At 69.1% G+C, this 55,499-nt stretch carries 52 protein-coding genes and 1 tRNA gene (1 of these 53 running past the window's edge); 33 read left to right on the top strand and 20 right to left on the bottom strand.

All coding sequences use genetic code 11. The annotated features are described in order from the left end of the window. The 5 genes from secD to BR39_RS0122815 all read left to right on the top strand — a co-directional run. A protein-coding gene (gene secD, locus BR39_RS0122835; RefSeq protein ID WP_029916524.1) for a protein translocase subunit SecD crosses the window boundary here: on the top strand, positions 1 to 1,555 show its 3' portion. It extends 47 nt beyond the left edge of the window; 1,555 of the gene's 1,602 nt are visible here — the last part of the coding sequence; the start codon falls outside the window, past its left edge; it ends in the stop codon at positions 1,553 to 1,555. A 9-nt stretch (positions 1,556 to 1,564) separates the two neighbouring features. Further along, positions 1,565 to 2,512, top strand: a complete 948-nt coding sequence (gene secF, locus BR39_RS0122830) for a protein translocase subunit SecF (protein ID WP_029916522.1) — start codon at positions 1,565 to 1,567, stop codon at positions 2,510 to 2,512. Positions 2,513 to 2,514: 2 nt separating this feature from the next. Beyond that, positions 2,515 to 2,868, top strand: a complete 354-nt coding sequence (locus BR39_RS0122825) for an Mth938-like domain-containing protein (RefSeq protein WP_035019000.1) — start codon at positions 2,515 to 2,517, stop codon at positions 2,866 to 2,868. Positions 2,869 to 2,949: 81 nt separating this feature from the next. Then, positions 2,950 to 3,564 (top strand): urate hydroxylase PuuD, encoded by a 615-nt coding sequence (locus BR39_RS0122820; RefSeq protein ID WP_029916518.1) that lies wholly within the window; start codon positions 2,950 to 2,952, stop codon positions 3,562 to 3,564. Positions 3,565 to 3,670: 106 nt separating this feature from the next. Next, positions 3,671 to 4,414, top strand: coding sequence for a squalene/phytoene synthase family protein (locus BR39_RS0122815; RefSeq protein ID WP_051696073.1), 744 nt, complete (start codon positions 3,671 to 3,673; stop codon positions 4,412 to 4,414). Between the two features lie 87 nt (positions 4,415 to 4,501). Here the strand turns inward: BR39_RS0122815 and BR39_RS0122810 are convergent, their stop codons facing one another. Further along, entirely contained in the window at positions 4,502 to 5,566 is a 1,065-nt protein-coding gene (locus tag BR39_RS0122810; RefSeq protein WP_029916515.1) for a hypothetical protein, read from the bottom strand. 60 nt (positions 5,567 to 5,626) lie between these two features. Beyond that, positions 5,627 to 7,735, bottom strand: coding sequence for a S9 family peptidase (locus tag BR39_RS0122805; protein ID WP_029916513.1), 2,109 nt, complete (start codon positions 7,733 to 7,735; stop codon positions 5,627 to 5,629). 298 nt (positions 7,736 to 8,033) lie between these two features. Between BR39_RS0122805 and lpxC the strand changes: the two genes are divergently transcribed. From lpxC to recN, 3 genes are all read left to right on the top strand, one after another. Further along, the gene (gene lpxC / locus BR39_RS0122800) at positions 8,034 to 8,930 is read left to right on the top strand and encodes a UDP-3-O-acyl-N-acetylglucosamine deacetylase (RefSeq protein WP_029916511.1); all 897 of its coding nucleotides are present in this window, start codon (positions 8,034 to 8,036) and stop codon (positions 8,928 to 8,930) included. Between the two features lie 232 nt (positions 8,931 to 9,162). Then, positions 9,163 to 10,137, top strand: a complete 975-nt coding sequence (locus tag BR39_RS0122795) for an outer membrane protein assembly factor BamD (RefSeq protein ID WP_369795672.1) — start codon at positions 9,163 to 9,165, stop codon at positions 10,135 to 10,137. 127 nt (positions 10,138 to 10,264) lie between these two features. Continuing rightward, entirely contained in the window at positions 10,265 to 11,959 is a 1,695-nt protein-coding gene (recN, locus tag BR39_RS0122790; RefSeq protein ID WP_029916507.1) for a DNA repair protein RecN, read from the top strand. Between the two features lie 96 nt (positions 11,960 to 12,055). On the opposite strand, the gene BR39_RS0122785 is transcribed toward recN, so the two are convergent. Further along, positions 12,056 to 13,177, bottom strand: a complete 1,122-nt coding sequence (locus BR39_RS0122785) for an acyltransferase (RefSeq protein ID WP_051696048.1) — start codon at positions 13,175 to 13,177, stop codon at positions 12,056 to 12,058. A gap of 937 nt (positions 13,178 to 14,114) precedes the next feature. Here BR39_RS0122785 and ligA point away from each other — a divergent pair. The 3 genes from ligA (at position 14,115) to BR39_RS0122770 (ending at position 17,585) form a co-directional block, all read left to right on the top strand. Beyond that, complete coding sequence (gene ligA, locus BR39_RS0122780) at positions 14,115 to 16,469, top strand: NAD-dependent DNA ligase LigA (RefSeq protein WP_029916503.1); 2,355 nt, start codon at positions 14,115 to 14,117, stop codon at positions 16,467 to 16,469. After that, positions 16,466 to 17,071 (top strand): 3'-5' exonuclease, encoded by a 606-nt coding sequence (locus BR39_RS0122775; RefSeq protein ID WP_029916501.1) that lies wholly within the window; start codon positions 16,466 to 16,468, stop codon positions 17,069 to 17,071. Before ligA ends, BR39_RS0122775 begins: the two co-directional genes overlap by 4 nt. Before the next feature lie 97 nt (positions 17,072 to 17,168). Beyond that, the gene (locus BR39_RS0122770) at positions 17,169 to 17,585 is read left to right on the top strand and encodes a DUF2147 domain-containing protein (RefSeq protein WP_029916499.1); all 417 of its coding nucleotides are present in this window, start codon (positions 17,169 to 17,171) and stop codon (positions 17,583 to 17,585) included. 139 nt (positions 17,586 to 17,724) lie between these two features. Here the strand turns inward: BR39_RS0122770 and BR39_RS0122765 are convergent, their stop codons facing one another. The 3 genes from BR39_RS0122765 to BR39_RS0122755 are packed head-to-tail and all read right to left on the bottom strand — an operon-like array spanning position 17,725 to position 20,927. After that, entirely contained in the window at positions 17,725 to 18,528 is an 804-nt protein-coding gene (locus tag BR39_RS0122765) for an RNA methyltransferase (RefSeq protein WP_029916497.1), read from the bottom strand. Positions 18,529 to 18,533: 5 nt separating this feature from the next. Beyond that, entirely contained in the window at positions 18,534 to 19,445 is a 912-nt protein-coding gene (locus BR39_RS0122760; RefSeq protein ID WP_029916494.1) for a class I SAM-dependent methyltransferase, read from the bottom strand. A gap of 18 nt (positions 19,446 to 19,463) precedes the next feature. Continuing rightward, entirely contained in the window at positions 19,464 to 20,927 is a 1,464-nt protein-coding gene (locus BR39_RS0122755; protein WP_035018938.1) for a glycosyltransferase, read from the bottom strand. 165 nt (positions 20,928 to 21,092) lie between these two features. On the opposite strand from BR39_RS0122755, the gene BR39_RS0122750 reads away from it, so the two are divergent. Genes BR39_RS0122750 through BR39_RS0122735 form a run of 4 tightly spaced genes read left to right on the top strand, consistent with a single transcriptional unit; the run spans position 21,093 to position 24,281 of the window. After that, a complete protein-coding gene (locus BR39_RS0122750; RefSeq protein ID WP_029916490.1) occupies positions 21,093 to 21,728 on the top strand; it encodes a TetR/AcrR family transcriptional regulator in 636 nt (211 codons plus the stop codon). A 5-nt stretch (positions 21,729 to 21,733) separates the two neighbouring features. Beyond that, positions 21,734 to 22,546 carry an ABC transporter substrate-binding protein gene (locus BR39_RS0122745; protein ID WP_029916487.1) on the top strand — a complete coding sequence of 271 codons (813 nt, stop codon included), beginning with the start codon at positions 21,734 to 21,736 and terminating at the stop codon, positions 22,544 to 22,546. Beyond that, positions 22,489 to 23,529: an iron ABC transporter permease gene (locus BR39_RS0122740; RefSeq protein ID WP_035018993.1), complete on the top strand. Its 1,041-nt coding sequence runs from the start codon at positions 22,489 to 22,491 to the stop codon at positions 23,527 to 23,529. The genes BR39_RS0122745 and BR39_RS0122740 overlap by 58 nt, the downstream gene beginning before the upstream one ends. Continuing rightward, entirely contained in the window at positions 23,526 to 24,281 is a 756-nt protein-coding gene (locus tag BR39_RS0122735; protein WP_029916483.1) for an ABC transporter ATP-binding protein, read from the top strand. Before BR39_RS0122740 ends, BR39_RS0122735 begins: the two co-directional genes overlap by 4 nt. Positions 24,282 to 24,285: 4 nt before the next feature. Here the strand turns inward: BR39_RS0122735 and BR39_RS0122730 are convergent, their stop codons facing one another. After that, entirely contained in the window at positions 24,286 to 26,448 is a 2,163-nt protein-coding gene (locus BR39_RS0122730; RefSeq protein WP_029916481.1) for a lytic transglycosylase domain-containing protein, read from the bottom strand. Positions 26,449 to 26,710: 262 nt separating this feature from the next. Here BR39_RS0122730 and dapA point away from each other — a divergent pair, with 262 nt between their 5' ends. Both dapA and smpB read left to right on the top strand, forming a co-directional pair. Further along, positions 26,711 to 27,595 (top strand): 4-hydroxy-tetrahydrodipicolinate synthase, encoded by an 885-nt coding sequence (gene dapA, locus BR39_RS0122725; RefSeq protein WP_029916479.1) that lies wholly within the window; start codon positions 26,711 to 26,713, stop codon positions 27,593 to 27,595. Further along, complete coding sequence (smpB, locus tag BR39_RS0122720) at positions 27,595 to 28,053, top strand: SsrA-binding protein SmpB (protein ID WP_029916477.1); 459 nt, start codon at positions 27,595 to 27,597, stop codon at positions 28,051 to 28,053. Before dapA ends, smpB begins: the two co-directional genes overlap by 1 nt. 7 nt (positions 28,054 to 28,060) lie before the next feature. Here smpB and BR39_RS0122715 read toward each other — a convergent pair whose 3' ends face one another. After that, positions 28,061 to 28,528, bottom strand: coding sequence for a RidA family protein (locus tag BR39_RS0122715; protein WP_051696046.1), 468 nt, complete (start codon positions 28,526 to 28,528; stop codon positions 28,061 to 28,063). Positions 28,529 to 28,545: 17 nt separating this feature from the next. Continuing rightward, complete coding sequence (locus BR39_RS0122710; RefSeq protein ID WP_029916473.1) at positions 28,546 to 29,217, bottom strand: spermidine synthase; 672 nt, start codon at positions 29,215 to 29,217, stop codon at positions 28,546 to 28,548. 129 nt (positions 29,218 to 29,346) lie between these two features. On the opposite strand from BR39_RS0122710, the gene BR39_RS0122705 reads away from it, so the two are divergent. The 5 genes from BR39_RS0122705 (at position 29,347) to BR39_RS0122685 (ending at position 37,684) form a co-directional block, all read left to right on the top strand. Continuing rightward, entirely contained in the window at positions 29,347 to 30,123 is a 777-nt protein-coding gene (locus BR39_RS0122705) for a class II aldolase/adducin family protein (RefSeq protein WP_029916472.1), read from the top strand. A 107-nt stretch (positions 30,124 to 30,230) separates the two neighbouring features. Next, positions 30,231 to 30,920 (top strand): hypothetical protein, encoded by a 690-nt coding sequence (locus BR39_RS0122700; RefSeq protein ID WP_029916470.1) that lies wholly within the window; start codon positions 30,231 to 30,233, stop codon positions 30,918 to 30,920. A gap of 117 nt (positions 30,921 to 31,037) precedes the next feature. Beyond that, positions 31,038 to 32,171 (top strand): efflux RND transporter periplasmic adaptor subunit, encoded by a 1,134-nt coding sequence (locus tag BR39_RS0122695; RefSeq protein ID WP_029916469.1) that lies wholly within the window; start codon positions 31,038 to 31,040, stop codon positions 32,169 to 32,171. After that, positions 32,171 to 35,314 carry an efflux RND transporter permease subunit gene (locus BR39_RS0122690; protein WP_029916467.1) on the top strand — a complete coding sequence of 1,048 codons (3,144 nt, stop codon included), beginning with the start codon at positions 32,171 to 32,173 and terminating at the stop codon, positions 35,312 to 35,314. The genes BR39_RS0122695 and BR39_RS0122690 overlap by 1 nt, the downstream gene beginning before the upstream one ends. 15 nt (positions 35,315 to 35,329) lie before the next feature. Further along, complete coding sequence (locus tag BR39_RS0122685; RefSeq protein WP_029916465.1) at positions 35,330 to 37,684, top strand: transketolase; 2,355 nt, start codon at positions 35,330 to 35,332, stop codon at positions 37,682 to 37,684. Between the two features lie 16 nt (positions 37,685 to 37,700). Here the strand turns inward: BR39_RS0122685 and BR39_RS0122680 are convergent, their stop codons facing one another. From BR39_RS0122680 to BR39_RS0122670, 3 genes are read right to left on the bottom strand one after another with little or no spacing between them, the layout of a single operon-like run. Then, a complete protein-coding gene (locus tag BR39_RS0122680) occupies positions 37,701 to 38,054 on the bottom strand; it encodes a nuclear transport factor 2 family protein (protein ID WP_029916464.1) in 354 nt (117 codons plus the stop codon). Continuing rightward, positions 38,051 to 38,419, bottom strand: a complete 369-nt coding sequence (locus BR39_RS0122675; protein WP_029916463.1) for a nuclear transport factor 2 family protein — start codon at positions 38,417 to 38,419, stop codon at positions 38,051 to 38,053. Before BR39_RS0122675 ends, BR39_RS0122680 begins: the two co-directional genes overlap by 4 nt. 8 nt (positions 38,420 to 38,427) lie before the next feature. Beyond that, on the bottom strand, positions 38,428 to 38,934 hold the full coding sequence (locus tag BR39_RS0122670; RefSeq protein WP_029916462.1) for a cytochrome c family protein: 507 nt from the start codon (positions 38,932 to 38,934) through the stop codon (positions 38,428 to 38,430). Between the two features lie 290 nt (positions 38,935 to 39,224). On the opposite strand from BR39_RS0122670, the gene BR39_RS0122665 reads away from it, so the two are divergent. The 3 genes from BR39_RS0122665 (at position 39,225) to BR39_RS0122655 (ending at position 40,773) form a co-directional block, all read left to right on the top strand. Then, positions 39,225 to 39,713 carry a GcrA family cell cycle regulator gene (locus tag BR39_RS0122665; protein ID WP_029916461.1) on the top strand — a complete coding sequence of 163 codons (489 nt, stop codon included), beginning with the start codon at positions 39,225 to 39,227 and terminating at the stop codon, positions 39,711 to 39,713. 40 nt (positions 39,714 to 39,753) lie between these two features. Continuing rightward, positions 39,754 to 39,987 (top strand): hypothetical protein, encoded by a 234-nt coding sequence (locus tag BR39_RS0122660; RefSeq protein ID WP_029916460.1) that lies wholly within the window; start codon positions 39,754 to 39,756, stop codon positions 39,985 to 39,987. A 261-nt stretch (positions 39,988 to 40,248) separates the two neighbouring features. Next, positions 40,249 to 40,773, top strand: coding sequence for a MarR family winged helix-turn-helix transcriptional regulator (locus BR39_RS0122655; RefSeq protein ID WP_029916459.1), 525 nt, complete (start codon positions 40,249 to 40,251; stop codon positions 40,771 to 40,773). Here the strand turns inward: BR39_RS0122655 and BR39_RS0122650 are convergent. The 4 genes from BR39_RS0122650 to BR39_RS0122635 form a co-directional block, all read right to left on the bottom strand. Beyond that, a complete protein-coding gene (locus BR39_RS0122650; protein WP_029916458.1) occupies positions 40,770 to 41,300 on the bottom strand; it encodes a GNAT family N-acetyltransferase in 531 nt (176 codons plus the stop codon). The genes BR39_RS0122655 and BR39_RS0122650 overlap by 4 nt on opposite strands. 121 nt (positions 41,301 to 41,421) lie before the next feature. Further along, positions 41,422 to 41,844, bottom strand: a complete 423-nt coding sequence (arfB, locus tag BR39_RS0122645; RefSeq protein WP_029916457.1) for an alternative ribosome rescue aminoacyl-tRNA hydrolase ArfB — start codon at positions 41,842 to 41,844, stop codon at positions 41,422 to 41,424. Next, positions 41,841 to 42,296, bottom strand: coding sequence for a YaiI/YqxD family protein (locus tag BR39_RS0122640; RefSeq protein ID WP_029916455.1), 456 nt, complete (start codon positions 42,294 to 42,296; stop codon positions 41,841 to 41,843). Before BR39_RS0122640 ends, arfB begins: the two co-directional genes overlap by 4 nt. Further along, a complete protein-coding gene (locus tag BR39_RS0122635) occupies positions 42,293 to 43,201 on the bottom strand; it encodes an alpha/beta hydrolase (RefSeq protein ID WP_029916453.1) in 909 nt (302 codons plus the stop codon). Before BR39_RS0122635 ends, BR39_RS0122640 begins: the two co-directional genes overlap by 4 nt. Positions 43,202 to 43,705: 504 nt before the next feature. On the opposite strand from BR39_RS0122635, the gene BR39_RS26850 reads away from it, so the two are divergent. Beyond that, positions 43,706 to 43,879, top strand: coding sequence for a hypothetical protein (locus BR39_RS26850; RefSeq protein WP_197026750.1), 174 nt, complete (start codon positions 43,706 to 43,708; stop codon positions 43,877 to 43,879). A gap of 143 nt (positions 43,880 to 44,022) precedes the next feature. Beyond that, on the top strand, positions 44,023 to 44,247 hold the full coding sequence (locus BR39_RS0122625; protein WP_029916451.1) for a hypothetical protein: 225 nt from the start codon (positions 44,023 to 44,025) through the stop codon (positions 44,245 to 44,247). A 12-nt stretch (positions 44,248 to 44,259) separates the two neighbouring features. On the opposite strand, the gene BR39_RS0122620 is transcribed toward BR39_RS0122625, so the two are convergent. Further along, positions 44,260 to 44,904, bottom strand: a complete 645-nt coding sequence (locus BR39_RS0122620; protein ID WP_029916449.1) for a TetR/AcrR family transcriptional regulator — start codon at positions 44,902 to 44,904, stop codon at positions 44,260 to 44,262. A 391-nt stretch (positions 44,905 to 45,295) separates the two neighbouring features. Between BR39_RS0122620 and BR39_RS0122615 the strand changes: the two genes are divergently transcribed. Then, entirely contained in the window at positions 45,296 to 47,815 is a 2,520-nt protein-coding gene (locus BR39_RS0122615; protein ID WP_029916447.1) for a TonB-dependent receptor, read from the top strand. Positions 47,816 to 47,899: 84 nt separating this feature from the next. On the opposite strand, the gene BR39_RS0122610 is transcribed toward BR39_RS0122615, so the two are convergent. Beyond that, a tRNA-Thr gene (locus BR39_RS0122610) sits at positions 47,900 to 47,974 on the bottom strand. Positions 47,975 to 48,106: 132 nt separating this feature from the next. On the opposite strand from BR39_RS0122610, the gene BR39_RS0122605 reads away from it, so the two are divergent. The 4 genes from BR39_RS0122605 to BR39_RS0122590 are packed head-to-tail and all read left to right on the top strand — an operon-like array spanning position 48,107 to position 52,148. Beyond that, entirely contained in the window at positions 48,107 to 49,426 is a 1,320-nt protein-coding gene (locus tag BR39_RS0122605) for a serine hydrolase (protein ID WP_029916444.1), read from the top strand. A gap of 44 nt (positions 49,427 to 49,470) precedes the next feature. Then, positions 49,471 to 50,433, top strand: coding sequence for a zinc-binding alcohol dehydrogenase family protein (locus tag BR39_RS0122600; protein WP_029916442.1), 963 nt, complete (start codon positions 49,471 to 49,473; stop codon positions 50,431 to 50,433). Further along, positions 50,430 to 51,365 (top strand): nitronate monooxygenase family protein, encoded by a 936-nt coding sequence (locus BR39_RS0122595; RefSeq protein ID WP_029916440.1) that lies wholly within the window; start codon positions 50,430 to 50,432, stop codon positions 51,363 to 51,365. Before BR39_RS0122600 ends, BR39_RS0122595 begins: the two co-directional genes overlap by 4 nt. A 15-nt stretch (positions 51,366 to 51,380) precedes the next feature. Then, the gene (locus BR39_RS0122590) at positions 51,381 to 52,148 is read left to right on the top strand and encodes an SDR family oxidoreductase (protein ID WP_035018987.1); all 768 of its coding nucleotides are present in this window, start codon (positions 51,381 to 51,383) and stop codon (positions 52,146 to 52,148) included. Positions 52,149 to 52,153: 5 nt separating this feature from the next. Here the strand turns inward: BR39_RS0122590 and BR39_RS0122585 are convergent, their stop codons facing one another. Next, the gene (locus tag BR39_RS0122585) at positions 52,154 to 53,005 is read right to left on the bottom strand and encodes an arginyltransferase (RefSeq protein ID WP_029916436.1); all 852 of its coding nucleotides are present in this window, start codon (positions 53,003 to 53,005) and stop codon (positions 52,154 to 52,156) included. Positions 53,006 to 53,128: 123 nt separating this feature from the next. After that, complete coding sequence (locus tag BR39_RS0122580; protein ID WP_029916435.1) at positions 53,129 to 54,031, bottom strand: flagellar motor protein MotB; 903 nt, start codon at positions 54,029 to 54,031, stop codon at positions 53,129 to 53,131. A 116-nt stretch (positions 54,032 to 54,147) separates the two neighbouring features. Here BR39_RS0122580 and BR39_RS0122575 point away from each other — a divergent pair, with 116 nt between their 5' ends. Beyond that, positions 54,148 to 55,002, top strand: a complete 855-nt coding sequence (locus BR39_RS0122575) for an NAD(P)-dependent oxidoreductase (RefSeq protein ID WP_029916433.1) — start codon at positions 54,148 to 54,150, stop codon at positions 55,000 to 55,002. The last annotated feature ends 497 nt before the right edge of the window (positions 55,003 to 55,499 follow it).

Below are 55,499 nucleotides of genomic sequence, written 5' to 3'. Positions count from 1 at the left end.
GATCTTCGGCATCGTCTTCACCCTGCCGAACCTGCTGCCGCAGAAGACGCTCGACGCGCTTCCCGGCTGGGTTCCCCACCAGAAGCTGAACCTGGGTCTCGACCTGCAAGGCGGGTCGTACCTGCTGTACGAGGTCGACACCGACGCGCTGCGCAAGGAACGCCTGACCAACATGGTCGAGGACGTCCGCACCACGCTGCGCAACGACCAGATCGAGTTCGGCGAGCTGGGTGAGTCCGGAGGGATCGTGCGGGTCCGCATCACCGATCCGGCCAAGATGGACCAGGCGGTCAGCCTGCTGCGCCGCTCGATCGGCGGGCCTCTGGCCGGCGCCATCGGCGGTCGCGACACCAGCGTCAGCAACAAGGGCGACGGCCGGCTGGAGCTGAGCTTCGTGCCCGAGGCCGCCAAGGCCGACGCCGCCAAGGCCGTGGACCAGTCCATCGAGACGATCCGCCGCCGGATCGACGCCCTGGGCACCAAGGAGCCCACGATCACCCGTCAGGGCAGCAACCGGATCGTCATCCAGGCGGCCGGCGAAAGCGACCCGGCGCGCCTGCAGGCCGTGATCGGCCAGACCGCCAAGCTGACCTTCCAGATGGTCGACGAGACGGTCTCGCAGGAAGACATGATCGCCGGCCGCATCCCGCCCGGCGTCGTGGTCATCCCGGGCACCCAGCCCGGCGCCCCGCCGATCCCGGTCGCCAAGCGCGCCCTGGTGACCGGCGAGGACCTGGTGACGGCGAACCAGGAGTTCGACAACCAGAGCGGCCAGGCCGTGGTCGCCTTCCGCTTCGGCGGCTCGGGCGCCCGCAAGTTCGGCGACGCCACCACCCGCAACGTCGGCAAGCGCTTCGCGATCGTGCTGGACGGCAAGTACATCTCCGACCCGCGCATCAACCAGCCCCTGCCGGGCGGTTCGGGCATCATCACCGGCAACTTCACGCCTGAAAGCGCCGCCGAGCTGGCCCTGCTGCTGCGCTCGGGCGCTCTGCCCGCCAAGCTGAACCTGGAAGAGCAGCGCACCGTCGGGGCCGAGCTGGGCGCCGACGCCGTCAAGGCCGGCGCCATCTCGCTGGCCATCGGCGCGGCGGCGATGTTCGTGTTCATCATCCTGGCCTACGGCCTGTTCGGCATCTTCGCCGCCCTGGCCCTGGTCGTGAACGTGCTGCTGATCATCGGCATCATGTCGATGACCCAGGCCACCCTGACGTTCCCCGGCATCGCCGGCCTGATCCTGACCCTGGCGGTCGCGGTCGACGCCAACGTGCTGATCTACGAACGGATGCGGGACGAGGCGGCGGCCGGGAGGTCGCCGATGTCGGCGGCCGACACCGGCTTCCGACGGGCCATGGTCTCGATCATGGACGCCAACATCACCAGCCTGATCTCCGCGGCGATCATGTTCGGGTTCGGCTCCGGCCCCATCAAGGGCTTCGCCTGGACCCTGTCGATCGGCGTGTTCACCTCGGTGTTCACCGCCATCATCATCACTCAAGTGCTCATCGGCTGGTGGTTCAAGGCCGCCAAGCCGAAGAAGCTGCCGATCGCTTAGGTTCCCATCATGGCTTGGCCCCTCATCCGCCTGATCCCCCGCGAGACCCACTTCCGCTTCGTGAAGTGGGCCCCGATCGCCGCCGGCCTGTCGGCCCTGCTGATCCTGGGCTCGTGCGTCTCGTTCTTCACCCAGGGTCTGAACCTGGGCATCGACTTCAAGGGCGGCATCGCCATGGAAGCGCGCATGCCCACGCCGATCCCCCTGGCCGAACTGCGCACCGAACTCGGCCGCATCGGCGTTCACGACGCCCAGGTCCAGGGCTTCGGCTCGCCCAACTCCGCCATGATCCGCTTCCTCCCGGAAGCCGGCCAGGACGCCAACGCCGAGGCCGCCGAGATCAAGCAGAAGCTGGTCGCGCACTTCCCGACCATGACCATGCCGGCCCCGTCGGTCATCGGCGCCAAGGTGTCGGGCGAGCTGCTGGGCTCGGGCTTCAAGGCCCTGGGCATCGCCCTGCTGCTGATGCTGGGCTACATCTGGTTCCGCTTCCAGTGGCAGTTCGGCGTCGGCGCCGTCATCGCGGTGTTCCACGACATCATCCTGACGCTGGGCCTGCTGTCGGTGATGCAGATCGAGTTCTCGATGACCTCGATCGCCGCCCTGCTGACCGTGATCGGCTACTCCATGAACGAGAAGGTCATCACCTTCGACCGTCTCAAGGAGAACCTGCGCAAGTACAAGACCACGCCGCTGCGCGACATCATCGACCTGTCGGAGAACGAGCGTCTGTCGCGGACGATCATCACCGGCTCGACGGCGCTGCTGGCCCTGGGCGGCACCATGGTGTTCGGCGGCCCGGTGCTGTTCCCGCTGGTCTTCACCATGACCTTCGGCATCATCATCGGCACCTATTCGTCGATCTACATCGCCCTGCCGCTGATCCTGGTCTGGGGCGTCAAGCGGGGCGACGAGGAAGCCACGCCGATCAAGCTCGGCGCCGGCACCCGGCCCTGATGCTGCGCCAGCCGCCATCGATCGACGCCTGGGGCGGCGGCGGTTTCCGCGTCTCCGGCGAATGGCGGCCCGGTTCGCTGCTGATCCTCGACGATCAGCCGCGGACCTGGTCGGCCGCCAGCCTGGCCGCCCTGACGCCCGAGGACTTCGCCGAGGTCTTCGCGGCGGGCGGGGCGGTGGAGTTCGTGCTGCTGGGCGTGGGCCTGGTCAACGCCCTGCCGCCGCGCCTCGTGCGCGACGCCCTGAAGGCGGCGGGCGTGGGCCTGGAGTTCATGAGCACCGAGGCCGCGGCCCGCACCTACAACGTCCTGGCCAGCGAAGGCCGGCGGATGGCGGCGGCCCTGATCGCGGTCTAGACGGCCAACCGCCCGTCTATTTGCCGACTCTGCGCGGCGCCCTATACCTGAGCGCAAGCAGGGGCATTAGGGGGCCACGACATGACCAGTCTTCTTTCCAACTTCCGCAACACCATCATCGTCAGCGTCATCCTGGCGCTGGTCGTGGTGTTCGGCTTCGGCCACAGCCCGCAGGGCTTCGACGGGGCCTATTTCCAGGCGATCTTCCGCCTGCTGCACGTGTTCTTCGGCATCCTGTGGATCGGGCTGCTGTATTATTTCAACTTCGTCCAGATCCGCGTCATGCCGCAGATCCCGGCCGAGCTGAAGCCGGCCGTCTCCAAGTACATCGCGCCCGAGGCGCTGTTCTGGTTCCGCTGGGCCGCTCTGGCGACCTGGGTGATGGGCGTGATCCTGGCCGTGGCGCGCGGCTACTTCGCCGAGGCCGCGACCCTGGGCCTGTGGAACGGCTACGAGCGCGGGACCGACATGGGCTTCACGTTCATCGGCCTGGGCATGTGGCTGGCGACGATCATGTTCATCAACGTCTGGGGCGTGATCTGGCCGAACCAGAAGCGCGCCCTCGGCATCGTCGAGGCCGATGCGGACACCAAGGCCAAGGCCGCCAAGATGGCCATGCTGTTCTCGCGCATCAACACGCTGCTCAGCATCCCGATGCTGGCCTGCATGACGATGTACCAGACGCTGTTCGGCTGATCCCGGCCTTCGCCGGGATGACGACATCCAAGGAAAGGCCCGCCGGTTCGGCGGGCCTTTTGCTTTTGGGCGATGCAGCGCATAAGCCGCGCCCATGACCACGCCCATGACTACGTTGGACATCGCCCACCGCAACAACGCGCCGGAGACCGACCTGGACGCCCTGGTGCGCCGGGTGGACCCCGACCGCTGGCTGGCCAGCCGGTTCATCGCCGATCCCAAGGCGCGGGCCGACGTGATCGCGCTCTACGCCTTCAACTACGAGCTGGCCCGGGTGGCCGGCGGGGTCAGCAACGCCCTGATGGGCGAGATCCGCCTGACCTGGTGGCGCGAGGCCATGGACGAGATCGCCGCCGGCCAGCCGGCGCGCCGTCACCCCACGGTCGAGGCCGTGGTGGCCGCCGGCTATCCCCTGAGCGCCCTGGCCGAGATGGCCGAGGCCCGCATGGCCGACCTGGACGCCGCGCCGTTCGAGACCGAGGCCCAGGTCCTGGCCTATCTCGACGCCACGGCCGGGGCGGTGACGATGCTGGCCGCCTGGCGGCTGGACCCGAAGGCCGACCTCCACGCGGTGCAGGAGGCCGCCCGGGCCTACGGCCTGGCGGGCCTGTGGCGACTGAAGCGGGCAGGGGTCCAGCGCCTGCCGACCGACTGGACGCAAGGCGACGTGCGCCGTCGCGTGGACGCGGCGCTGGGCAAGGCCCGAAGCGCCCTCAAGGCCCTGCCGATCGCCGCGTTCCCCGCCGCCGCGCCGGCGGCCCTGGCTAAGGCCCAGACGGGCGGCCGGGAGCTGAGCCCGTTCGAGACCCAGCTGCGCCTGACCTGGGCCGTGGCGACGGGACGGGTCTAGAGCCGGGGACATGCCCTTGCGGCGTGTCCCCATCAGCATCCGCGGAGCCAAGTCTTGGGGACACGCCGCAAGGGCATGTCCCCGGCCTCAAGCCGCTTCCGACGGCTTCTTCGGCTGGCGCGCGGCCTTGGTCAGGCGGTCCAGCACATCCGGCACCAACTGCTCGGAAAAGCCGCCGATGAACGCCCAGACCATCATCTTGGCCGCGTCGATGGCGGCCGCGAACATCATGCCGCGATTGACCAGGGTGATCGGGCAGTCGTAGCGGCAGGGCACGATCTGCGGGAACAGCGTCGCCGCCCCCTTGCCGACGATGTCGCCGTTCTGGACCAGGCCGCTGGCGAAGAAGGCCACCAGCACGAACGACACCGACATGCCAACGAAGGCGGCGATGAACACCGCCGTCAGGCCCTGGCTCAGCGCGCTGACCTGGCGCACGGGGTCGATCTCGGACGAGGCCGAGGCCATGGCCGACTCCGTGCGCCGCAGCACCGAGACCATGGCCCCGGCCGCGCCGACGAAAGCGATCAGCGAGAAGTTGGAGATCACCGTCACCGACTCGCGCAGGGAGCCGGGCGGGGTGATGTTGGGCAGGACCCGGGTGACCATCAGCGCCAGGAAAAGCCAGCACAGCAGGCCCAGGGCCCAGCGCCGCATGCGGCCGGTCAGCACCTCGCGCTCGCTGCTCAGCGTGTAGAGCAGTTTCAGCCGCTCCAGCAGGCTCAGGGCCTCGGCCTCCAGTTCGTCGCGACTGGCGTCCTCGGCGCAGAAGACCAGGTGGTCGAGCTTGACGTTCTTGGGACCGACGGCCTGCACGTAGCGCTCGCGCAGCTGCGGCACGAACCACTTCAGCCGCTCCAGCCCGTAGTCGCGGACCATCCATTTGCGCAGGTCGACGGCGGCGGCGATCTGTTCGCTGGGATAGGGGCTCCTGAAGCCCTCGGTCAGGCGCTTGAACTTCTCTTCCTGCTCGGCCTGGCTGTTGCCCTCGGCCGTGCCGCCTTCGGCATAGCCCTGGTTGCCGTGGCGCAGGGCGATCTCGGTGAGGTCGAGGTCCAGCTCGGCGGCCAGGATCCGGGCCTCCGCATAGCGTCCCCCCAGTCGTGAATGCAGCGTCAGCCGGTTCGAGATCGCGCGAAACAGGTGGAACATGAGCGCCCCTTCCGTCGTCAAACTAACGGAAGGGGCGAATGGCTGCAATTTATAAGCGTATTACTTGGCGGGCTCGCCCTTGGTCCATTGATCGAGCCACTTCTGCACTTCGTCGTGCCATTGCACCGAGTTCTGGGCCTTCAGGACCCAGTGGTTCTCGTTGGGGAAGTACAGCAGCTTGCTGGGGACGCCCTTGCGCTGCAGGGCCGTGAACGTGCCGATGCCTTCTTCCAGCGGCACGCGGAAGTCCTGGCCGCCCTGGACCACCAGGGTCGGCACGCTCCACTGGTCGACGTGGTCGGCCGGGTTGAACTTCGAATAGGTCGTGCCGGCCTTGAAGGGCGGGCCGCCGTTCTCCCACTCGCTGAACCACAGCTCCTCGGTGGAGTAGCCCATGAAGCGGCTGTCGAAGATGCCGTCGTGGTCGACCAGGCACTTCCACGGCTCCTTCCACTGGCTGGCGATCCAGTTGATCATGAAGCCGCCGTACGAGCCGCCCAGGGCGCAGGCGCGGTCCTTGTCCATGAAGCCGTACTTGGACGTGGCGAAGGCCCAGCCCTTCTGCAGGTCCTCCAGCGGGCGATCGCCCCAGTGCTGGCTGATGGCGTCCGTGAAGGCCTGGCCGTAGCCGGTGGAGCCGTGGAAATCGATCATCACCACGGCGTAGCCGGCCCCGGCGTAGGTCTGGGCGTTCCAGCGGTAGTGGAAGAGGTTGCCGAAGCTGCCTTGCGGGCCGCCGTGGATCAGGAAGGCCACGGGATACTTCTTGGCCGGATCGAAGTTGGCGGGCTTCACCAGGTAGCCGTGCACGGTCTCGCCGTTCCAGCCGGGGAAGCTGAACTGCTCGGCGTCACCCATGGCGATGCCGGCCAGGGCCTGGGCGTTGTTGTCGGTCAGCTTGACGGGCGCGCCGGCCTTCTTGCCGGTCGACAGGGCGTACAGCTGGGCCGGGCCCTTCAGGTTGTCCTGGGCGTAGACCAGGGTCCCGCCGCCCAGGCTGAGGGCGCTGACATGGCCTTCGCCGGTCAGGGGCGAGACCTTGCCGCTCTTGACGTCGACGGCGAACAGCTTGGTCTGCCCGATGTCCTCGGCGGTCGTGTAGATCGTCTTGCCGTCGGCGCTCCAGGTGATCGACTGGGCCGAGCGGTCCCAGGCGGGGCTCAGCTCGCGCACCGTGTCGCCCTCGCGGACCATGATCGCGTAGCGGTCGGCCTCGAAGCCCGGGCGCTTCATGGCCAGCCAGGCCACGGCCTTGCCGTCCGGCGAGACGGTGGGCTGGGAGTCCATGGCCTTATTGGCCATCGTCTCGTTGATCGGGGCGGCCGAGCCGTCCAGCGGCGCGCGCCACAGGTCGTAGTTGGTGCTCCACGATTCCTCGCGGTCGGCCGGCTTGGCCGAGAAGATCACCGACTTGCCGTCGGGCGTGATGACGAAGTCCTCGTCGCCGCCGAACGGCTTGGTCGGGGTGTCGCCGTTGAAGCCGTTCATCAGGGCGACGGGCTCGCCGGTCGCCAGGCCCTGGTCGTCCAGCTTCAGGGCGTAGAGGTGGTTCTGCAGCCCGTCGTTCCACTGGTCCCAGTGGCGGATGAACAACTTGTCGAACACCACGCCGGTGGTCTTCTGCGCGCCCTTGGCGGCCAGCCGGTCCTTGGTGCAGTCCAGGGTGGCGCAGTCGGGGAACACGGCTTGCGCGATGACGATGGTCTTGCCGTCGGGCGCGATCTTGAAGGCGCCGACGTCGAACGGGGCCTTGGTCACCTGGACGGCGGTCTCGCCGGCCGCGTCGGTGCGGTAGACCTGGTCCAGGCCGCCCGTCCGTCCCGAGACGAAGTAGATCGCCTTGCCGTCCGGCGACCAGCGCGGGCTGCTCGCGCCGCCGTCCGAGACGGCCAGCCGGCGCGGGGCCATCTTGGCCTTCAGGTCGGCGATCCACAGCGACATGGCGGCCTTGTTGGCCGGCAGGTCCATCGTCCGTACGCTGTAGACCACGAAGCGGCCGTCCGGCGACACGCGCGGATCGCTGATCCGTTCCAGCTGCACCATGTCCTTGGCGGTGAAGCCTCGGCCGGCGTCGGCCAGCGCGGCGGGCGCGACGGCGAAGGCGGCCAGGGACAGGGCCCCAAGGGACACGGCAAAGGCGGAGGCGGCTATGCGCAAGGTCTTGGTCATCGAAACGGGATCCGGGAGATGGTGACGCCGAAAAGCGGCCCGAGCCTAGCGAGGACGTGCCGCCTAGGCCAGGGCAGGGGGCGGAAGATTGCGCCGGAGCGGCCCGGCTCGCGGAGCAAGCTGCGCAATACGACAAAATAATGACCGCTGATCGGCCAAAAAAGCCATGAAAAACAAGTCGCTAGGGAGGTAACAATCGGAAACAGGACTTGCTTTGCCGCGACGCAGCATTGTCCCTAAATGGTACGTGGGGCGAGAAGGCGGTCTTCGAACCGTCCGCTGGTAGTAAGGGTTTCAAGTGTCGGCTTCGGCATATTTTCAGCACACGGTCGCCGGACCGGTGATTTTCGCGGGGGTGGGCCTCCACACGGGCTCGCACGTGCGCGTCGCCGTGCGCCCGGCCGCGATCGACGCCGGGATCGTCTTCGTGCGCACCGACGTGCATGACCGCGACAACCGCGTGCCGGTTTCGCCCGAGGCCGTCTGCCAGACGCAGCTGGGCACCGTCATCAACAACGCCGCCGACGTGCGCGTCTCGACGATCGAGCACCTGATGGCCGCCCTGGCCGCCCTGGCTATCGACAACTGCGTGGTCGAGCTGGACGGTCCCGAGGTTCCGATCATGGACGGCTCGTCCGAGCCCTTCGTGCAGATCCTCGACCGCGCCGGTCGCCGCAAGCAGGAAGCCGCCCGCCGCTACATCGAGATCCTCGAGACCGTGACGGTCGAGGAGGGCGACAAGACCGCCAGCCTGTCGCCCAGCGACCGCTTCGAGGTGGCCTTCGAGATCGCCTTCGCCAGCAAGGCCATCGGCCGCCAGCGCATCGACCTGGCCGTCGACGAAGAATCGTTCCGCGCCGAACTGGCCGACTGCCGCACCTTCGGCTTCGTCCGCGACGTCGAGGCCCTGCGCGCCATCGGCCTGGCCCGCGGCGGCACGATGGAGAACGCCGTGGTCATCGACGGCGACCGCGTGCTGAATCCCGAGGGCCTGCGCCGCCCCGACGAGTTCGTGCGCCACAAGGCGCTGGACGCGGTGGGCGACCTCTACGTGCTGGGCGCGCCGGTCATCGGCCGTTTCGAAGGCGTGCTGGCCGGCCACGGCCTGAACAACGCCATCGTCCGGGCCCTGATCGCCAACCCGGCCGCCTGGCGGGTGCGCGCGCATTCGGTGGAATTGGCGCAGGCCGTCTGACAAACTGATACGAACGCGTCGGCCTTCGACCTGATTTGGTCAAAAAGCCGATGTCTGTAGCGTTTGGACGGATTCCCGGGGGGATGCGTCTTTGGGCGTACCCTGGTCACGGCTCGGCTTCCATTTGCGCCCGCATCGGCGTGGTGTAGAAGCCTTGCACGGCGCAGGGGCGCACGTTTGCTTCGAGGGTGAAAAGTCGGTGCTTCGTAATTTCTCGGGACGCAAGGCCGTCATGGTCGCGACCGCCGTGCTGGTCGCCCTGTCGGTCTCCGCTTGCGCGGGCAAGCGCAAGAAGCCGACCCTGGCCTATGAAGAGCGCCCGGTGGAGCTGCTCTATTCGACCGGCGCCAACCGCCTGGACCGCGGCAACTGGAACGAAGCCGTCGACTACTTCCGCGAGGTCGAGCGCCAGCACCCCTATTCGGAATGGTCGCGCCGCTCGATCCTGATGACCGGCTACGCCCACTACATGGGCAACCAGTACAGCGAGGCGATCTCGGACGCCGACCGATTCATCGGCCTGTACCCGGGCAATCCGTCGGCCTCGTACGCCTACTATCTGAAGGCCGTCTGCTATTTCGAGCAGATCGTCGACGTGAACCGCGACCAGGCCGCCACCGAGCAGGCCATGGCGGCCCTGCGCGACGTGGTCCAGCGCTATCCCAACTCGGAATACGCCCAGGACGCCCGCCTGAAGATCGACATGGTCAGCGACCAGCTGGCCGGCAAGGAAATGACGATCGGCCGCTACTACCTGAAGAACGGCCAGACCCTGGCCGCCATCGGCCGGTTCCGCACCGTCGTCGATCGCCACCAGACCACCTCGCACACCCCGGAAGCCCTCTACCGCCTGGTCGAGAGCTACCTGACCCTGGGCCTGCTGGACGAGGCCAAGCGCAACGGCGCGGTGCTGGGCTACAACTTCCCGGGCGATCCCTGGTACGCCGAGGCCTACAAGCTGCTGACCGCCAACAACCTCAAGCCGGCCGTCGAGCCGCTGAAGGCGGGCAACAAGCGCAACGCGCTGGATCGCCTGATCCACGACAAGGACACCACCCTGGCCCCGCCGGCCGCCGCCGCGCCCGTCGCGGCGACCCCGCCGGCCGACGGGACGGCCCCGGCGACCACCGAGGCCAAGCCGGCGACGCCGGCCACGCCGCCCGCCAAGCCCAAGAAGGGCGGGATCATGGGCGTCCTGGGGATGTAGAGTTCAAGCGGGCCGGTCCTCCAGGATCGGCCCGTTTTCCGTTCCGGAACGGCCCTCGCGGCCCGTGAGAACGTCCCGAGAACAAGACCCCTTTGAAAAACCCTGATTCCCGGCGATCCTGGCGGCCATGCTGATCGGCCTTTCCATCCGCGACGTCGTGCTCATCGAAAGCCTGGACCTGGCCATCGGCCCGGGCCTGACCGCGCTCACCGGCGAGACCGGGGCGGGCAAGTCGATCATCCTGGACGCCCTGGGCCTGGCCACGGGCGCGCGGGCCGACGCCGGGCTCGTCCGCCGGGGGGCCGCGGGCCACGCCAGCGCCACCGCCATCTTCGCCCTGCCGGCCGACCACGCCGCCTTCGCCTATCTGGACGACAAGGGCCTGGACTACGCCCGCGACGAGGACCTGGTCCTGCGCCGCCAGCTGTCGCCCGACGGCCGCTCCCGGGCCTTCGTCAACGACCAGGCCACCAGCGTGGGCGTGCTCAAGGACCTGGGCGCGCTGCTGCTGGAGGTGCACGGCCAGCACGAGACGGTCGGCCTGCTGGACGTGCGCACCCACCGCACCCTGCTGGACGCCTTCGGGGCGGTCGGCGTCGGGGCCGTGGCCTCGGCCTGGAGCGGCTGGCGCGCCGCCCGCGAGAAGGCCGCCGCCCTGCGCGACCTGGCCGACCGCGCCGCCGTCGAGACCGAGGAACTGACGCTTCGCCTGTCGGAGCTGGACCGGCTGGACCCGCGCGAGGGCGAGGAGACGCAACTCGCCGAGGAGCGGGCCCTGCTGGGCTCGGCCGAGAAGGCCCTGGCCGACATCAGCGCCGCGTCCGAGGCCCTGGGCGGCGACAACCTTTCGGGCAAGCTGGCCGGCGCCTTCCGCGCCCTGGAACGGGCCCGCGACCGCGCCATCCAGGCCGGCGCCCCCGCCGACGGCCCGGCCGTCAGCCGCCTGGCCGCCGCCTGCGAGGCGGTCGACCGGGCCCTGGTCGAGGCCCAGGAAGCCGCCGCCGCCATCGACGGCGCCGCCGAGGCCTTCGAGTTCGAGCCCGACCGGCTGGAAAAGGCCGAGGAGCGGCTGTTCGCCCTGCGCGGCATGGCCCGCAAGCTGAACGTCGCCGTCGAACTGCTGCCCGACAAGCGCGCCGAGTTCGCCGCCAAGTTGCAGGCCATCGAGACCTCCGGCGAGGCGCTGCTGGAGGCCGAGCGCGAGGCCGCCGACGCCCGCGACGCCTATCTCTTCGCGGCCCAGGCCCTGTCGGCCGAGCGCCGCGCCGCCGGCGACCGCCTGGCCGCCGCCGTCGAGGCCGAGCTGACGCCGCTGAAGCTGGAGAAGGCCCGGTTCCGGGTCGCCGTCGAACCGCTGGACGAGGACCGCGCCGGCCCCACCGGCGCCGATCGCGTGGCCTTCGAGATCTCGACCAATCCCGGCGCGCCGTTCGGTCCGATGGAGGCCATCGCCTCGGGCGGCGAACTGGCCCGCTTCGCCCTGGCCCTGAAGGCCGCCCTGGCGGGCCGCGAAGGGCCCCAGCCGCTGATGATCTTCGACGAGGTCGACCAGGGCGTCGGCGGGGCCGTGGCCGACGCCGTGGGCCTTCGCCTGAAGCGCCTGGCGGCCAATGCCCAAGTGCTGGTCGTCACCCACTCGGCCCAGGTCGCCGCCCGGGCCGACGCCCACTGGCGGATCGCCAAGTCCGGCGACGACACCTCGACCCGCACGCGGGTGGAGCCGCTGTCGCCGGCCCAGCGCCAGGAGGAGATCGCGCGCATGCTGTCGGGGGCCGAGGTCACCGAGGCGGCCCGGGCGGCGGCCAAGGCGCTGATTGGGTAATTTTCTATCCGCTCATCCCGGCGAATGCCGGGACCCAGATGGAATGGCGCTGAGCTGACCTCCAAGAGCGCTGAGCTTTTCCAATCAGACCCAAAGCTAAGGGATCTGGGTCCCGGCATTCGCCGGGATGAGCGGATGATTGGGAGCGCGCGACCACCCCTTCACCCACACCTGCAGCGGCGCGTCGACGAAGCGTTCGAACAGCCAGGCGGCGGCGACGCAGGCGGGCAGGGCCAGGGCCCAGGCGGCCCAGAGAGCGGGGCCCTCGACGCCCAGCTTGCCCTCGACGACCCGCAGCAGGCCGAACCAGACCACGGCGACCAGCTGGTTGGTCAGGAACAGGGCGAACGACAGGCGGCCGGCCAGGCCCGCCCAGCCCCAACCTTTGGCTCCCGAGGCGCCGGCGGCCCAGATCAGCAGGCCCAGCAGGGCCAGGCTCGCATGGTCGAAGCGCCCGACGACCTGCAGGGCCACGACGCCGACGCCGGCGGCGAGGGCCAGGCCGTCGGCCCAGCGCGAGGGCAGGGCGGTCGGCAGGCGGGCGATCAGCATGCCCAGCGCGAACAGCGGGATCCCGCGCACCAGGCCGAACCGCAGCGGCAACTGGTGGGCCGGGATGCCGGTCACGGCCTTGGCGGCGTAGTCGACGACCAGGAACAGGGCGACACCGATCGCCAGGGTGGTCCAGGGCGAGGTGATCCGGGCCGCGGCCCGCCAGGCGGCTGGGAAGCCGGCGTAGCAGACGATCAGGGCCGACAGGGTCCAGGTCGGCATGTTCCAGCCCGACGGGCCGGGCACGAACCAGGCCTGCATCAGGAAGACCTGCGGCAGCAGCTGGTCCCACTGGAACCACTGCGGATTCTGCGGGGCCAGCCCGACGGCGCCGGTGGCCAGGACGAAGATCACGAACAGGACCAGCATGACCAGGTGGGCGGGCCAGATGCGCAGCAGGCGGCGCTTGAGGAACTCGCCCGTGGTGACGCCCTGGCCGAGCACCCGAGGCCCGTAGGTCTTGGCCAGGACATAGCCCGACAGCATCAGGAAGAAGTCGGTGGCCAGGTAGCCGCGCCCGAACGCAGGGTGGATCGCGAACAGCGACACCGGCGCCCGCTCGGCCACGTGATAGAGCACGATGAACAGCGCCGCCACGAACCGCAGCAGGTCCAGGGCCCCGCCGCGCGACAGGCCGTTCTGGGACATCGTGGCGGTTTGGGACATGCGGCGGCTCCTTTCCCGCGAGGGAGCAAGGGCCGGGCCAGACGCGATCGGGGACATGCACTCAGGGCAGGGCGTCGCTCGGTTCACACGGAGCCTAGGGTGAGTGCGTGTCCCCCAAGTCGTCCGCTGAGTTTGGAGCAGGTCCTGGGGCGTCGTGGGCGAAGGAGGGGACACGCACCCACCCCTCGGCCGTGGATGATTGGCGAAGCCTTGCCGTGAGTGCGCGTCCCCAGTCGGACTTATCCTCGGCGGATAGCGAACAGACTTCAGCGTTTTCAACGCCCTGAACTTTTTCGACCGAACTTATGCTCACCCTCCCAGGCGCCCGTATCCTGATGTCACCTGAAGGCGGGGGAGGGCGCACGTACGGCGACCGATGCGGCCTTCGGGGGTGGACGAGCGGGAAGGCTTGTCCGTCATGTCTCCTCGGAGACGCCCTGGGTTGGAGTTGGAGCAGGTTCGCCCTAGCCGCGACGAAGCTCCGGCGCTCGGGGAGACGGAGAAGCCGCCAGGCCTGGGCTGAAATCGCCCAGGCGGTCCGGGGTGCGGCCATCACCCCGCCCGTCGGGGGCCTCCATCGGAGCGGGTTAAAAATCCGCGATCCGAAGGCTTCCGGATAACGGCTCCACGCGAAGCGCCTGTCTTCGTCGAAACGGTACTCAAAACTGCAAATCATCCGGGCGAGGCCCGGGCGCTTCGCACCCTTCCCACCCGCTCACAGCCGCAGGCGTGAGATCACACCCCCTTGCCCCAACTGACCGCTACGCGGTCTGTCCGCCCCGTAGGGGGCGGAGCCTTCGCGCCAGCGCTCTTCCCCCTCCGGGGGAAGACGACCGCGAAGCGGTCCGTAGGGGGCAAGTGTTCGCCCGCTCCAAGCTCCCCCACGGCAAGACGGCCTGCTAGTCTCGCCGCCGTTCCACAGCCTCCGGATTCGCCCGTGTCCCAGATCGCCGTCGCCGACCTCACCAAGGACCAAGCCGATGCCGAACTGGCTTGGCTGGCCGACGAGCTGGCGGCCCACGACCTGCGCTATCACCAGCAGGACGCGCCGACGATCAGCGACGGCGAGTACGACGCCCTCAAGCGCCGCAACCTCGACATCGAGGCGCGGTTCCCCGACCTGATCCGCGAGAACTCGCCGTCGATGCGGGTGGGCGCGGCCCGGGCCGAGCAGTTCTCGCCGGTCGAGCACGGCGTGCCGATGCTGAGCCTGGACAACGCCTTCTCCAACGACGAGGCCTCCGAGTTCGACGCCCGCATCCGCCGCTTCCTGCGCCTGTCCGCCGACGAGCCGGTCTTCTACACCGCCGAGCCCAAGATCGACGGCCTGTCGGCCTCGTTGCGCTACGAGAAGGGCGTGCTGGTCCAGGGCGCGACGCGCGGCGACGGCCGGGTGGGCGAGGACGTCACCGCCAACCTGCGGACCATCGCCGACATCCCGCACAAGCTGAAAGGCTCCGGCTGGCCCGACGTGATCGAGATCCGCGGCGAGGTATATGTCGAGCTGGAGGCCTTCGCCGAATTCAACGCCGCCGCCCTGGAGGCCGGCCAGCGCACCTACGCCAACCCGCGCAACTTCGCCGCCGGCTCGCTGCGCCAGATCGACCCCAAGATCAGCGCCCAGCGTCCGCTGCGTTTCTTCGCCTATGCCTGGGGCCTGGTCAGCGGGCCGTTCGCCGCCGGCCAGTGGGAGGCCCTGGGCAAGCTGCACGACTGGGGCTTCGTGACCACGGCCCCGCCGGCCAAGCGCGTCCGGGACGCCCAGGGCCTACTGGACGCCTATGCCGAGTTCGAGGTGCTGCGGCCCAAGCTGCCGTTCGACATCGACGGCGTGGTCTACAAGGTCGACGAGCTGGAGCAGCAGCGCCGCCTGGGCTTCGTCTCGCGCTCGCCGCGCTGGGCCATCGCCCGCAAGTTCCCGGCCCAGCAGGCCCGCACCATCCTGGAGGCCATCGACCTGCAGGTGGGCCGCACCGGGGCGATCACCCCGGTGGCGCGGCTCAAGCCCGTGACCGTGGGCGGGGTCTCGGTGACCAACGCCACCCTGCACAACGCCGACGAGATCGCCCGCCTGGACGTCCGCGTCGGCGACACCGTGGTGATCCAGCGGGCCGGCGACGTGATCCCGCAGATCGTCCAGGTGGCGCTGGAGGAGCGTCCGAGCCCCGCGCCGGAACCCTATGAATTCCCTCACCAATGCCCGTGCCCGCTGAAGACGCCGCTGGCCCGCGAGGTCAACGCCTCGGGCGCGGAGTCGGTGGTGCGCCGCTGCACCGGCGAGTTCGCCTGTCCGTTCCAGCGCATCGAGCACCTGCGCCACTTCGTGTCGCGCCGCGCCTTCGACATCGAGGGCCTGGGCGAGAAGCAGCTGGCGGCCTTCTTCGAGGAGGGCTGGATCAAGGAGCCGGCCGACATCTTCAGGCTGGCCCGCGACGAGGAGAAGCTGGCCCAGCTTCGGGAACGCGACGGCTACGGCGAGACCTCGGTGGCCAACCTGGTCAAGGGCATCGAGGCCCGGCGCACCATCGGCCTGGACCGGGTGATCTACGGCCTGGGCATGCGCGACATCGGCGAGACCACCTCGACCGTTCTGGCCCGGAACTTCGACCGCTTCGAGGACCTGCAGGCGGCCGCCGAACGGGCGGCGGGGCAGCTGCCGGGCGCGGTCTATCTGGAGCTGGCGGGGGCGGCCGGGGTCGGACCCAAGGCGCGCGACGAGCTGGTCGAGGCCGGCAAGGGCGGGCTGAAGGCCGACCCGTGGCCCGAGGCCGACAGCCTGGAGGTCAAGATCGGCCACGCCGTGCCCAAGCTGAACAAACCGGCCCGCGCGGCCCTGGCCGAGCGCTACGGCGACTGGAACGCCTTCGCCCAGGCCCTGGCCGAGGCCGGGCAGGGGGCGCCGGGCGACGACTATCTGAACCTGGCGGCCATCGACGGGATCGGCCCTGTGGCCGCCCAATCGATCGCCCGGTTCTTTGCCGAGGACCACAATCGCGAGAAGGTCGCCAACCTCGTCGCCGAGCTCGACATCCAGCCGGTGGCCAAGCCCAAGACCGACACGGCCGTGGCCGGCAAGACCATCGTCTTCACCGGCTCGCTGGAGAAGATGACCCGCGACGAGGCCAAGGCCCAGGCCGAGGGGCTGGGGGCCAAGGTAGCCTCGTCGGTGTCGAAGAAGACCGACCTGGTCGTGGCCGGCCCGGGGGCGGGCTCCAAGCTGAAGACCGCGACCGAACTGGGGATCCAGGTGATGACCGAGGACGAGTGGCTCGAGATGGTGGGGGCTGGATGACCGTCGTCGCCATCGACTTCGAGACGGCCAACGAGCAGCGTTCAAGCCCCTGCGCCATCGGCCTGGCCTGGATCGAGGACGGGGCGATCACGGAGGTCGAGCACCACTACATCCGGCCGATCGACATGCGCTTCTCGGGCTGGAACATCGCCGTCCACGGCATCCGGCCGGCCGACGTCGAGGACGCCGACGAGTTCCCGGGGGTGCTGTCGCGGCTGCGGGACCGGATCGAGGCGGCGACGGTGATCGCCCACAACGCGTCGTTCGACATCAGCGTGATGCGCCGGACCTGCGAGCTCTACGGCCTGCCGTATCCGCGCTTCGACTACATCTGCACGGTGCAGGTGGCCAAGAACACCTGGCCGCATCTGCCGTCGGCCAAGCTGGACGCGGTCTGCGGTTTCCTGGGCGTGGACTTCAAGCACCACGACGCCGCCCAGGACGCCTATGCCTGCGGGGCCGTGGCCCTGGCGGCCGTGGAGGCGACCCAGGCGGCGCACATCCGCGAGCTGCCGGACAGGCTGGGCATGACGGCCGGGCGGCTGAACGCCGACAGCTACACCACCTGCTCCAGTCCGGGCCTGCGGCGGCGGGCCGGATAGGGGATCGGCGAGCCTTGTTCGAACTTGGCCACCAATTCATGGCCGGTTCAGCCGAACGCGCGTTAGAAGGGTGACAACAACAGGGAGAGGACCCCCCATGAAACTGCCCATCGTCGCCGCCGTCCTGGCTCTTTCTGTCTCCGCCCCGGCCTTCGCCCAGGACGTCACGGGTCTGTGGCAGACCCAGACCAACGGCGGCCAGGTCGAGATCAGCCGCTGCGGCAACAGCCTGTGCGGCAAGCTGGTCAGCTCGGATCACATCAAGAAGGATCCGACGGTCAAGGACGAGAAGAACAAGGATCCCAGCCAGCGCGGCCGCACGCTGAAGAACATGCAGATGCTGTACGACTTCACCGGCGGTCCGACCAAGTGGACGGGCGGCAAGGTCTACAACGCCGCCGACGGCGGCACCTATTCGGGCACGATCACCGTGCTCTCGGCTAACGAGCTGAAGCTGAAGGGCTGCATCGTGGCCCCGCTGTGCAAGACCGAGAAGTGGACGCGGATCAAGTAGCTGGAGATTTCTCCCTCCCCCTTGTGGGGAGGGGGACCAGCGAAGCTGGTGGGTGGGGTCTGCGGAGTCATCAAGCCCCACCCGACCCTGGCTCCGCCAGGGCCACCCTCCCCACGAGGGGGAGGGAAGGATCAAAACCCTATCCCGTCACCGTGTAGATCATGATCCCCGTCGCCACCGACAGGTTCAGGCTGTCGGCCCGGCCCCGCATGGGGATCTTGACGTTGACGTCGCAGGCGGCGGCCAGTTCGGGCGGCAGGCCCTGCTGCTCGTTGCCCATCAGGATCAGCGACGGCTTCACATAGTCGGCGCTCTTGTGGTCGACCGTGGCGGTCAGCAGGGTGCCGATCACGCTGCCGGGCCAGGTCTCGCGCCAGGCCAGGAACTCGGCGATCGAGGCCTTGGCGATCTTGACCGCGAAGATCGAGCCCATCGTCGCCCGCACGCCCTCGACCGAATAGGGGTCGACGCAGTCGCCGACCAGGATCACCCCGCCGCAGCCGGCCGCGTCGGCCGTGCGGATCACGGTGCCCAGGTTGCCCGGGTCGCGGACGGCCTGCATGGCCACCCAGCACGGGGCGCTCTCGGGCACGATGGCGCTGAGCGGGGTGAAGACCTGTTTGAACACCCCGACCACGGCCTGCGGATTGTCGCGCCGCGAGACCTTCTCGAGGATCTCGCGATTGACCTCGATGACCTCGCCGCCGGCCTTCAGGCAGGCCTGGCTGGCCTTCTGCAGCATCGGATGGTCGGCCGCGTCGCGGCCGTACATCAGGATCTTGGGCGCGTGGCCGCAGTCGATCGCCTCGATGACGATCTTCAGGCCCTCGGCCAGGAACAGCCCGCTCTCCTCGCGCTCCTTGCGCATGTGCAGGGCGCGGACGGCCTTGACGGTATTGTTCGACAGGGAGGTGACGGTCTTTGAGTGCTGGGGGGCGTTCATGGCGACTACTCCGACGCCCAGCGGGCGAAGAACGACAGGCCGATCTGGCGGTCGCCCTTCTCCTCGACCAGGGCCAGCTCGCCCCAGTCGATGACCCCGCCGCGTCCCTTCAGCTCCTGGGCCAGCAGGCCCGACATCGCCGCGCCCGAGACCCGGGCGGCGTAGGCGTTCATCAGCAGGAACGAGGCGTCGGGCGCCAGGATCTGGGCGCAGCTTCGAGTCAGTTCGGCCAGGTCCTCGAACAGCCGCCAGACCTCGCCGTCGGCGCCGCGGCCGAACTTCGGCGGGTCCAGGATGATCCCGTCATATTGCGAGCCGCGCCGGACCTCGCGGGCCACGAAGCGGCGGGCGTCCTCGACGATCCAGCGGATCGGCTTGTCGGCCAGGCCGGCGAAGGCGGCGTTCTCGCGGGCGAAACCGACTGACTTCTTGGACGCGTCCACATGGGTCACGGCCGCGCCGGCGGCAGCGCAGACCAGGCTGGCCACGCCGGTGTAGCCGAACAGGTTCAGGACCTTGGGCTGGCGACCCCCAGGGGCTTGCGAGATGGCGCGGACACGCTGGTCCTGCCAGGCCCAGTTGGCGGCCTGCTCGGGGAAGAAGGCGAGGTGGCGGAACGGCGTGAACTGGCCGTGGAACTTGGCCTCGCCCCAGGCCAGGGGGAACTTCTCCAGGGGCTTGCCCTTGAAGCGCCAGCGGCCGGCCTCGTCCTCGTCGGTGGGGTCGAAGACGGCGTCGGCGGCGTCCCAGACCTTCGGGTCCAGGCGCGGGGCCCAGAAACACTGCGGCTCGGGGCGGACGACGTTGTAGCGGCCGTAGCGCTCCAGCTTCCTGCCGTGGCCGCTGTCGAGCAGGGCGTAGTCGGCCCAGCCGGTGGTGCGCATGACGAGCGGGGCGGCGGCGATGGTCGGATTCATGCCCCCGCCAATACGCGCTCAGGGCAAGGCCCGTCCAGTCCGCGCCAGCAGCCGGGGCAGGAGACGGTTCGCGGACCGGGGCGTGTGCGGGGTCTTGTCCCAGTGGAACGGCGCGACGACGAACTGCCGAAGCGCCTCGGCGGCCGCCAGGCTCTGCAGCGGCCAATAGGCGATCGCGCCCAGCAGCGGCAGCATCCGCTGGCGGTGTCCGGCCCGCTGCTGGGCCACGGTCCCGGCGACGGCGATGCAGGTCCAGCCGAAGACCATCAGCATCCAGTCCATGGCCGGCGCCGCGGTCCACAGACCCAGCTTGGCGCCGATCCCCTGCATCAGCAGCCAGGCGAACAGCGGGCCGTGGACGTGGGAGGAGACGACGGGCAGGGCCAGGGTGAGGATCAGCGCGACGAGGCCGCGCGGCGAGCGGGCCGCCGGACCGCGGGCATGGACGGCCAGGGTCTGGAGATGACCCTTGATCCAACGCGCCCGCTGCGGCTTCCAGACCTTGAGGCTGGCGGGCGAGGTCTCGAAGGTGGGCCGGGTCAGGACGCCGAGCCGGCGGCCCTGGGCGGCCAGGCGAAAGCCGATGTCGGCGTCCTCGGTGACATTGTACGGGTCCCATCCGCCGGCCGCGCGCAGGGCGCCGGTCCGGAAGTGGTTGCTGGTCCCGCCCAGCGGGAAGGGCAGTCCCCAGCGGGCCAGGGCCGGCAGGAAGACCTCGAACAGCACGGCGTATTCCAGCGCGAACTGGTCGGGCAGGAAGCGCGGGTCGGGCTCGATCCGCAGCGGCGCCTGCAGGCAGGCCAGATCGGGTCCGGCCTGGGCGAAGCGCGCCGCGGCCTCGCGCAGCTGGCCGGGATGCGGCGCGTCCTCGGCGTCGTAGATCACCACCAGCTCGCCATGCGCCCGCTCCAGGGCGATGTTGCAGGCGCGCGGCTTGGTACGGGGCGTGCCGGGCGGGGCGATCAGCACCTGGAAGCCGACCGGCAGGTCGAGGGCGCCGAACGCGGCCTGGGTCTCGTGGTCCTGGGCTTCCAGCACGATCAGGACCTGCAGCCGGTCGCGCGGATAGTCGAGGCGGGCCAGGTTGGCGATCAGCTCCGCCGCGACCGCCGCCTCGCGATAGAGCGGCGCGATGATCGTGTAGGCGGGCAGGGCCTCGTCCGGCAGCGGCGCGGCGGTCGTCGACGGACGCGGCGTGAAGGCGGCGACCAGCTTGATCCCCGAATGGCTCAGGAAGCCGACGAAGAACAGCAGATGGAAGCCCTGCATCATGGGGTCGGGCCGCCAGGCCGTCAGGAGAAGCAGCGCCAGCGCCAGGACCGCCAGTCCGACGATCTGCCCTCGCGACAGGCGTCGATGGGCGCCGTCCTGCAGGGGCGGGGCCGCCGAGCCGATGTCTTCCGGAAGGGCCTCGATCCAAAGCCCGTCGGCCGTCTTGGCCCCGAGCGTCCGCCCCCGCTGGTCTCTTTCCTCTCGCGCCATAGCCCCCGCCGCGCCATATCGGATCCAGCGAGCAGATAACGAATCCTCAACCATGACGCGTCAATCAGAAAAACACGCGTTTTGGCTAAATCGTTGAGAGTTGCGACGTTTGGGTGATTCCCGTTTAGTGTCGGGTTTGGGGACTAGGTAGGGGAACGCCATATCGTGACGGTCGCGTTGAAGAAGCCGCACAAGTCGGCGCGAAAGCCCAAAGGGGACGGGCATCTGCGTCGCGGAGAAATCCTGGCGGCCGCCGAGAAGATTTTCATCGCCGAGGGCTACGCCGGGGCGACGATCCGCAAGATCGCCGACGCCGTGGGCGTGTCGTCGACGGCGCTGTACATGCACTTCCGCGACAAGGACCAGATCCTGCTGGAGATCAGCGACGGCGCGATCGGCCAGCTGCTGGCGGTCAATGTCGACATCGCCCACCGGCCGATCGACGCGGTGGCGCGGGTCAAGCTGATGCTCGAGGCGTACATGCGCTTCGCCCTCGACAACCCCAACACCTACCAACTGGTGTTCTGCGGCTCGCGCGACGTGATCTCCAAGGAAAAGCAGGCCGCCACGGCCGAGCTGGGCGATCGCTGCTTCGCCGAGTTCAGCGGGCCGATCCATGAGATCGCCGCCGCCGGCCGTCTGCGCACGGGCTCGGGCGAGAGCGCCGCCCAAGTGTTGTGGGCCGCCTGCCACGGCCTGGTGGCCCTGCTGATCACCATGCCGGACCGCAATTGGGCGCCGCGCGAGGAACTGATGAAGGTCACCCTCGAAGGGCTGCTGCACGGCCTGGTCACGGACTGACATCCATGCGCGCCGCCTTGCTCGCCGGCCTGATCGTCGGCTTGGCGGCCGTCGCGGATCCCGCGGCCGCCCAGACCACGGCAAGGCGGGTGATGTCGCTGGACTCCTGCGCCGACCAGTACGTGCTGGCCCTGGCCCCGCGCGAGGCGATCGTCGGCGTCTCGCCGCGCGCCGACGCGCCGGATTCCTTCCTCCGCGCCAAGGCGATCGGCCTGCCGCAACGGCGGACGACGATCGAGGCCGTGCTGGGCGCTCGTCCCGACGTCGTGGTGCGACAGTGGGGCGGCGCCGCCCGGCTGACGGCGGCCGTCGCCCGTCGCGGCGTGCGGACCATCAGCCTGGGCGACGCCACCGACTTCGACGGGGTGCGGGCCAATGTCCGCCAGGTCGCCCAGGCCCTGGGTCGCCGGGCCGAGGGCGAGGCGCTGCTGGCGCGGATGGACGCCGACCTGTCGCGGGCCGAAGGGGCGGGCAGGGGGCGCGCCGCCTTCTACCTGACCCCCGGCGGCTACACGGCCGGACCCAACACCATGATCGACGCCATGCTGCGGGCGGCGGGCTTCACCAACGCCTCGACCCAACCCTACTTCTCGCCCGCGCCGCTGGAGAGCCTGGTGCTGAACCCGCCCAAGGCGGTGGTGCTGGGCTTCTTCGACCTGACCCGCGCCGGTGCCGATCGCTGGGGACCGGGGCGTCACGCAGCCTTGCGCAAGACCACACGCGGCCGGGTGGTCGCCTCGCTGCCCGGCGCCATGCTGGGCTGCTCGGCCTGGTTCGCCGCCGACGGCGCCCGGACCTTGGCGGAGGCGGCGCGATGAGCCCGCGCCGTCTGGAGCTGATCCTCCTGCTGGTCCTGGTCGTCGCGGCGGCGATCGCCGTCAGCCTCGGCGAGAGCCCCCTGAACGCCGCGCAGTATCACCAAGCCCTGACCGACCCAGCCTCGCCGCCGGGCGAGGTGCTGTGGACCATCCGCCTGCCGCGCGTGCTGATGGCGGCCCTGGTCGGGGCCGGCCTGGGTCTGGCGGGGGCGACCATGCAGGGGCTGTTGCGCAATCCCCTGGCCGAGCCCGGCGTGCTGGGCGTCTCGGCCTCGGCGGGGCTGGGCGCGTCCCTGGCCATCGCCGGCGGGCTGGCGGCCCTGCCGGGCGCGATCGAGCTGGCCGCCCTGGTCGGAGCCCTGCTGGCCGGAGGCGCGGTGGTCGGCCTGGCGGCGCGGTTCCGCGAGCCCGAGGTGCTGATCCTGTTCGGGGTGGCGCTGTCGGCCTTCGCCGGGGCGCTGACAGCCCTGGTCTTCAACCTGTCGCCGTCGCCGGTGGCCGTCGCCGAGGTCCTGGCCTGGCTGATGGGCTCGGTCGAGAACCGCGACTTCACCGACATCCTGCGCGCCTTGCCGCCGATGGCCATCGGCGCTGGGCTCTGCCTCTACGCGGCGCGGGGCCTGCGGATGCTGACTCTTGGCGAGGAGGCGGCCCAGATGTCGGGCCTGCCGATGGCCCGGCTGCGGGTGGCGGCGGTGGCCGGCTCGGCCTTGCTGGCTGGCGCCTCGGTCGCCGCGACGGGCGTGATCGGTTTCGTCGGCCTGGCCGCGCCGCACCTGGTGCGCGCCGCCGTCCGGGACGATCCGGGCCGGTTGCTGCGTCCCTCGGCCCTGGCCGGAGCCGTGCTGCTGGTCGCCGCCGATCTGGCCGCCCGCGTGATCCCGACCGAGCAGGAGCTGAAGCTCGGCGTGGTCACCGCACTGTTCGGCGCGCCCGTCTTCGCTCTGCTGGCCTGGCGCGCGGCGCGGAGCTGGCGGTCATGACCGCGGCCTGGACGATCGAGGGCGCGAAGGCCCGGCGCGGCAAGGCCCTGGTGCTGGACGGCGCGTCCCTGACCGTCGCGGCGGGCGAGGTGCTGGGCGTGGTCGGCCCCAACGGCGCGGGTAAGACCAGCCTGCTGCGAGCGGGCCTGGGCCTGATGCCGCTGGAGGCCGGTTCGGCCCTGCTGGCCGGGCGCCTGGTCGGAAGCCTCAACCCTGTCGAACGGGCGCGGCTGGTCGGCTACCTGCCGCAGGAGCGGCGGTTGGCCTGGAACCTGCCCGCTCGCGACGTCGCCGCCCTGGGCGCGCCCGACCTGCCGTCGGAACAGGCGCTGGCCGTCGCCCGCGAGCGGTTGGAACGGGTGGGCGTGGCGGCCCTGGCCGATCGCGGCGTGCTCGACATGTCGGGCGGCGAGCGGGCGAGGGTTCTGCTGGCCAGGCTGCTGGCGACGCGCGCTCCGCTGCTGGTCGCGGACGAGCCCGTGGCCGGGCTGGACCCGGACGCCCAGCTCCTGACGCTGGACCTCCTGCGCGCCGAGGCGGCGGCCGGGGCCGCTGTGGTCGTCACCCTGCATGACCTGGGCTTGGCGGCGCGGACGTGCGATCGGGTCCTGGTGCTGGATCGCGGTCGCGTGGCGTCGCAGGGCGCGCCGGTCGAGGCGCTGTCGCCCGGCGTGCTGGCGTCCGTGTTCCGACTGGACGGCGCCTTGATCGACACGCCGGCCGGGCTAGTCGTCGCGGCCCGGCGCCGCTAGCCCGTCAGCGGGTGCCGGGAACGTAGCCGCCTTGCGGGATGGCGGTGGTCGAGGCCGGGGTCGTTCCACCGATCGGCGGCAGGCCGCTGGCCGTGGCCCCCGCCGGGCCCGCATAGCTGTAGCCGCCGCGCTTGAGATCGCTCGACAAGGTCAGCGGCGTGACGCCGCCGTTGAGGCGGGCGCGGTACACCATGGTCGTCTCGATGGTCCGCATCACGTAGTTGCGGGTCTCGGAGAACGGGATGCACTCGATGAAGTCGAGCGGATCGGTGGTCGCGCCGCGCGGGTCGCCGCACAGGGTCACCCACTGGGCCGGTCGTCCGGGGCCGGCGTTGTAGGCGGCGGCGGCCATGATGTACGAGCCGCTGAAGTTGCTGACCATGCTGCCCAGATAGGTCGAGCCCAGGCGCATGTTGTAGAACGGATCGGACAGGCGGTCGGCGCTGTAGCTCTCGCCCATCTGGCGCGCGACGATGGCCGCCGTCGACGGCATCAGTTGCATCATGCCGCGCGCCCCGACGCCCGAGCGGGCGTTGGGGTCGAAATTGCTTTCCTGGCGCGAGATCGAATAGACGAACGCCGTCTCGGCCGCGCCCGGTCCGGGCGTGAACAGGTGGTCCAGCAGCGGGTAGCCGCGCTCGGGCAGGGTGAAGCCGCGCTGGGCGGCGGTGCGCACCGCCCGCATGGCCAGGTCGGGATCGCCGTAGCTGCGGGCCAGATCGACCAGCAGGGCCTCCTCCTCGGCGGTGGGCAACTGGTCGTCGATGTAGAGCACGAAGACCCGGACCTGGTCGCGGGCCCCGGCCGCCATCAGGGTGCGGACCGCCCGCACCAGCTCGCGGCCCTCGAAACGGGCGCGGTCGGCCTGGGTGATCGTCGGGTCCCTGTCGAGGCGGATCTCCTTGATCCCCGCCTTTTCGGCGGCCAGCTGGCCGTAGAAGGTGGTGATGTAGCGCGAACCTTCGGCGTAGAAGGCCTGGGCCGCGATGCGGTCGCCCTGGGCCTCGGCGGCGCGGCCTTGCCAGTAGAGCGCCCGGCCGCGGGTGATCGGCGAGGCGCCGATCTCGGCGATGCGGGCGAAGTGGTTGGCGGCGCGATCGGCGTCCTTCAGGCGGGCCAGGGCGATCCAGCCGGCGAAGAACTCGCTCTCGGCGGCGTCGGCGCCGTCCTTCAGGCGGGCGTTGGCGGCCGCGTAGGCGCCGGCGTTGTCGCCGTTCTTCAGCGCGGACATCACCAGTTGCTTGCGTTCGCGCCAGATGGCGGCCGCGGCGTCATCGCTGGGCGGCGGGGCGGGGAACTGGCTGACCAGGGGCAGGGCCAGGGTGTCCAGGCCCTTCCGGCGCAGATAGGACGCGCGTTCGAAGACTACGCCCGGCTGGGCCTGCTGGGCCGGCGACAGCGCCGCGTAGAGGTCGTTGGCGTTGCTGGCGTTCGAGCGCAGGGCGATCCGGGCCTGGGCCGCCGCCTGCTGGTCGTAGGGCAGCAGGGCGACCATGTCGCGGGCGGCCGGACCCTGGGGGCCGTACAGCAGGATGTCGGCGCGGCGGACGTGGTCGTCGCTGGTCAGCAGCGTGCCGAACCGCGCCAGCATGCCGCGCTGGGCGTCCAGTTCGAACACCTGGTCGCGCCACCAGCGGCGAATCAGGTTGCTGGCGTCGGCGGTGCGACCGGCGGCCTGGTAGGCGGCGGCCAGGGACATCGCGCCTTCGGCGGTCTGCGGATCGCGTCCGCCGAACCAGGCGATCATCCGCTGGGCGTCCAGGCCGGAGGTGACCAGGGCCTTTTCGGCGGCGTTCTCGCGGCGCTGGGAACGCGGCCAGCCGGCGAGGTCGCGTCGGGCCTGGTCCAGCTCGAAGAAGCCCATGCTCTCGGCCCCGGCGTCGACCAGGGCCCACTGGGCGATCTTGCGCGACAGCGGGTCCTGGATGCTGGACATGGCCATGCGGATCGTGGCCGGGTCGCGGCTGGTCACCGCAGTGCGCAGGTTGGCGGCGTCGGCCTCGGCCGGCGTGGCGTAGGTGGCGGTCGGCGGCGTGGTGATCAGGCCCGACGGCGTGTAGGGCTGGGGGCCGCGGGGCAGGTCGACGTCGTCCTGGGCCAGCGCCACTCCAAACAGCGCGACAACCGCGGTTCCGCCCAGCAACACCTTACCCAGCCCTGACGCCAAAACGCCGTCTCCTTCGATTCTCTGGCCCTCACGGGCTGCGTTCTTGCCGTTTTCGGATGATCGAGGGGCCGATTTGCGGCGTACGTGACCCTGTTTGGCGCTTATAGACCGCTTCGCGGCGGATTGACCTATGCAGAAACATCCCCAAATCGGTGCAGAGCGGCACGGACCGGTTGCGGGACAGGGGGAGCGGGACATATTGTCCGCCCCCATCCTCAAGCCGCAACCGTCGCGGCGCGTTTCTCACGGCAAATTGCAAGTCATGGCTCATTCTCCGTTCAAGGGCGTCATTCCGGCGCTGGTCACGCCTTTCCGCGACGGCGCGGTGGACGAGAAAGCCTTCGTGGCCCTTGTCGAGCGCCAGATCGCGGGCGGCGTGCATGGCCTGGTGCCGGTCGGCACCACCGGCGAGACCGCGACCCTGAGCCATGAAGAGCACAAGCGCGTCGTCGAACTGTGCGTGCAGACCGCCCGCGGCCGTGTGCCGGTGATCGCCGGCGCGGGGTCGAACTCGACCGCCGAGGCGATCGAGCTGGTCGCCCACGCCAAGGCCGTTGGCGCCGACGCCGCCCTGGTGGTCTCGCCCTACTATGTGCGTCCCAGCCAGGAAGGCGTCTATCAGCACTACAAGGCCATCAACGACGCCGTGCAGCTGCCGGTGCTGGTCTACAACGTGCCCGGCCGCACCGGTTCGGACATCGCCAACGAGACGCTGGAGCGCCTGTCCAAGCTGCCCAACATCGTGGGCATCAAGGACGCCACCGGCGACCTGACCCGCGCCAGCTTCCAGCGGATCATGTGCGGTCCCGACTGGGTGATGCTGTCGGGCGACGATCCCACGGCCCTGGGCTATGTGGCCCACGGCGGCCACGGCGTGATCTCGGTCACCTCGAACGTCGCGCCGGACGCCTGCGCCACCTTCATCAACGCGTGCCTGAACGGCGAGTGGGAGACCGCGCTGTACTGGCAGGACCGCCTGGTGAAGCTGCACAAGGCGCTGTTCCTGGACGCCTCGCCGTCGCCGACCAAGTTCGCCATGGCGCACCTGGGCCTGTGCGAGGCCGACACCCGCTTGCCGATCTCGCCCTGCAGCGAGGCGGTCAAGCCGGCGATCCTCGAGGCCATGCGCGAGGCGGGTCTGGTCTGATGACCAAGCCGATCGCCGAGAACCGCCGCGCGCGCTACGACTACTTCATCGAAGAGACCATCGAGGCCGGGCTGATGCTGACCGGCACCGAGGTGAAGTCGTTGCGCGTGGGGCGGGCGAACATCGCCGAGTCCTACGCCTCGGTGGAAGGGCGTGAGATCAAGCTGATCAACGCCGACATCCCGCCCTACGGTCACGCCAACCGCTTCAACCACGAGCCGCGCCGGCACCGGAAGCTGCTTCTGCACCGCAAGCAGATCGACAAGCTGATCGGCGCGGTCCAGCGCGACGGCCGCACGCTGATCCCGCTCAAGCTCTATTGGAACGAGAAGGGCCTGGCCAAGCTGGAGATCGGTCTGGCCAAGGGCAAGAAGAACCACGACAAGCGCGAGACCGAGGCAGCCCGCGACTGGCAGCGTGACAAGGCGCGGCTGATGAAGGGCGACCGGGGGGACTGACCGCCCGCTACTTCGTCTTGGTCGGCCGGGCAGCGACCAGCTCCACCTCCAGCAGCAGGTCCGGACGGACCAGACCCGCGACGCCGACCACGGTGCTGGCCGGCGGCGGTGTCGCGCCGAAGAAGTCTCCCGCCGCCTGGCGATAGGCGGGCAGGGTGGTCTGGATGTCGACCAGGAAGCCACGGACCTGGATCACGTCGGCCGGCGCCAAGCCGCGCGCGGCGAGGGCGGTGCGCAGATTGCGGAACACGGCCTGGGCCTGACCCTGGGCGTCCTTGGGCGCGACGCCGTCGGGGCCCTGGGCGGTCAAACCGGAGACGAAGACCAGGTTGGTCCCGGCGGGAACCTCGATCACGTTGGTGAAGCGGGGGCTGGTGAACAGTCCCGGCGGGTTATCCCGGACGACGGCGTCCTGGGCTGTCGCCGGCGAGGTCCAAAGCGCCAGGGCGGCCGCCAGGGTCAGCAAGGTCTTCATCGTGGTCCGCTCCGCGTTCAGGGCCGGGTCGCCATCCAGATCACATGCCGCGCGCCGCGTCCCTTGTGAGCGCGGACGCCGATCTCCTCGACGGCGTAGCCCGCCCGCTTCAGGCGGGTCGTGAAGCCGTTGTCGCGGGTCGACGACCAGACCTCCAGCACGCCGCCGGCGCGCAGCGCGCGCTTGGCCGCGGCCAGGCCGGCGGGGCCGTAGAGGCTGTCGTTCTCCTTGCGCGACAGCCCGCCGGGTCCGTTGTCGACGTCCAGCAGGATGGCGTCGTAGCCGGCCGCCTCTGCGCCGATCGCCGCGCCGACATCGCCCAGGTGCAAGCTCACGCGCCGGTCGTCGAGCCCGCCGCCGTGGAGTTCGCTGAGCGGCCCCCGCGCCCATTCGACGACGGCCGGGACCAGTTCCGCGACCACGATCCTGGCGTCCGGCCCGAAGGCGGCGAGGGCGGCGCGCAGGGTGAAGCCCATGCCCAGGCCGCCGATCAGCACCCGCGCCTTGGGGCGCCGGCCGATCCGTTCGAAGGCCAGGGTGGCCATGGCCTCTTCCGAGCCGCTCAGCCGACTGTTCATCAGCTCGATCGGTCCGGCCATGATCGAATATTCGGTCCCGCGCCGCATGAGCTTCAGCTCGCCGCCGTCGCCGGGGACCTTGGCGGTGTCCAGATGCTGCCAGGGGATCATGGGAAGTCTCGAACGCGACGAAGGCGCACGGGCTAACACAGGGCGGCGGATCGAGCCATCACCGCTTGACGCAGCGGGCGCGCGGCGCGACCCTTAAGCTAACAATGATAACCTACGGAGGATCCGCTCATGGCCGACGGTGCATCGCCCATCGCCACGTCGCTCAAGGACAAGGTCAGCGAGGCCGAATGGAAGGCCCGCGTCGATCTGGCCGCGCTCTATCGCCTGGTCGCCGTCCACGGCTGGGACGACATGATTTTCACCCACATCTCGGCCCGCATCCCGGGGCCCGAGCACCACTTCCTGATCAATCCCTACGGCATGTTCTTCGGCGAGATGACCGCCTCGTGCCTGGTGAAGGTCGATCTGGACGGCAACGTCATCGACAAGACCCCGTACTTCATCAATCCGGCGGGTTTCACGATCCACTCGGCCATCCACGCCGCGCGCGAGGACGCCCAGTTCGTCATGCACCTGCACACCGATCAGGGCGTGGCGGTGTCGGCGAACAAGGAAGGCCTGCTGCCGCTGTCGCAGCATGCGTTAATTGTCTTGCCTCAACTATCGTATCACGACTATGAAGGGATTGCGCTCAACCTTGACGAACGGGAACGGCTGGTGGCTGACCTCGGCGAGAAGAAGCTGATGATGCTGCGCAACCACGGGACCTTGTCCACGGGGATGACGGCCGCTGAATGCTGGCTGGGCATGTTCTATCTCGAGCGCGCCTGCGCCCAGCAGGTGATGGCGCTCAGCGGCGGTCGCGGGAACGTGCTGGAGGCGCCGGAGGGCGCCCAGGCTGAGGTCCGCAGCCAGACGGGCATGGGTCTCGGCATGATCGCCGGCCTGGCCTGGCCGGGCTGCCTGCGCAAACTCGACCGGGAGTCCCCCGGCTACGCGGATTGACGCCCAAACGTCGAAAACCAAACGCCGCCGCGATCCTCGGGGTCGCGGCGGCTTTCTTTTGCGCGCTGCTGGGGGCGTCGAGCGCCGCCCGGGCCGGCGCCTGGCCGATGAGGGACGGCGAGGGGCTGGCCATCCTCAAATACGAGGAGCAGAAGGCCGACAAGGGCTATGACCCCGACGGCGTGGAGCGGTCGATCGATCCCCGGCGCGACCAGACCCTGTCGATCTATGGCGAGTACGGTCTGACCGATCGGCTGACCTTGCAGACCAAGGCGGCGCTGACCCGCGGCCACGACAACTTCGTCGACTACGACGGACTGGGCCCGCTCGAACTGGGCCTGCGCTATGCGCTGCTGCATACGGATCGATCAGCGGTCAGTCTTTATCTGGGCGCCACCAAGGACGGCGTGGGGCGCAACGCGGGCTACGCGGCGCCGGGGCAGGGCGACATGGACCTGGAGGCGCGTCTCCTGGCGGGGACCTCCCGGCAATGGCGCAAGGCGCACGGCTTCGCTGAACTGCAGGTCGCCCGCCTCAAGCGCAGCGGCCTGGCGGACGAAACCCGTATCGACGCCACCGTGGGGCTGCGGCCCACGCCCCGCTGGCTTCTGATGGCCCAGACCTATATGGGCAAGGCCGAATCCGAACCGGTCGCGTCACGCTGGCGCAAGCGCGAGGTGTCGGTCACGCGCGACCTGGGCGTGTGGAGCCTGCAGGCGGGATGGCGACAGACCTTGTCGGGACGGGAGACCCCGATCGACCATGGCCCGGTCGTGGCCGTGTGGCGTCGGTTCTGATATTTCAACGATGTAATATTCGGTCATCCGTGTGTCACTGGACGCGGCCTAGGGCTGACGGCTATTGAGCCGATTTGTATCAGCTGAGCCGGTCATCTCCGGCGCCCGGAGCTTTTCGTGATCCGCAGACACTTCTTCCTCGTCGCGGCGGTGGTCGCCGTCTTGCTGATGCTGTTGGTCGGCGGACTGAAGCTGGCCTTCGGCGGCAAGGCGCCGGGGCAGGGCGGCCCGGGCGGTGGCGGACGCGCGACGCCGGTGTCGCTGGTCGTCGCCCAGCCGCGCGGCTTCGCCGACCGGGTCGAGGTGCTGGGCGTGGCCAAGGGTCGCCAATCGGTCACCATCACCTCCAACACCGCCGAGCTGATCACCGCCGTGCACTTCAGCGACGGTCAGACCGTCTCCAAGGGGCAGGTGCTGGTCGAGCTGAAGGGCGATCAGGAGGACGCGGGCATCGCCCAGGCCCAGGCCCAGCTGGCCCAGGCCGATCGTGAATACACGCGGTGGAAGACCCTGGCCGAAAAGGGCATCGCGCCGCGCGCCTCGGCGGACCAGTACCTGGCCGCCCGCGACACCGCCCGCGCCGCCCTGGCCGCCGCCAGCGCCCAGAAGCTGGACAAGGTGATCCGCGCTCCGTTCTCGGGCCGGGTCGGCATTTCCGACATCGCGCCGGGCGCCCTGATCAGCCCCGGAACCGCGATCGTCACCCTGGACGACGTCTCCGTGATCCGCGTCGACTTCTCGGTGCCCGATCGCTATCTGCCGATCCTGCGCGAGGGCCTGGCCATCACCGCCAAGCCGGACGCCCTGCCGGGCGAGATGTTCACGGGCCGTATCGCCCAGATCGACACCCGCATCGACCCGGCCACCCACGCGCTGAAGGCGCGGGCCGAGTTCCCCAACGGCGACGGCCGCCTCAAGCCGGGCATGCTGATCAAGGTCGGCATCGACCAGGGCCAGCACCAGAACGTCGCCGTCCCCGAGGCGGCCGTGCAGTTCGAGGGCAACCAGGCCTCGGTGTTCCTGATCGCCAAGGGGCCGAAGGGGCAGGTCGCCCGTCGCACCGCCGTGCAGACCGGCATCACCGCCGACGGCTTCATCGAGATCACCTCGGGCCTGAAGCCCGGCGACCGGATCGTCGGCGACGGCCTCAATCGCGTTCAGGACGGCGCGCCGGTCAATCCGGGCGGCGGCAAGGGCGACAAGGCCCAGGGCGGCGACAAGGCCGGCGGCCGCAAGCAGAAGGCCGGCTGATGCTTTCCGACCTTTCCGTTCGCCGCCCGGTCTTCGCCGCGGTCGCCGCGATCATTCTCTGCGTCGTCGGCCTGGCCGCGTTCAAGAGCCTGCCGATCCGCGAACTGCCCAGTGTCGATCCGCCCGTGGTGTCGATCTCGACCGCCTATCGCGGGGCCTCGGCCGAGGTCATCGAAGAGCGCATTACCCAGATCATCGAGCGGCAGGTCGCCGGCATCCAGGGCATCGACCGCGTCAACAGCTCGTCGCGCGACGGCCGTTCGCAGATCACTATCACCTTCACCCTGGACCGCGATCTCGACGCGGCCGCCAACGACGTGCGCGACGCGGTCAGCCGGGTGGCGGCGAACCTGCCCGACCAGGCCGACCCGCCGCAGATCGCCAAGGCCAACGCCGACTCCTCGCCGATCATCGTCCTGAACCTGACGTCCAGCTCGCTCAGCACGCTGGAGCTGGCCGACTACGCCGACCGCTACCTGGTCGAGCGGATGTCGACGATCCCGGGCGTGGCCCAGGCCAACCTCTACGGCGCGCCGCTGTACGCCATGCGCATCTGGCTGGACGCCGACGCCATGGCCGCGCGCGGCGTGACGGTCGACGACGTCGAGAACGCGCTCAACGCCCAGAACGTGGAACTGCCCGCCGGCGCGCTGGAAGGCGCCGCCAAGGACTTCACGATCCGGGTCAGCCGGACCTATTCCAAGCCCGAAGACTTCCTGAAGCTGCCGCTGCGCGTCGGCGACGCGAACGGATTCGTCGTCCGCCTGGGTGACGTGGCGCGGGTCGAGGAGGGCGCGGACGAGCGCCGCAAGCTGTTCCGCGGCAACGGCGTGCCCCAGGTCGGCATCGCCCTGACCCGCCAGTCGCAGGCCAACGACGTCGCCATCTCCGAAGCCGTGCGCAAGGAAGTGGAGGCGATCAACCAGACCCTGCCGGCCGGCTCCAAGATGATCGTGGCGATCGACAACTCGGTGTTCACCGCCGAGGCGATCCACGAGGTCTGGATCACCATGGGCATCTCGATCGCCCTGGTGGCCCTGGTCAATCTGCTGTTCCTGGGCAGTTGGCGGTCGGCCTTGATCCCGTCGATCGTCGCGCCGATTTGCATCCTGTCGACCTTCATCGTCCTGGCCCCGCTGGGCTTCTCGCTGAACCTGCTGACCCTGCTGGCCCTGGTGCTGGCCGTCGGCCTGGTGGTCGACGACGCCATCGTGGTGGTCGAGAACATTCAGCGCCGCGTGGACGAGGGCGAGCCGGCGACCGTGGCGGCCCTTCGCGGCACCCGCCAGGTGTTCTTCGCCGTCGTCGCCACCACGATCGTGCTGATCTCGGTGTTCGCGCCGCTGATGTTCCTGCCCGGCTATATCGGCCGCCTGTTCGTCGAGCTGGCCGTGGCCATCGCCGCCGCCGTCGGCTTCTCGGCCCTGTTGGCGCTGAGCCTTTCGCCGATGATGGCGTCCAAGCTGCTGAAACCGGCCAGCTCCAACTGGCTGTCCAGCCGGGTGGACAAGGCTATGGACGCCCTGAAGGACAGCTATCGGCATTCGCTGGAAGGCCTGCTGGGCAAGGGCTCGGCCACCGTGGTGACCGGCCTGTCGGTGCTGGTCCTGGCCGTGTGCGCCGGCGGCCTGTTCGCCTTGCTGCCGCAGGAACTGGTGCCCGCCGAGGACCGCGGCCGCGTCGACGTGTCGATCAACGGTCCGGAAGGAAGCGGCTTCGACGCGACGGTCAAGGTCGCCGACCGGATCGAGTCCATCCTGGACCAGTACCGCCAGGACGGCGTGGCCGAGCGCACGATCATCACCGTGCCGCGCTTCGGCCAGAACCAGTTCAACACCGGCAACGCCGTCATCGCGCTGAAGCCCTGGGGCGAGCGGGACAAGTCGGCCGATCAGGTCGCCGCCGAACTCAACAAGAGCCTGTCGAAGATCACCAGCGTCCGGGCGGTGGCCTCGGTGCGCGGAGCCTTCCAGCGCGGCGGCGGCGGCGGCGGGGGGGGCGGCACCAATGTCGACATCATCGCCGTCGGCAACGACTACGTCCAACTGGCCAACTGGCTGAAGCCGATCCTCGAAGCGTCCCAGGCCAATCCGGGCCTGTCGCGGCCGCGCCTCGACTACGAGCCGACCGCGCCGCGCCTGTCGGTGCAGATCGATCGCGACAAGGCCGCGACCCTGGGCGTTTCGGCCCAGTCGATCGGGCGGGCGCTGGAGACCATGTTCGGGTCTCGCCAGGTCACGACCTACATCAAGACCGGCCAGGAATACGACGTCATCCTGCAGACGGCGCTGGACCAGCGTCGCGGCCTGGAAGACCTCAACCGCCTGCAGGTGCGGACCCTCTCGGGCGCCCTGGTGCCGTTGTCGACGGTGGTCACTACCGAGCTGCGCGGCGACACGCCCGACCGTCCGCGCGTCGACCGGCTGCGCGCGGTGACCCTGACCACCCAGCTGAACCCCGGCTACACGGTGGCCGACGCGGTGAAGTTCTTCCAGGAACAAGCTTCGGAACATCCGACCCCGGGCGTCAGCGTCAAATGGGGCGGCCAGGCCAAGGACTATCTGGAAGCCTCCGGCGCCGTGGGCCTGGCCTTCGGCCTGGCGCTGCTGCTGGTGTTCCTGGTGCTGGCGGCGCAGTTCGAAAGCTGGATCCACCCGGCCGTGATCATGCTGACCGTGCCGCTGGCGGCGCTGGGCGGCCTGTTCGGCCTGCTGATCACCGGCTCGACCATCAATACCTACAGCCAGATCGGCCTGATCATCTTGGTCGGCATCGCCGCCAAGAACGGCATCCTGATCGTCGAGTTCGCCAACCAGCTGCGCGACGAGGGGCTGAAGGTGCGCGAGGCGGTGATCGAGGCGGCGGCCCTGCGCCTGCGTCCGATCATCATGACCTCGATCTCGGCCGCCATGGGCGCGCTGCCGCTGATGCTGTGGGCCGGCGCTGGCGCGGGCAGCCGCAAGACGATCGGGGCGGTGATCTTCACCGGCGCGATCTTCGCCACCCTGCTGACGCTGTTCGTGGTGCCGGTGTTCTACAACCTGCTTGCGCGCTTCACGAAGTCGCCGGAGTGGACGGCGCGGCAGATCGAAGAGTATGAAGCCCGCGAGAAGAACGGGGAAGGGCATGCCTCACCCGTCTGAACCGGGTGAGGAAGCATGGCTGAAGCCATTTTGGCGGCGAAGCGGCAGGAGCTTGCGCTCCTGCGTCGCATCGAGGAACGCATTCTCTGGCTGGCCTCGTGGACGATCCACAACGCCAACCATCTGCGTGAAAGCCGCGACGGGCTGAAGGTCGGCGGCCACCAGGCGTCCTGCGCCTCGATGACCACCCTGATGACCGCGCTCTACATGAAGGCGCTGCGGCCGCAGGATCGCGTGGCGGTCAAGCCGCACGCCAGCCCGGTGTTCCACGCCATCCAGCACCTGTTCGGTCGCCAGAGCCTGGAAAAGCTGAAGGCCTTCCGGGCCTTGGGCGGGGCGCAGTCCTATCCGTCGCGGACCAAGGACACGGACGACGTCGACTTCTCGACCGGTTCGGTCGGGCTGGGCGTGGCGATGACCGCGTTCGCCTCGCTGAGCCAGGACTATCTGGCGGCGCGCGGCGCGGTGAAGCCCGAGCGCATGGGGCGGATGATCTCGCTGCTGGGCGACGCCGAGCTGGACGAGGGCAACATCTACGAAGCCCTGATCGAAGCCTGCAAGCACGACATCCGCAACACCTGGTGGATCGTCGACTACAACCGCCAGAGCCTGGACGCGACCACCAAGGATCGGATGTTCACCCGCTACGGCGAGATCTTCGAAGCCGCGGGCTGGACCGTCGAGACCCTGAAGTGGTCGAAGCGCCAGCGCGAGGCCTTCGCCAAGCCTGGCGGGGCGGCGTTGCAGCAGTGGATCGAGACGGCCCCCAACGACCTCTACGCGGCCCTCAGCTACCAGGGCGGCGCGGCCTGGCGCGAGCGGCTGAACGCGGACCTGGCCGGCGACGCCGAGGCTCTGAAGTTGATCGCGACCTACAAGGACGTCGATCTCGGCGAGCTGATGACCGAGCTGGGCGGCCACTGCATGGAGACCATCCTGGAGGCCTTCGAGCGGGCCGGCCAGGACGACGCGCCGCGTTTCTTCATCGCCTACACCGTCAAGGGCCTGCGCCTGCCGTTCCAGGGCCACAAGGACAATCACGCCGGTCTGATGACCGAGTCCCAGATCGCCGAGCTGCGCGCTCGGCTCGGCGTGGTCGAGGGCGAGGAGTGGGACGCGCTGTCGGGCCTCTCCGCCGCCGAGCACACGGCCCTCAAGGGCCTGGTCGCCCGCGCCCCGTTCGCCGCCCAGGTGGAGCGCGAGCACGTCGCGCCCCGGATCGTCATCCCGACGGCCGACGAACTGCTGGCGCCGGTGCTGGGCGGCGGCGAGCAATCGACCCAGGCCGCCTTCGGCAAGGTGATGTTCGAGATCGCCCGCCGCGACGACGAGTTCGCCGGCCGGGTGGTGACCACCTCGCCGGACGTGACGGTCTCGACCAACCTGGGCGGGTTCGTGAACCGCCGGGGCGTGTTCCAGCGTCGGGCGCACGAGGACGTCTTCAAGCGCCGGCGCATCCCTTCGGCCCAGGTCTGGTCCAAGGCCGAGACCGGTCAGCACGTCGAGCTGGGCATCGCCGAGAACAACCTGTTCATCGCCCTGGCGGCCCTGGGCCTGACCGCGCCGCTGTTCGGCGAGCGGCTGTTCCCGGTCGGCACCCTCTACGATCCCTTCATCGCCCGCGGGCTCGATGCGCTGAACTACGCCTGCTACCAGGACGCCCGCTTCCTGCTGGTCGCCACGCCGTCGGGTCTGACCCTGGCCCCCGAGGGCGGCGCGCACCAGTCGATCGGTTCGCCGCTGATCGGCATGAGCCAGCCGGGCCTGGACAGCTATGAGCCGGCCTTCGCCGACGAGACGGCGGTGCTGATGGCCCACGCCTTCTGCCAGATCCAGGCCGAGCAGGGGGCTTCGACCTATCTGCGGCTCTCCACCCGGGTGATCTCCCAGCCGGACCGCACCGACGATACCTGGCGTCAGGGCGTGGTCGATGGAGCCTACTGGCTGCGGCCGCCGGCTCCCGGCGCGCGCCTGGCCATCGTCTATGCCGGCGCCCTGGCGCCCGAGGCCCTGGCCGCCTTCGAGGCGGTGCTGGAGGACGAGCCGGGCGCGGGCTTGCTGGCCGTGACCTCGGCCGACGTCCTGCATCGCGACTGGACCGCAGCAGGGCGCGCACGCTGGACCGAGGGCGGACCGCGCGTCTCGACCATCGAAACCCTGCTGGCCCCGCTGGCGCGGGACGCCGGACTGGTGACGGTCATCGACGGCGCGCCGTCGACCCTGTCGTGGCTGGGCTCGGTGCGGGGCATGCGCCTGCGGGCCCTGGGGCTGGAGACCTTCGGCCAGTCGGGCGATCTGCCGGACCTCTACGGCAAGTACCGCCTGGACGCCGACGCCATCCTGGACGCCTGCGCCGACCTGCTGATCTGACGACGGCGCGGATGGCTCAGGAGGTTGGGCCCAGCAGCTCGACCCCCTGGATCAGCCCGTCCGCCAGCGTATAGATCGCCGCCTGCCGGGTATCCGACCACAGGTGGCCAGACGGCGAGTGGATCGAGGATTGGAATTCGGTCCGCACCCGTCCGTCCGGCAAGGACTCGACCGTGATCAGGTCGAGGTCCGGCGCGAACTCGAACATGCGTCGGTAGAAGTCGCGGGCGGCGGCCAGGCCGTCGACCTCCCCGCCGTCGAGGAAATCCTCGAAGCGCACCTGGGCATGGGTCGTGGCCAGGACGGCCTCGAGATCGCGCCGTTCGATCGCTTCGTAATAGCGGACGATCAGGTCGGTCGCCGCGCTCATGCTTCGCGCCCCTTGTCGAGGAATTCGATGTCCATCCGCGCGACCTTGTCGTCGCGGAGCGTGAAGACCTGGCGCTGGCAGCTGTCGGACCAGATATGGCCCGCCAGGTTGCGGACGATCTGGTTGACGTCGACGGCGACCCGGCCGTCCGGCCGCGTCTCGAACGAGACGGGCGCGGCGTCGACGGTGATCATCTTGTCGTTCCGGGTCCAGTAGGCCGCCAAGGCGTCGAGGCCGATCAGCCTCCCGCCCTGGATCTGATCGGGCCAGTCGACGTCAGTCGCCAAGAGGGCCGAGAACGCGGCCAGGTCGCGCCGGTTGTAGGCCTCGTAAAGCCGCGTGAGCAGCGCTTGGGCGTCGTCCATGCTCGGCCTCAGCCGTTCGGGGGTTTGTAGCCCGTCTCAACCTTCAGGTAGGCGATCAGATCGATGCGGTCCTTGGGATCGTGCAGGCCCGCGAAGGTCATCTTGGTGCCCGGCATGAAGCCGCGCGGATTGTCCAGCCACTTGTCCAGATGCGCGGCGTCCCAATCGAAGCCGGCGGCGGCGACGACGGGCGAATACTTGTAGCCCGGCTTGCTGCCCGCCTTGCGCCCGAAGACGCCGTAGAGGTTGGGGCCGGTCATGTCGGGGCCGCCCTCGGTGATGGTGTGGCAGGACCGGCAGAGCGCGAACTTGCTCTGGCCGTTCATCAGGTCGCCGGTGTTGTAGGGGGCGGGCAGGGCGGCCAGCAGGGCTTGTTTCTCGGCGTCGGTCGGCGCTGGGGTCGCGGCGGGCGTCGAGCTCGCCGATCCGCCGCCGGAGGCTTCTCCGCCGGGCTTCGAGCAACCGGCCAGGAGGAGGCTTACGACCGCCGCGGCGGCGAGGTGAAACTGACGCATTTACTGGTCCCCGACTGACATTATGCCGCAAGCTGTGCGGCGCGGCGCCGCATTCATTTCCTGGCCCAAATGTGGGTCTCGCATCCAATATATAACGTCGTTATCCGGTCAAGGTCTCGCCACCTTTCAGAGAGCGCCCTGCGACAACGCGCGTTATCCCACAGAATGTAAAAGCAAAATGCCCGATTACAAACCGTGGGTATGCACATAAAAAATTGACCGGAATTAACCATAAACGTACCCAGAAAGTCGTCGGAGGGGCTGCTCCGGCGACCGGGTAGGAAAAAATCATGGACTGGAACGAAGAGCGCACCGCCACGCTTCGCAAGTTGTGGCTCGAGGGGATGAGCGCCAGTCAGGTGGCGCGTCAGTTGGGCGGCGTCAGCCGCAGCGCGGTGATCGGCAAGGTGCACCGTCTGGGCATCACCGTTCGCGACATTCCCGCCCGTCAGCGCACCGCGGTGCGCACCGCCGTCCGAGCTCAACCTCGCGCTCGGGTCGCCCGCGAAGCCGCTCCCGTCCGTTCCGCCGTCCGCGTGATCGAGATCGCCGAGATGGCGCCGACCTCGAACATCCTCGGCCTCGAAACCCATTCCTGCCGCTGGCCGATCGGCAATCCCGACTCCCACGACTTCGGCTTCTGCGGTCGCGAAAAGACCGCCCGCGCCTCGTACTGCGACGAGCACGCCCGGGGTGCCTTCCGCAAGCTGGCCTCGCCCTCCGAGCTGAAGGCCTGGGCCCGCCAGCCGGCCGCCCAGATCGAACGCCACACCGCCTGATCACCTTCATCGCCTGAACCCAAGCTCCAGGACGACCCCCATGAACATGGTCTTGATCGAAAACACCGCCGGCAGCAGCCAGGTGATCACCATCATCGAAGAGTTCGCTGGCCATTCGGTGTCGCGCGACCTCAATCCCGGCGAGAACACCCGCATCCCGGTGGGCCAGTTCAAATCGATCGTGGTGCGCGAGACCTATCCCGACGACTGGTTGACCCGGGCCCGCGCGCGCAACGCCACGACCCCGGAAGCGGTCGCCAACCGCGCCGCCTGATCGGGCCTTAGGCCCCCAAATGAGCGAGAAATGCACGGCCCCCGCGAACTTGTTCGCGGGGGCCGTCTTGTCTGGAACTGTATGGTTAGCGGTGACGTTAGGGCTCGATCGAACGGTGTTCGCTACCGTTCACGCCAGGGGGAACGGCGCTGAGTTCCAATAGATGCAAACGCGCGCTTTCGTGACCGCGCAAGCGGAGCCGTGATTGTGTGTGGCTTCCGCGTGTGAGATGAAGACGCGCCATTTGGCGTGGGGGGAACCATGTCAGAGCAGAAGCAAGGGGAGGGCCGCGGTTTGCCGTTGCCGACCTATGTCAGCTATCTGATGTACCAGACCGAACAGCATCGGCGCGCCTTGGCGGCCGACTGCATCGCGCAACACGGGTTGAGCTTCGCCAAGTGGGTGGCGCTGGCTTCCCTGGCGCGGTTCGGAGAATGCTCGATGACGCGCCTGGCGCGGTTGTCGGCGGCCGATCGCACGACCCTGACCCGATCGATCGACGGCCTGATCCGCGACGGCCTCGTCGAGCGGGGAACCCAGGCGTCGGATCGGCGCAAAGTGGTGGTTCGTCTGACCCCGGAAGGCCAGGAGATCCTGGGGCGGATCCGCGAAGACATCCATCCGATCAACCAGGAAGTCTGCGCCGAGCTGACCGTGGAGGAGCAGACCAATCTCGCGACCTACCTCCAGAAAATCCTCGGCGGGCTGATCACCGAGCCGGAGTGGAAGCACGAGGTGCTGTCCTACGGGCCGGGTCCGGTCGTACCGGCCTGGGAGCGCGGTTAGGAATCCAGCTTCGCGGGCCGGCTGATGACCCATCGCGTGACGGGCTGACGGAAGTTCAGCGGCCCCGGCACCGTGATGTGGGTCTTCAGATATCGGAAGCCGGCCGATCTCAGCGTGCGGTTCGGCGCGGCGTTGAACGCGTGGGGTTCGCAGAACAGCCGCTTCAGTCGCAGTTGCTCGAAATAGAGTTCGACGCTGCGTCGCACCGCCTCGCCCCCGAGACCGCGCCGACGCTGGTCGGGCGCGGTGACGTGCAGGTGCATGTGGGCGTGCCGGCCGAACGCGATCTTGTCGGCGCTCGAGAAGCCGACGGGGCGCTCGTCGTCCAGCCAGGTCAGGAGCAGGGTCTCCCGGCGCTCCAGCGGCTGTCGGAAGACCACCTCATAATAGGCCCGCCAATCTTCCCGCTTGGGCAGGCGCTCCCGATCCACCCCGATGAGTTCCAGGTGCTCCGGGGGCGACGCATGGAAGTAGTCGATGATCAGATCGACCTCGGACTCCGCCATTTCTCGAACCACCAGGCTCATGGGCCGCCCCCCGCCAGCGCTTGGCGGACTGTGATCAATATCCTTAAAAATTGTCCAGATATAAATACTTACGCCAAGGTTGAGTTTGCGATGGATGGCTCAACGCGGTGGGCGTTGCAACTCAGTCATCCCCTCTCGGGCGCCCGCGCAGGGCCTTGACGCCCGCTCGCTTGCCCTTGGTCTCCAGCCGCTTGAGCTTGCTGGAATAGGTCGGTTTCGTCGGCCGTCGGGGCTTGGGCTTTTCGGTCGCGCGACGGATCAATTCAACCAGCCGGTCGCGGGCCTCCTGGCGGTTCATCTCCTGGGACCGGCTGCCCTGGGCGAACAGGACGATCACGCCGTCCTGGGTCAGGCGGCTGCCGGCCAGGGCTTCCAGCCGGGTCTTCACGTCTTCCGGCAGGGTGGGGGAGTTGCGGACGTCGAACCGCAGCTCGATCGCGGTGCTGGTCTTGTTGACGTGCTGGCCGCCGGGGCCCGAGGCGCGCGTCGCCTTCTCGACGATCTCGTCGTCCTCGATGCGCAGCCAGGAGGTGATCTCGATCATCGGACCACGCGCCTGGCCCTGACCACGGCCTGGTCGAGCGCCTGCAGGAACCTGGAGCGGTCGGCGGGACCAAAGGGCTTGGGGCCGCTGGTGACCTCGCCCATCGACCGCAGGTGCTCGCCGATCATCCGCGACGCCAGGGCCGAGCCGATGGTGTCGACGGTGAACAACCGCCCGGTCGTCCCCAGCGCCTGGCCGCCGGCCTTCAGCACGCGATCAGCAAGCGGGATGTCGTTGGTGATGACCACATCGCCCGGACCGGCCCGTTCGGCGATCCAGTCGTCGGCGATGTCGGGACCGGCGTCGACCACGATCTGCTCGATGGCGGGCGTCTGGGGGATACGGATCCAGCTGTTGGAGACCACGAAGGTCTTCAGCCCGTAGCGGGCGGCGACCTTGTAGACCTCGTCCTTCACGGGGCAGGCGTCGGCGTCGATGTAGAGAACGGTCATGGGCCGTCTCGTAGCGCCTTCCCGAGCTGGGCGCCAAGCGTCGCGACGGCCTCGACCGCCGCGGGCAGGACGTGGGTGAAGTTGACGAAGCCGTGGGCCTGGCCCGGATAGGTCTTCAACTCGACCGGCACGCCGGCCGCCTCGAGGGCCTGGGCGTAGGCGACGGCGTCGGGGTGGACCGGGTCGAGCAGGGCGCCGCTGACCAGGAAGGTCGGCGGGGTGGCCGTTCCGACGGCGTCCAGCAGGGAGGGCGCGCGGGCGCTGGCCAGTTGGGCGTTGATATAGGCCACCGCGAGGCGACCGATCAGCCGGGCGTCCCGCAACAGGGTCTGCGCCCAGACCTCGTCGTCCAGATGGACCAGCGGATAGAACAGGCCCTGGGCTTTCACCGCGCCGGGGCGGCGCGCGTTGGCCTCGGCGGCCACGGTGGCCGCCAGATAGGCGCCGGCGCTGTCGCCGGCCACGGCCAGGCGATCGGGATCGACGCCCAGTTCGTCCGCCTGGTCCAGCAGCCAGGCCAGCGCCGCCCGGGCGTCGTCGACCTGCGAAGGGAAGGGGTGTTCGGGCGCCAGGCCGTACGCGGCCGACACCACGCGGACGCCGGCGGCGTCGGCCAGGCGCTGGCAGAGGGCGTCGTGGGTCTCGATGTCGGAGATCACGAAGCCGCCGCCGTGGAAGAACAGGATCGCCGGCCCGACGGCGGGGGCCTGCATCGGCACGTAGAGCCGGGCGGCGCGTCGGCCGCTGGTGGCGGGGTAGTCGAGATTGCGGATCTGGGCCAAGCGAGGAAGCCGGCGGTCGCGATGGGCGATGGCGAAACGCACGGCGCGGCGGACCCGCTCGAGCCCGAAGCGATGGGCGCCCGCCACCCGTTCGGCGAAGACGCTGGTCAGGGGCGCGTTCATCGGTCTTCCACCTTGGCCGTTCGAACGCGAGAAGGCTTATCCGGCCGGGGTTCGGCTGTCCATGACGGGCTTTCGGCGCGCGCCGGTCGGACGGAACGCGACTCGGGGAGATCGACTCACAAGCGGTCGCGGGCGCGGAGGGCTTCGACTTTTCGCCCGTCGCGCGAACCCCCGCGCTCAGGGTTTGGGCAGCTGTGTTCCGGTTGCCCGCTTTGCGCACAACCAGGCGTTCTTCGAAGCTTCAGCGTGAGACGCGGCGGTCTTGCCCTTGATCGGCCGCCCCGGCGCACTAGTTATCAACCCGTGGAGCCGCCCTTGGCGCTCCTGCCCTTCCTGGGCGTTTCCTCCCTAATGACTGCCCGGCCTTTGCGCCGGGCATTTTTTTGTCCTGTGCGGCCGCACGTTCCGACGGCCGGGAAACACATCGCAACATGGTGACAACATCGCGATGGGACGGTCCCTGCGACCGCCTTCGGTCGCCACGTCTGGGAGGACAAGACGCAGATGACTTTCGCCAAACTGTTCGGAACCGCCGCCCTGGCCGCCGCCGCCCTGAGCCTGACCGTCGCGGCTCCCGCCTCCGCGCGGGATTCGCATCACCGCCATGAGCACAAGGTCTGCAAGTGGGAGCGCCATCACGGTCACAAGCAGAAGGTCTGCCGCTGGGTGCACAACTAGCCCAAACGGTGGTCCGGGCGGGGCGGGCGCCCGGACATCCTTCACGGACCACAGTTTGATCGACGCGCCCGCGCGCGCGCCGTAAGCTCGGACTTCAAGAGACCCGATCGTCGGCGACCCGGCGATCCCAGTGGAGACCGAGTATGGACAAGGCCGAAATCAATCGCGTCGTCGAGCGACACAAGGCCGAACAGGAGGCCCTCGACCAGCGCCTGGAGGCCCTGCGCAGCGGCAAGCTGCAGGTCGGCTCGCGCACGGACGACGGCGCGGTGCAGGACGAGACCCACGTCCACATCAGCGAACTGGAACGGCTGCGTCAGTGGCTCGCCGAGAACGTCGCGCGCTACGAGGCGTTGCTGGGCGCCTAGGCCCGGGACCTGTCAGGCCTGGGGCGCGTCGTTCCTCAGGCCCTGCAGCCCCACCATGCCGATGGCGGCCATGAGCCGGTCGACCGTCACGCCCTCGACGGTCGGGACCCACTTGGCCAGCCAGATCAGCATGCCCAGCAGCAGCTGGACCACCAGCGACGACTCGCACGGCGTGATCGACCCGTCCGCCATGCCGTCCTGGATTATCCGTTCCAGGCGGCGGGTCAGGTGCTCGCTGCAGGCGGCGATCGCGTCGCGCTGATCCTCGTCCAGATAGGACCGGTCGCCGAAATAGAGCAGGGGGCCGTTGCGGGCGGACTCTACCAAGAGCGCCCGCAGGAAGCGTTCCAGTCTTTCGAAACCGGCGCCGCCGTCCTGGTTGGTCTCGCTGAGGACCCGCTCGAACCGCTCCAGCGAACTCTGGTGGCAGGCGAAGACCAAGGCCTGCTTGTTGGGGAAATAGTAGTAGAGCGCCGCGTCGCGCAGATCGAGCGCCGCCGCGATCTCGGTCATGGTGGCCAGGGCGTAGCCCTTGACGTTGATGATCTCGGTGGCCGCCCGGAGGATGGCGTCCCGCTTCTTGGCCGATTTCGGGCTGTGCGACAGCGGTTTGTGACCGTCCGGCGTGGCCGTTACGGTCTCGTCTTCCCCGGTCAAGGTTGCGCGCTCCCCTGGTGTTCTCTTTACGGAACTTCCGCAGTGGTAGCGGTCTGACACCGCTTTGGGCAAGCACGCTGAAGAACGATGTTCCATTTCATCCTAAAATTTCTAACTTGCTCTAGAATATCTGGGGTGTACTAGAATCTGCCTTGGGACGTGAAAGCGCCGAAACAGGCGCTCGCGGCCGCGGGGGAAACTGAATGGCCGCGAACGCCGCGCAGGACCGAGTCCGCGTCCTCATCGAGGGCGACGTGTCGCGCGATGTCATCGCCGTACCGCTCAACCGAATCCGAAATCGCCGAGCCGCTCGTGTCCTCACGGGACGGGCCGGTGCGCGTCGCGATCGCTTCGCACGCTGAAAACAAGAACAGATCCCAGGGAGAATAACGTGAAGAAGGTGCATTTCGTCGGCGCGCCGTTGCTGGCCCTGGCCGTGGCGGGTCCCGCCCTGGCCCAGGACCAGACGCCGCCGCCCGCCAACGCCGCGACCGTCGAGGAGATCATCGTCACGGCGACCAAGCGCGAGCAGACGCTGCAGGACGTGCCGATCTCGGTCGCGGTCACCGGCCAGAAGACCCTCGAGCGGGCCCAGATCCGCGACCTGATCGACCTGCAGTCGGTCGTGCCGTCCCTGAAGGTCCAGCAGTTCAACGCCGCCAGCCAGACGAACTTCGTCATCCGCGGCTTCGGCAATGGCAACGGCAACGACGGCATCGAAAGCTCGGTGGGCGTGTTCATCGACGGCGTCTACCGTTCGCGTTCGGCGGCGGCCCTGGACGACCTGCCCGAGGTCGAGCGCATCGAGGTGCTGCGCGGCCCGCAGTCGACCCTGTTCGGCAAGAACGTGTCGGCGGGCGCGATCAGCATCGTGACCAAGCAGCCGCAGTTCGAGTTCGGCGGCAAGGCCGAGGTCACCCTGGGCAATTACGACACGCGTCAGGTGAAGGCCACCGTCACGGGACCGCTGAGCGACACGGTCGCCGTGCGCCTGTCTGGCGGCATGAACGAGCGTGACGGCTACGCCACCAACCTCACCACCGGCAACGACGTCAACGACCGCGACCGCTGGTCGATCCGCGGCGACCTGCTGTGGGTCCCGACCGACCAGACCCAAGTCCGGATCATCGCCGACTACAACAAGATCACCGAAGTCTGCTGCGCGGTGAACTCGATCTACAACGGCCCGGCCACCCAGTTCATCGGCGCGCCTCCGCCCTTCGGCCTGGGCAAGCCGATCAGCGATCCGAACAAGATCTTCGACCGTGACGTGGTCTTCAACACCGACCCCTCCAACCGACTGACCGGCAAGGGGATCTCGGGCCAGCTCGACCAGGACCTGGGCTTCGCCAAGCTGACGGCGATCACCGCCTATCGCGAACAGACCAGCGCCTCGTACCAGGACGTCGACTTCACCGGCGCCGACCTGGCCAACAAGGACGACGGCAACGACATCAAGACCTTCACCCAGGAACTGCGCCTGGCCTCCAGCAGCGACGGCCCGTTCAACTGGCTGATCGGCGGCTTCTACCAGGACGAGAAGCTGCAGACCGGCCGGACGATCAACTACGGCTCCGACATCCGCGCCTACGCTGAGGGCCTGAGCGGCCAGGTTCCGGCCGCCTTGCTGGCCGCCCTACCGGCGGGCATCCGCCCGGCGCTGACGGGCAAGTCCAATCTCTACGCCCTGGAGTTCCTGCAGAGCCTGGTGACGCCGTCGATCCATCCGGGCTCGACCTACTTCCAGGCCGGCCAGGGCATCGACGACGACTATTCGATGAAGCAGCGGTCCTATTCGCTGTTCGGCCAGGCCGACTACAAGATCACCGACAAGCTGACGATCACCGGCGGCCTGTCCTATCTGAACGACCGCAAGCGCGTGGTCTCGGACGTGGTGCTGCGCGACCCGTTCTCGGCCCTGAACCTGCAGAACGTTCCGCAGTTCACGGCCCTGGGCCTGCCGGCCAACCTCTACGGGGCCCTGGGCAGCCTGCAGTTCTACTACGGCAACACCACCAACCACGCGCCGGTCAACTTCCCCAACGCCAACGAGTCGGGCGAGCTGAAAGGCGACAAGGTCACCTATGCGGTCCGCGCCGCCTACGACTTCGGCTGGGTGAACGCCTATGTCAGCTATTCGACGGGCTGGAAGGCCGGGGCCTACAACCTGTCGTCCGACAGCCGGCCGCCGAACGCCAACGGCGTGGGCCGCACCGCCGCGCCCGAGGACGTCAGCGTCTACGAGGCGGGCCTGAAGGCCAACTTCCAGGGCGGCTACCTGAACCTCGCGATCTTCGACCAGTCGATCAAGGGCTTCCAGTCCAACGCCTACACCGGCATCGGCTACAGCCTGGTCAACGCCGGCGAGGAGTCGGTGAAGGGCTTCGAGGTCGACAGCGCCTACCGGCCGCTGGACTGGCTGTCGCTGACGGCGTCGGCGACCTATCTGGACCCGACCTACGACTCCTTCACCGGCGCGGCCTGCGTGAACTACGACACCGCCCGCTGCCCGGTGAACCCGGCCACCGGCCTGCGGCCCAACTTCCGCGACCTGACCGGCGACAAGCCGGCCGGGATCCCCAAGTGGACCGTCTCGACCTCGGCCACCGTCTCGCACGACCTGGGCAAGGGCTACGCCGGCTATCTGCGCGTCGAGTACGACTACACCGGCAAGGTGCAGCTGAGCGAGACGACGCCGCCGGACGTCGGGACCTGGGGACAGAACGTCGTCAACGCCAGCCTGGGCGTGACCGACGACGCGCACGGGCTGGAGCTGACCTTCTGGGGGCGCAACCTGACCGACGACGAGAGCCTGATCGCCACGTTCCCGACCGTGGCCCAGGACGGCAGCTACAGCGGCTATCCCACCCCGCCGCGCACCTACGGCGTGACGCTGCGCAAGACCTTCTAGTCCTCCCCGGACACGGCCAGACTTCGCCGCCCGGTCCCTCGCGGATCGGGCGGTTTTCTCTTGGGCTGTCGGTGGGAGAAGGAATGGTGCCGGATGCAGGGATCGAACCCGCGACCTTCGGTTTACAAAACCGCTGCACTACCGCTGTGCTAATCCGGCCCGCCGCTCGCCGAACGGGGCGTTCTCCTTAGCCGCATCGGCGGGGAGGGGGCAAGGGCGGCCGCGACGTGATCCATTGCCGCGTCATCAAAGCAAGCTAAGGTGCTTCCAAACAATCGTTTGGAGGGATGGATGCGGAATCGGCTGACGATGGCGGCGGCGATGGCGGCGATCGCCTTGGCCCCGATGACGGCGCACGCGGCGCCCAAACCGGCGCCCGCCGCGATCCTGGCTCCCGCGACGCCCGAGGCCGAAGGCTTCTCGTCCGAACGCCTCAAGCGCCTGGACGGCTACATGCAGGGCCTGGTCTATCAGGGTCACCTGCCGGGCGCGATCACGCTGGTCGCGCGCCATGGCAAGGTCGTCAGCTACGAGACCTACGGCAAGAAGGCCATCGGCGGCGCGCCGATGGCCAAGGACACGATCTTCCGGATCTATTCCCAGACCAAGCCGGTGACCGGCGTGGCGATGATGATGCTGTTCGAGGAGGGCAAGTGGCGGCTGGACGATCCGGTCACCAAGTTCGTGCCCGAGTTCGCCCATCTGCAGGTCTACAAGGGCCAGAACCCCGACGGGACCTTCATCACCGAGCCGGCGACGCGCGTGCCGACCATGCGCGAGATCATGAGCCACACCGGCGGTTTCGCCTATGGTCTGCGTACGGATCAACCGGTCGAGAAGGCCTATCGGGACAGCGGCCTGCTGGGTTCGAAGACCCAGGCCGAGTTCCTGGACAAGCTGGTCAAGCTGCCCCTGGCCAGCCAGCCGGGCACGGAATGGCGCTACAGCGTCTCGGTCGACATCCAGGGCCTGATCGTCGAGCGGCTGTCGGGCATGAGCCTGGCCGACTTCATGAAGAGCCGCATCTTCGATCCGCTGAAGATGACCGACACGGCCTTCTACGTCCCCGCGGCCAAGAGCGATCGCCTGGCCGCGCTCTACATCCCCGATCCCAAGACCCGCAAGCTGGTCCCGGCCGACAACTTCATGGTGCTGGACGTCACCAAGCCGCCGGTGATCGCCTCGGGCGGCGGCGGCCTGGTCTCGACCACGGCCGACTACGCCCGCTTCGCCCAGATGCTGCTGAACGGCGGCGAGCTGGATGGCGCGCGCATCCTGTCGCCGGGCACGATCAAGCTGATGGCGTCCAACCATCTGAGCGACATCGTAATGGCCACGCCCGACGCCTCGTTCTCGCCCGCCAAGGGCGTGGGCTTCGGCCTCGACTTCGCGGTGGTCACCGATCCGGCCCGGGACGGCACGCTGCAAGGCGAAGGGACCTACAGCTGGGGCGGGGCGGCCGGGACCTGGTTCTGGATCGACCCGGAGAACGACCTCTTCATGCTGGGTATGATCCACATCCTGGCCAAGGACATCGATCCGGCCCTGGCCAAGATCAGCGATGACGCCTCGACCCTCGTCTATCAGGCCCTGGTCGATCCGGCGAAATAGGCAGGCCCTCGAAGGCAACGAAAACAAAGCTTAGGGAGCCCGTCATGAAGGCCGCCGTCTATTACGAAACCGGTTCGCCGGAGGTGCTGAAGTACGAGGAGGTCGCCGATCCGCCCTGCTATCCGAGCGGGGTGGTGATCCGCGTCGAGGCGGTCAGCATCGAAGGCGGCGACACCCTCAACCGCGGCGGCGGTCCGATGGCGGGCAGCCCGCACATCGTCGGCTACCAGGCGGCCGGCGAGATCGTCGAGGTCGGGGCCGAGGTCACGCACCTGAAGGTCGGCCAGAAGGTGGTGACCGTGAACGCCTTCGGCTCGCACGCCGAGCTCCGCAGCGTGCCGGCCCGCAACGCCTGGCCGATCCCCGAAGGGTTAGACGTCCGGGAAGCCGCGGCGATCCCGGTGCCGTTCGGCACGGCGCACGAGTGCCTGTTCGGGGCCGGCCATCTGAAGTCCGGCGAGACCGTGCTGGTCCAGGCGGGAGCCGGGGCCGTGGGCGTGGCGGCGATCCAGCTGGCCAAGCGGGCCGGGGCGACGGTGCTGGCCACCGCCTCCAGCGACGAGCGCCTGGAACGCCTGAAGCCCTTTGGCCTGGATCACGGGATCAACTATCGCCGCGACGACGTGGTCGAGCAGGTGATGAAGCTGACCAAGGGCGCCGGCGTCGATCTGGTGGTCGATCCGGTCGGCGGCCAGACCCTCCAGGCCAGCATCCTGGCCCTGGGCTATCGTGGCCGGATCTCGCTGGTCGGCCAGGCGGGCCGCGAGCCGACTAAGGTGGACGTGTCGTCGCTGATGGGCGGCAACCGCAGCCTGACGGGCGTGTTCCTGGGCGCCGAGATCATGACCGACCGCGTGCACGACATGATCCAGACCCTGATCGACGAGGCCGCGCGCGGCGAGCTGAAGGTGCTGATCGACCGGACCTTCCCGCTGTCGGAGGCCGCCGCCGCCCACGCCTATATCGAGAGCCGCCAGGCCGTCGGCCGGGTGCTGTTGATCCCATGACCAATCGCGTCCTGGCCCATACCGGCGCCAAATATCCGATCGTCCAGGCCCCCATGGGCTGGATCGCCCGCTTTCCGCTGGCCAGCGCCGTCTCGCGGGCCGGCGGGCTGGGGATCATCGAGACCTCGTCCGGCGAGACCGAGACCTGCAAGGCCGAGATCCGCAAGATGGCCGACAGCGGCCTGCCGTTCGGGGTGAACCTGCCGATCCTGTTCCTGAAGGACGATGCCATGCTGCGCTTCGTCTGCGAGAGCGGCGTGAAGTTCGTCACCACCTCGGCCGGCAGCCCGGCCAAGTTCGTGGGCCCGCTGAAGGACGCCGGCATCGTCGTCTATCACGCCGTGCCCACGGTCGACGCGGCGGTCAAATGCGTCGAGGCCGGCGTCGACGGCCTGGTGGTGGAGGGCGCCGAGGGCGGGGGCTTCAAGAACCCCGAGGAGGTCTCGACCCTGGTGCTGCTGCAGGCCATCCGCGCCCGGGTGGACGTGCCGCTCATCGCCGCCGGCGGCATCTGCGACGGCCGAGGCATGGCCGCCGCCTTTGCCCTGGGCGCCGAGGCCGTGCAGATGGGCACCCGTTTCGTCAGCGCCGCCGAGAGCCCGGTCCACGCCAATTACAAGGCCGCGATCACCGGCTCCAAGGAGACCGGCACCTGGGTGCTGAACAAGAAGGCCAGCCCCTGCATCCGCGCGCTGAAGTCCGAGCGGACCCGTGAAATCCACGAAGCCGGCCTGATGCCGCCCGACGCGCTGAAGGGCATCCTCGGCGTCTATTTCGGCGGCGACATGGAGGCGGCGCCCGCCCTGGCGGGCCAGACCGTCGGCCTGATCGACGAGGTCAAGCCGGCCGCCCAGATCATCGACGAGACCGTCGCCCAGTTCTTCGACATCACTCAGCGGATGGGCGCGCTCGCCGCCGGCCGCAGCTTCTGAGAGACCGATCCCATGATGCAGAATCTGTTTTCCCTGAAGGGCCGCGTGGCCCTGGTCACCGGCGGCTCGCGCGGCATCGGCAAGATGATCGCCGAGGGTTTCCTGACCTACGGCGCGCGCCGCGTGTACGTCTCGGCCCGCAAGGCCGCCGCCTGCGACGCGACGGCCGAGGAGCTGTCGGCCCTGGGCGAGTGCATCTCGCTGCCGGCCGACGTCTCGACGCTGGAGGGCATCAACGGCCTGGTGGCGCGGATCGCCGAACGCGAGGACAAGCTGGACATCCTGGTCAACAACGCCGGCGCGGCCTGGGGCGCGGCGTTCGACGAGTTCCCCGAGAGCGGCTGGGACAAGGTCGTGGACCTGAACATGAAGACGCCGTTCTTCCTGACCCAGGCCCTGATCGGCCACCTGCGGGCGGCGGGCAAGGAGCACGTGGCCAAGGTGATCAACATCGCCTCGATCGACGGCCAGTCGGTGGCCCGCGAGGAGACCTATCCGTATGGCGCGTCCAAGGCGGGCCTGCTGCACATGACCAAGCGCATGGCCCTGCGGCTGGCGCCCGACAACATCGCCGTCAGCTGCATCGCCCCGGGGGCGTTCGCCTCCGACATGAACCGGGTCGCCCGCGACCATGCCGAGGCGGTGTCGAAGGCCATTCCGGCGGGCCGGATCGGCACGACCGAGGACATGGCGGGGACGGCGATCTTCCTGGCCTCGCGGGCCGGGGACTATGTGACGGGCTCGGCCGTCACCGTGGACGGCGGGGTGTCGTTCGCGCGCTAGGGCGCTCAGGGCTTGCCCGGGCTGGGGAAGCCGCCCAGCTCGGCGGGTTCGGCGTCGCTGAGCTCGACCCCGGCGTTGGAGCCGCAGCCGACCGGCTTGGGCGGACGCGCGCCGCGCTCGCGGGCCGACATCAGGGCCCAGCCGCCGGGCTTGAGGATCTCCAGCGGCGAGAAGCGCGCCTTGTAGGCCATCTTCTCGCTGCCCGGCACCCAGTAGCCCAGATAGACGTAGGGCAGGGCGTTCAGCTGGGCCTGCAGGATGTGGTCCAGGATGATGAACGAGCCCAGGCTGCGCTTGGTCAGGCTTGGGTCGTAGAAGCTGTAGACCAGCGACAGGCCGTCGGCGAGTACGTCGACCAGCACGCAGGCGATCAGGTCGCCCGGGCCGCGGTCCTTCGAGCGCAGGCGGTATTCGATCAGGTGGGTGCGGACCGCCGTGTCCTCGACCATGGCCACGTAGTCGGGCCAGGTCATCTCGGCCATGCCGCCGTCGGCGTGGCGGGTCAGCAGGTAGCGGCGCAGCAGTTCGAACTGCTCCAGCGTGGCCTCGGCCTCGACCAGGTGGCGTTCCAGGTCGGCGTTGCGGGTCAGGACCTTGCGTTCCGAACGCGAGAAGACGTAGTCGCCGGCCGGGGCGCGCGCCGACTGGCAGGCGCGGCAGGTCTCGCAGGCGGGGCGGTAGGCGATGTTCTGCGAGCGGCGGAAGCCGACCTGGGTCAGGCTGTCATTGACCGTCGGACCGTCGGACAGCGGCAGGTGGGCGAAGACCTTCCGTTCCTCGCGGCCGGGCAGATAGGGGCAAGGCGTGGGCGCCGTGAGGAAGAAGCGCAGCTGTCGCGTCGGAAAATGCTGCGTCACGGAAAGCGCCCGATCCTCTAGTGACCTCGCCCGCGAACCCGGGCCGATAAGCGATTAGGCGGCATCCGCGACGGTTGCGCAAGCTGTGCAGCACGCTTGAGCGTCATCACTTCACGGGACGCCTCAGAGCCCATCGGGAAGCACCGGCTTTTCGCGCAGGAGCACGATGGAGATGCGGCGGTTGCCGGGCAGGGTGGGATCGTCCGCGTACAGCGGCTCGGAATTGGCCTTGCCCGAGACCTGGTAGATGCGGTCCTCGTCCACCCCGGCGCCGCGCAGGATCTGACGCGAGGCGTCGGCGCGGCCGGCCGACAGGGCCCAGTCGCTGTCGGCGCGCTTGCCGGCCGAACTGGCGCTGGTGTGGCCCGAGATGGTGATGCGGTTGGGCAGCTGGTTGATCACCTTGGCCACCGCGCGCAGCAGGATGCGGGCCCGGTCGTTCGGGTCGCGCGAGTTCTCCTTGAACATCGAGCGGCCGTCCTGGTCGACCAGCTGGATGCGCAGGCCTTCCGGGGTCTGGTCGATGAGGATCTGCTTGGACAGCTCGGCCAGTTCCGGCATCTCCTGCAGCGACTGGCGCAGCGACTGGGCGGCCGAGGCGAAGCTGTCCTGCTCCTTCTTGGCCAGGGCGTCGCGCAGGGCCTGCTCGCTGGCCGAGTCGAGATTGGCCGAGGCGGTGCTCTGGCCGTCCTTGTCGGTTTCCTTGGGGGCTTCGGGGGCCATCTGCTGGATGACCGACATCTTGCCGTCGGCCTTGGCGCCGTCGTCGCCCAGCGAGGTGCCGCCCAGGATGCCGCCCGAGCCGCTGGTGCTGGACGAGATCGAGGCCGGCGCGAAATAGTCGGCGATGCCCTGTTTCTGCTCGGGGCTGGTCGTGTTCAGCAGCCACATCAGCAGGAAGAAGGCCATCATCGCGGTCACGAAGTCGGCATAGGCGACCTTCCAGGCGCCGCCATGGTGACCATGGCCGCCGCCCTTCTTGACCTTCTTGATGACGATGATCGGCTGGTCGCCGCTGACGGCCATTGCACTTAAGCCTGTTTAACCCTGTTCGAGCGAAGGTGAGGGGCGGACGTTAAAATGCCGTTGCGATCCTGCCCGCGAAGGGCGATGTCGGGCCTCTTCCAAGAGGAGTTTCCGACATGAAGACGGCGTTCATCGGCCTGGGCGTGATGGGTTTCCCGATGGCGGGCCATCTGAAGGCCGCCGGCCACGAGGTCACCGTCTTCAACCGCACGCCCGAAAAGGCCGCGCGCTGGGTCGAAAAGCACGGCGGCGCGTCCAAGCCGACGATCGCCGAGGCGGTAGCGGGGGCCGAGTTGGTCTGCCTGTGCGTCGGCAACGACGACGACGTCCGCGGCGTGGTGGCGCAGGTGCTGCCGGCCATCGCGGAAGGCGGGGTGATCGTCGACCACACCACCACCTCGGCCACGGTGGCCCGCGAGATGGACGCCGCCGCCCGGGCCGTGGGCCGCTGGTTCGTCGACGCCCCGGTGTCGGGCGGCCAGGCGGGCGCCGAGAACGGCCAGCTGACGATCATGGCCGGCGGCGACGCGGACGCCTACGCTCGCGTCGAGCCCGTCCTGATGGCCTACGCCAAGGCCATCCGCCCGATGGGGCCCTCGGGCGCGGGCCAGCTGACCAAGATGTGCAACCAGATCGCCATCGCCGGCGTGGTCCAGGGCGTGGCCGAGGCCCTGCACTTCGCCAAGCGCGCCGGCCTGCCGACCGACGACGTGCTGGCGGCGATCTCCAAGGGCGCGGCCCAGTCGTGGCAGATGGAGAACCGCTGGAAGACCATGTCGGAAGGCAAGTTCGACTTCGGCTTCGCGGTCGACTGGATGCGTAAGGACCTGGGCATCGCCCTGGCCGAGGCCGGCGTGAACGGGGCCAAGCTGGAGGCCACGGCGATGATCGACGGCTTCTACGGCGAGGTTCAGGCGATGGGCGGGAATCGTTGGGACACCTCCAGTCTGGTGGCGCGGTTGGAGAAGTAGGGGGATCGGTCCTTCCTTTCGTGCGGCGACCCCTTGCCCCCTACGGACCGCTTCGCGGTCGTCTTCCCCCGCAGGGGGAAGAGCCTCGCGCAGGCGGCTCCGCCCCCTACGGGGGCGGACAGGCGGCGAAGCCGCCAGGTGGGGGCAAGTGAGTGAGCCACGGCTTTTCGGCCTCACGCCTTCGCTGTGAGTTGGAAAGGGACGCGGAGCGCCGGACACCGTCCGGAAGAAATTAGAGAATACCGTTTCGACGAAGCCCGATCGCTCCGCGCGGTCGTTATCCGGAAGCGCGACGGCGCTGAGTTCTATTGGAACCTCGCCGCCTTGAAGCCTCCGGCGGGCGGGCTGGAGCAACGATCTCCAGTCCCGGACCGCGAGCGTCTCACCGCCCGCCTGCTGCTCAACCGGCCCCCATCCAACGCTGTATCCGTGTTCCGAGCCCAGCCGGCACCAGATGGATGGGGTTTGATCCTTTCGGACCGCCGAAGGAGCTTCCC

The sequence above is a fragment of the Caulobacter sp. UNC358MFTsu5.1 genome, assembly GCF_000712075.1.
GTDB lineage: Bacteria > Pseudomonadota > Alphaproteobacteria > Caulobacterales > Caulobacteraceae > Caulobacter.
The sequence above is the reverse complement of the archived record's forward strand: the minus strand, read 5'-3'. Positions and strand labels throughout refer to the sequence as shown.

What these genes read in the sequence shown, in the direction of transcription:
- secF (WP_029916522.1), top strand. Translation starts at nt 1,565, where the DNA reads ATGGCTTGGCCCCTCATCCGCCTGATCCCCCGCGAGACCCACTTCCGC.
- BR39_RS0122820 (WP_029916518.1), top strand. Translation starts at nt 2,950, where the DNA reads ATGACCAGTCTTCTTTCCAACTTCCGCAACACCATCATCGTCAGCGTC.
- BR39_RS0122815 (WP_051696073.1), top strand. Translation starts at nt 3,671, where the DNA reads ATGACTACGTTGGACATCGCCCACCGCAACAACGCGCCGGAGACCGAC.
- BR39_RS0122810 (WP_029916515.1), bottom strand. Translation starts at nt 5,566, where the DNA reads ATGTTCCACCTGTTTCGCGCGATCTCGAACCGGCTGACGCTGCATTCA.
- BR39_RS0122805 (WP_029916513.1), bottom strand. Translation starts at nt 7,735, where the DNA reads ATGACCAAGACCTTGCGCATAGCCGCCTCCGCCTTTGCCGTGTCCCTT.
- BR39_RS0122795 (WP_369795672.1), top strand. Translation starts at nt 9,163, where the DNA reads ATGGTCGCGACCGCCGTGCTGGTCGCCCTGTCGGTCTCCGCTTGCGCG.
- recN (WP_029916507.1), top strand. Translation starts at nt 10,265, where the DNA reads ATGCTGATCGGCCTTTCCATCCGCGACGTCGTGCTCATCGAAAGCCTG.
- BR39_RS0122785 (WP_051696048.1), bottom strand. Translation starts at nt 13,177, where the DNA reads ATGTCCCAAACCGCCACGATGTCCCAGAACGGCCTGTCGCGCGGCGGG.
- BR39_RS0122775 (WP_029916501.1), top strand. Translation starts at nt 16,466, where the DNA reads ATGACCGTCGTCGCCATCGACTTCGAGACGGCCAACGAGCAGCGTTCA.
- BR39_RS0122770 (WP_029916499.1), top strand. Translation starts at nt 17,169, where the DNA reads ATGAAACTGCCCATCGTCGCCGCCGTCCTGGCTCTTTCTGTCTCCGCC.
- BR39_RS0122765 (WP_029916497.1), bottom strand. Translation starts at nt 18,528, where the DNA reads ATGAACGCCCCCCAGCACTCAAAGACCGTCACCTCCCTGTCGAACAAT.
- BR39_RS0122760 (WP_029916494.1), bottom strand. Translation starts at nt 19,445, where the DNA reads ATGAATCCGACCATCGCCGCCGCCCCGCTCGTCATGCGCACCACCGGC.
- BR39_RS0122755 (WP_035018938.1), bottom strand. Translation starts at nt 20,927, where the DNA reads ATGGCGCGAGAGGAAAGAGACCAGCGGGGGCGGACGCTCGGGGCCAAG.
- BR39_RS0122745 (WP_029916487.1), top strand. Translation starts at nt 21,734, where the DNA reads ATGCGCGCCGCCTTGCTCGCCGGCCTGATCGTCGGCTTGGCGGCCGTC.
- BR39_RS0122735 (WP_029916483.1), top strand. Translation starts at nt 23,526, where the DNA reads ATGACCGCGGCCTGGACGATCGAGGGCGCGAAGGCCCGGCGCGGCAAG.
- dapA (WP_029916479.1), top strand. Translation starts at nt 26,711, where the DNA reads ATGGCTCATTCTCCGTTCAAGGGCGTCATTCCGGCGCTGGTCACGCCT.
- smpB (WP_029916477.1), top strand. Translation starts at nt 27,595, where the DNA reads ATGACCAAGCCGATCGCCGAGAACCGCCGCGCGCGCTACGACTACTTC.
- BR39_RS0122715 (WP_051696046.1), bottom strand. Translation starts at nt 28,528, where the DNA reads ATGAAGACCTTGCTGACCCTGGCGGCCGCCCTGGCGCTTTGGACCTCG.
- BR39_RS0122710 (WP_029916473.1), bottom strand. Translation starts at nt 29,217, where the DNA reads ATGATCCCCTGGCAGCATCTGGACACCGCCAAGGTCCCCGGCGACGGC.
- BR39_RS0122705 (WP_029916472.1), top strand. Translation starts at nt 29,347, where the DNA reads ATGGCCGACGGTGCATCGCCCATCGCCACGTCGCTCAAGGACAAGGTC.
- BR39_RS0122700 (WP_029916470.1), top strand. Translation starts at nt 30,231, where the DNA reads ATGAGGGACGGCGAGGGGCTGGCCATCCTCAAATACGAGGAGCAGAAG.
- BR39_RS0122690 (WP_029916467.1), top strand. Translation starts at nt 32,171, where the DNA reads ATGCTTTCCGACCTTTCCGTTCGCCGCCCGGTCTTCGCCGCGGTCGCC.
- BR39_RS0122685 (WP_029916465.1), top strand. Translation starts at nt 35,330, where the DNA reads ATGGCTGAAGCCATTTTGGCGGCGAAGCGGCAGGAGCTTGCGCTCCTG.
- BR39_RS0122680 (WP_029916464.1), bottom strand. Translation starts at nt 38,054, where the DNA reads ATGAGCGCGGCGACCGACCTGATCGTCCGCTATTACGAAGCGATCGAA.
- BR39_RS0122675 (WP_029916463.1), bottom strand. Translation starts at nt 38,419, where the DNA reads ATGGACGACGCCCAAGCGCTGCTCACGCGGCTTTACGAGGCCTACAAC.
- BR39_RS0122670 (WP_029916462.1), bottom strand. Translation starts at nt 38,934, where the DNA reads ATGCGTCAGTTTCACCTCGCCGCCGCGGCGGTCGTAAGCCTCCTCCTG.
- BR39_RS0122665 (WP_029916461.1), top strand. Translation starts at nt 39,225, where the DNA reads ATGGACTGGAACGAAGAGCGCACCGCCACGCTTCGCAAGTTGTGGCTC.
- BR39_RS0122660 (WP_029916460.1), top strand. Translation starts at nt 39,754, where the DNA reads ATGAACATGGTCTTGATCGAAAACACCGCCGGCAGCAGCCAGGTGATC.
- BR39_RS0122655 (WP_029916459.1), top strand. Translation starts at nt 40,249, where the DNA reads ATGTCAGAGCAGAAGCAAGGGGAGGGCCGCGGTTTGCCGTTGCCGACC.
- BR39_RS0122650 (WP_029916458.1), bottom strand. Translation starts at nt 41,300, where the DNA reads ATGAGCCTGGTGGTTCGAGAAATGGCGGAGTCCGAGGTCGATCTGATC.
- arfB (WP_029916457.1), bottom strand. Translation starts at nt 41,844, where the DNA reads ATGATCGAGATCACCTCCTGGCTGCGCATCGAGGACGACGAGATCGTC.
- BR39_RS0122640 (WP_029916455.1), bottom strand. Translation starts at nt 42,296, where the DNA reads ATGACCGTTCTCTACATCGACGCCGACGCCTGCCCCGTGAAGGACGAG.
- BR39_RS0122635 (WP_029916453.1), bottom strand. Translation starts at nt 43,201, where the DNA reads ATGAACGCGCCCCTGACCAGCGTCTTCGCCGAACGGGTGGCGGGCGCC.
- BR39_RS26850 (WP_197026750.1), top strand. Translation starts at nt 43,706, where the DNA reads ATGACTTTCGCCAAACTGTTCGGAACCGCCGCCCTGGCCGCCGCCGCC.
- BR39_RS0122625 (WP_029916451.1), top strand. Translation starts at nt 44,023, where the DNA reads ATGGACAAGGCCGAAATCAATCGCGTCGTCGAGCGACACAAGGCCGAA.
- BR39_RS0122605 (WP_029916444.1), top strand. Translation starts at nt 48,107, where the DNA reads ATGCGGAATCGGCTGACGATGGCGGCGGCGATGGCGGCGATCGCCTTG.
- BR39_RS0122600 (WP_029916442.1), top strand. Translation starts at nt 49,471, where the DNA reads ATGAAGGCCGCCGTCTATTACGAAACCGGTTCGCCGGAGGTGCTGAAG.
- BR39_RS0122595 (WP_029916440.1), top strand. Translation starts at nt 50,430, where the DNA reads ATGACCAATCGCGTCCTGGCCCATACCGGCGCCAAATATCCGATCGTC.
- BR39_RS0122590 (WP_035018987.1), top strand. Translation starts at nt 51,381, where the DNA reads ATGCAGAATCTGTTTTCCCTGAAGGGCCGCGTGGCCCTGGTCACCGGC.
- BR39_RS0122580 (WP_029916435.1), bottom strand. Translation starts at nt 54,031, where the DNA reads ATGGCCGTCAGCGGCGACCAGCCGATCATCGTCATCAAGAAGGTCAAG.
- BR39_RS0122575 (WP_029916433.1), top strand. Translation starts at nt 54,148, where the DNA reads ATGAAGACGGCGTTCATCGGCCTGGGCGTGATGGGTTTCCCGATGGCG.